The organism is Paraburkholderia susongensis (assembly GCF_900177725.1).
Classification (GTDB): Bacteria; Pseudomonadota; Gammaproteobacteria; order Burkholderiales; family Burkholderiaceae; genus Paraburkholderia; species Paraburkholderia susongensis.
Genome location: NZ_FXAT01000003.1, coordinates 112,371 through 167,939 on the forward strand (window position 1 = coordinate 112,371; position 55,569 = coordinate 167,939).

A 55,569-nucleotide genomic window follows, 5' to 3' on the forward strand; every position below is an offset into this window, starting at 1 on the left:
TATTAACGTGGCAGTGGCAGCGGCGAAAAAAAAACGCTGCGGACTAGCCGCAGCGTTTTCTTGTCTATCGATCTCAGAATGTGCCGGGTTATTGGCCCTCGCCGAATTTATCGGCAATCAGTTTCAGCAACGCGTCCATCGCGTCCTTTTCGTCAGCGCCTTCTGTTTCGATCAGCACCGTACTGCCGATGCCCGCAGCCAGCATCATCACGCCCATGATGCTTTTCGCGTTGATACGGCGGCCATTACGGCTCATCCAGATTTCCGCCTGATAGTTGCCCGCGAGTTGCGTCAACTTGGCCGACGCGCGCGCGTGCAGCCCCAGCTTGTTCACGATAGTCGTTTCCTGTTGCAGCATGTGATGATCCGAAGCGCGGGTAAATGAGAGGGTGAAAAGTGAAACGGCAAACCAGTTGCAATGCGTTCGAAGCCTTGGGCAACGCCCTCACCTATAAGCCTGCCGAACCCGCCTTGTGCGTCAGATCGGCGTCGGGCGGCAACGCTGAAACACAGTCGCCGGACGCCGCGGTGGGCGGCAAGGCCGGCAGGCAATCACCCGACGCGGCAGGCGGCGCGGCAGGCGCCGGCGTAGCGGGCCCGATCGCATGGATACCCTTGGTTGCGCCGGCGAGCGCCTTGTCGGCGAGCGTGTCGAGCGGCGTCGCGCGATAACAGACCGCGCGCACCAACATCGGCAGATTGACGCCGCACAACACGCGCACGTCCGGCACCGTGGCGAGCCGGCCCGCGATATTCGCCGGCGTCGCGCCGAACATGTCCGTGAGCACGAGCGCGCCGTTTTCTTCCTTGAGGCGCGCGATTTCCGAATTCGCAAACGCCACCACTTGCGCGGGATCGCAATCCGGCGACACGTCGATCACGCCGATGCGCGCCGGCAAACCGCCATAGATGTGAGAAATGCAATCGCGCAACGCGGTGGCGAATGGAGCGTGCGCAATGATCAGAATGCCTGCCATGTCAGCCTTACTGCAAAAGAACGGCCCCGAACCATGGACCGGGACAAAGCCCGGTTCGTCAGCGCCTCCGACCGGCCGTGGGTCGAGAGGGCGGGAACGCATCATCCAGCGAGCGGCTCGCGGCGCATGACATTCATGCCGGCGCCGGCGGGAGCACTGCCCGTTCGTAGTCCGCGAGCCGCGCCGGCGGCACCCATGGCAACCGGCCATACTGCCGGATACGACGGAATGCGGCCTCGCGCGGGAGAGCGGGCATTGTAACAGGCTCATTTTCACGCCAAACCGCGTAGCGTGCCTGATGCGGATTTACTACACAGGTTGGGGGCGCTGCCGGCCATTCAAGGCGGCTGCGTCAGTTCGCCGCGCGCTCCAGCGCGTCGATGAACATCCCGGCCACGTCGAAACCGGTTTGATCCATGATCTCGCGGAAGCACGTCGGGCTCGTCACGTTGACCTCGGTGAGCCAGTCGCCGATCGCATCGAGACCCACGAGCAGCAAGCCGCGCGAGGCGAGCACCGGCGCGAGCGTGTCGGCGATCCTGCTATCGTGCGCGGTAAGCGGCTGCGCGACGCCCAGGCCGCCCGCCGCGAGGTTGCCGCGCACCTCATTACCCTGAGGAATACGCGCGAGCGAATACGGCACCGCTTCCCCACCGATCAGCAGGATGCGCTTGTCGCCGTCCTTGATCTCGGGGATGAATTTCTGCGCCATCACCGAGCGCGCGCCGTCGTGGCTCAGCATTTCGATGATCGAGCCGAGGTTCATGCCATCCGCCTTCACGCGGAACACGCCCATGCCGCCCATGCCGTCGAGCGGCTTCAGGATCACGTCGCCATGCTGCTCGTGGAACGCGCGCAGGCGCGCGGCGTCGCTCGTGACGAGCGTGGGCGCGACGAACTGTGCGAATTCGCCGATGGCGAGCTTTTCCGAATGATCGCGAATCGCCTGTGGCTTGTTGAAGATGCGCGCGCCGTTACGCTCGGCGATTTCGAGCAGCCACGTGGACGTCACGTATTCCATGTCGAACGGCGGGTCCTTGCGCATCACGACCGCGTCGAAGCCCTTGAGCGCGCGCGGCGCGGCGGGGTCGGCGGCGAACCAGACGTCACGGTGCAGATCGGCGGTGTCGCCGGTGATCTCGATACGCTGCACGTTCGCTTCGACGTCGTCGCCCGTCCACGCCAGATGCTTGGGCTCGCAGGTGTACACCGTGTGACCGCGGCGCGCCGCTTCGGCCATCATCGCGTAGGTCGTGTCTTTGTAGATCTTGAAATGGCTGAGCGGATCGGCGATGAAAAGAATGTCCATGAAGGTCCCGGTGCGCCCTGACGGGCTTGGCATTGATCGTAAATATAGTCTTTGGAGACGGCGATGGCGGCACGCATGCCGCCATCGAGGGCCGGCTTAGACCTGGATCGCTTCCGGATCGGTCTTTTCGAGTTCGACCGATGCGGCGAGCAGCCCGAGCCGCGCGACCACGCCGTACATGTAGAAGCGGTTCGGCGGCGCCGCGCCGGGCTTCGCGTGCGCATCGGGCAGTGCCGTATGCTCGAAGCCGAGCGGCACGAAGTGCATGCCCGGCGCGTTCAGATTCTGATCGCGCTCGCGGCTGCCATGCACACGGTAGAAGCCGCCCACCACATAGCGGTCGATCATGTAGACGACCGGCTCGGCGACTTCCTCGCCGATGCGCTCGAACGTGTAGACGCCTTCCTGCACGATCACGTCGTGCACTTCGAGGCCGTCTTTGGTGGCCGCCATGCGGGCGCGTTCACGCTTCGTGAGCGCGGCCACTTCCGACGCGTCGTGCACGGTCATCACGCCCATGCCGTAAGTGCCCGCATCGGACTTGATGACGACATACGGCTTCTCGGAAATGCCGTACTCGCGGTACTTGCGGGCGATCTTCTTGAGCACGCCGTCGATCGCCTCGGCGAGCGCTTCCTCGCCCGTGCGCTCCTGGAAATCGACGCCTTCGACGTGTGCGAAGTACGGATTGATCATCCACGGATCGATCTCGACGATCTTCGCGAACTTCTTCGCGACGTCGTCATAGCAGGAGAAATGCATCGACTTGCGACGAACGGCCCAGCCCGCATGCAGCGGCGGCAGCAGATACTGCTCGTGCAGATTTTCGAGCACGGGCGGAATGCCGCCCGAGAGGTCGTTGTTGAGCAGGATCGAGCACGGGTCGAAGTTCTTCAGGCCGAGACGCCGCGGCGAACGCTCGAGCGGTTCGAGCACGAGCTTCTGCCCGTCGGACAACGCGATCGTGACGGGACCGTTGATGGTTTCGTCGAGCGTGCCGAAACGCACGTTCAAACCGGCCTGGCGCATGATCGACGCGAGCCGGGCCACGTTTTCGAGGTAGAACGCGTTGCGCGTGTGGCGCTCCGGAATCACGAGCAGATTCTTCGCGTCCGGGCAGATTTTTTCGATCGACGCCATCGCGGCCTGCACCGCGAGCGGCAGCACTTCCTGCGGCAGATTGTTGAATGCGCCGGGAAACAGATTGGTGTCGACCGGCGCGAGCTTGAAGCCCGCGTTACGCAGATCGACCGAACAGTAGAACGGCGGCGTGTGCTCCTGCCATTCGAGCCGGAACCAGCGTTCGATAGCGGGCGTGGCGTCGAGGATCTTCCGCTCGAGATCGAGCAGCGGGCCGTTTAACGCCGTAACTAGGTGGGGAACCATTGATCACTCGCAGACTGGAGAAAAAAGATTGTAGAGCAAATGCTTTGCCTATTTGGGGACGGTTTCTCCATTCGCAAGCAAACTCGAATTCATTCTCCCTATCACGATAATAGGCCCGGCAATGGGCCGTTTCCAAGCGAGTGTTTTCGGGGGATTTCCTGGCGATCCCGGATGATTCCCAAGCGCTTTTCAGGAAATTTCCGGCGGATGTCCCGATAAGCCAGCAGTCACTTCCAGCTCATCCGTCAGCCATTTTCCTGTCATTTCAGGCGGCGTCCCTGCCGCATCCATCGTCTTCAACACCGTCGTTCCGCGCATTCCTTCATACCGTTCCTCACGCCGTCACTCAACGAATCAGCAAGAAAAAGCCCGCCATGAAGGCGGGCAAAATCGCTGCGCTTGATCTGTACCTTGATCCGTAACCTTGATTCGTCCTTCGGCGAGCCTAGGAGCGCAGGCTCGCGCAAAGGCATGGCGACTTCGATCCGTTATTCGACGTGTTCGCCGTGCAGGCTCACGTCGAGGCCTTCGCGCTCCTGCTCTTCCGTCACGCGGATGCCCATCACCATGTCGATCACCTTCAGCAGGACGAAGCTCACCACGCCGCTGTAGATGAGCGTCGTCAGCACGCCCTTGGCCTGCAGGATCACGCTGCCGTCCGCGCCGCCGATGTCCTTGACCGCGAACACGCCGGTCAGCAGCGCACCGACGATGCCGCCGATGCAGTGCACGCCGAACGCGTCGAGCGAATCGTCGTAGCCGAGCTTGTGCTTGAGCCACGTCGCCGACCAGAAGCAGACCACGCCGGCGACAATGCCGATCACGAGCGCGCCGAGCGTGCCGACGAAGCCCGAAGCCGGCGTGATCGCCACCAGCCCCGCCACCGCGCCCGACACGATGCCGAGCACCGACGGCTTACCCTTGGCCGCCCATTCGGCGAACATCCACGCGAGCGCCGCCGCAGCGGTCGCCACTTGCGTCGCGAACATCGCGAAACCGGCGCGGCCGTCCGCCGCCACCGCCGAACCCGCGTTGAAGCCGAACCAGCCGACCCACAGCATCGCACCACCGATCAGCGTGAGCGTGAGGTTGTGCGGCGCCATCGCTTCGCGGCCGTAGCCGACCCGCTTGCCGAGCACGAGACAGCAGACGAGACCCGCGATACCCGCGTTGATGTGCACCACCGTGCCGCCCGCGAAGTCGAGGATGCCCGCGCTAGCGAGCCAGCCGGTCGGCTCCCACACCATGTGCGCGATCGGCGAGTAGACGATGATCGACCACAGCGTCATGAACACGAGCATCGCCGAGAACTTCATGCGGTCGGCGAACGCACCGGTAATCAGCGCGGGCGTGATGATCGCGAACGTCATCTGATAGACGAAGTAGACCGTTTCGGGAATCGTCGGCGCGAGGTGGCTCACGGTCAGCGTCGTGGCCTTGTCGCCCTTCACGTAGCTCATGCCCGTCATGAACACGCGCGAGAAGCCGCCGATGAACGAGCCGCCCGGCGTGAACGCAATGCTGTAGCCGACCACGGTCCAGACGATCGTCACGAGACACGTGATCGCGAAGCTTTGCATCAGCGTCGCGAGCACGTTCTTCTTGCGGACCATGCCGCCGTAGAAGAGCGCGAGACCCGGGATCGTCATGAACAGCACGAGCGCGGTGGAGGTCAGCATCCAGGCGGTGTCGCCGGAATTGATCTTCGAGGAATCGACCGAGAACGGCGCGGTCGGTGCAGCCGGTGCGGCGGCGGCCGCGGCGGCTGAAGCGTCGGCGGCAGCCGGTGCGCTTGCGGCCGGTGCAGCGGATGCGTCGGCGGCGGGCGCCGAAGCAGCAGGTGCAGCAGCCGCGGCCGAAGCGTCCGGCGCCGGCGCGCTCGCCGTCGCATCGGGAGCCGAGGCGGCAGCGGGCGCGGACGCATCGTCCGCGAGAGCGGCGCCGATACCACCCGCGAGCAGCGAGCCGGCCATCAGCAGGGACATCAATAGTTTGCGCATCTTGGTTTTCCTCTTGTCGCTTATCTGTGTCGCTTTCCCTTTACAGCGCATCGGCGCCGGTCTCGCCGGTGCGGATGCGGATCACCTGCTCGATCGGCGTGACGAAAATCTTGCCGTCGCCGATCTTGCCGGTGCGCGCGGCGCGCTCGAGCGCCTCGATCGCCTGATCGACGATGTCGTCCGACACCGCCGCTTCGATCTTCACCTTCGGCAGAAAATCGACGACATATTCAGCACCCCGATACAGCTCCGTGTGGCCCTTCTGCCGCCCGAAGCCTTTGACTTCCGTCACCGTGATGCCCGACACGCCGATCGCCGACAAGGCTTCGCGCGCTTCATCGAGCTTGAACGGCTTGATGATTGCGGTAATGAGCTTCATGAAATCCCTCGCTAGTTCGTTGCTGATCGCGTTGCTAACCGCTGCGTACCCGTAAACCGTGGTCTCTTGCACTACCGGTAAAAGGCGCCGGCAGTGCGCGCGGGGCAGTAACAGCAACTCGCATGCCATGTCGTGTCAAACTGCGCTCCGCACGCATGGCGCAAGGCGCCCGGACGGCCTTGTCCGAACGGCCAGCGGCGCGGTGCGCGGGTGGCGCGGCGTAGGGATCGTTGCTAGAGTGTTCGAAGGTTCTGAACGCGACGGCGCGCACCAAAGGCGCTCACGCGGCCGCGAGAGGCGAGGTGGCGCGCACCAAGACAGCCCATTCGCCGCAACGGGGCACAGACGTTACGAAACATGCACATTTTTTGTGCACCAAGGGGAACACCATGAAACAACCGAACGACGTTTTCAACGACTTCCAGGCACGCGTGAGCGATCTGTTCAAGAACTCGCCGGCCAAGGACGTCGAGCGCAACGTCAAGGCCATGCTGTCGCAAGGCTTCTCGAAGCTCGATCTCGTCACGCGCGAGGAATTCGATACGCAGACCCAGGTCCTCGTGCGCACCCGCGCGCGCCTCGAAGAACTGGAGCGCCGCGTCGCCGAGCTGGAGCAGAAGCTGCCCGTCACCCAAACGCCGTAACCCTCCGCGCGCGGCGTTCGCGCTGCGCCAAGCTGCACATCACCGGCAAGCGGGCCGTGACGTCATCAGCGTTTCAGGAAATCCGCGCCAATGGCGCGGTCCGACGGGAGAAAACATGTCGCTTGCCGTGGTGCGCAGTCGCGCGCCGGCCGCTGGCCGCGCGCCCGAAGTAACCGTCGAGGTTCATCTCGCAAACGGATTACCGTCGTTTTCGATCGTCGGCCTTCCCGATCTGGAAGTGCGTGAAAGCCGCGAGCGCGTGCGCGCGGCGCTGCAGAACTGCGACTTCGACTTCCCCGTGCGGCGCATCACTGTCAACCTCGCGCCCGCCGATCTGCCAAAAGAGTCCGGCCGCTTCGATCTGCCGATCGCGCTCGGCATTCTCGCCGCGAGCGGGCAGATTCCCGCGGAATCGCTGCTCTACCGCGAGTTTGCCGGCGAGCTGTCGTTGACCGGCGCGCTGCGGCCGATGCGCGGCGCGTTCGCGATGGCGTGCGGGACCGCGCGCGGCGGCATGGCTGCCGGTGGCGGTACCGATATGTCTTCTTCCGCGCCGCCATTCCCGGTTGCCGGCGAGACGCCAGCCCAGCCGCCCTTGCGTACTCCACAGCTTTACCTGCCGGCCGCGAGCGCGGCCGAAGCGGCGCTCGTGCCTGGCGTCGACGTTTATGGCGCCGCCGATCTGCCGTCGCTGTGCGCGCACCTCGCCGGCGTACCCGAAGCGCACCTGCGCCCGGTCGCGGCGCCCGAACCCGGCATGCAAACCGCCGTCAACGCTCCCGACATGGCCGATGTGATCGGCCAGCGCGCCGCGCGTCGGGCGCTGGAAGTAGCGGCGGCCGGCGGCCATCACGTGCTGCTGATCGGTCCGCCCGGCGCCGGCAAGTCGATGCTCGCCGCACGCCTGCCGGGGCTGCTGCCGCCGATGACCGACGACGAGGCGCTCACCTCCGCCGCGTTGCTGTCCGCGAGCCGGATCGGCTTCACGCCGTCGCAGTGGCGGCAGCGGCCCTTTCGCGCGCCGCATCATTCGTCGAGCGCGGCGGCGCTGGTCGGCGGCCGCAACCCGCCCCAGCCCGGCGAGATCACATTGGCTCACCTAGGGGTGCTCTTTCTCGATGAATTGCCCGAATTCGATCGCGTCGTGCTCGAAACGCTGCGCGAGCCGCTCGAAGCAGGTCGCATCACGATCTCGCGCGCCGCAGTGCAGGCCGATTTCCCGGCCGCGTGCCAATTGATCGCCGCGATGAACCCCTGCCCGTGCGGATGGCGCGGCGACCCGGGCGGGCACTGCCGCTGCACGCCGGAAATCGCGGCTCGCTATCTGCGCAAGCTCTCGGGGCCGCTGCTCGACCGCATCGACATCCAGCTCGAAATGCCGGCGCTGACGGCCGCCGAACTCGCAGCCCGCGCGGCCACCGCCGGCGAAGCGAGCGCTGCCATTGCGCGGCGGGTGAGCACCGCGCGCGAACGGCAGTTGCTGCGCCAGGGCAAGACCAACCGGGAACTGGACGGACGGGAAGTGGACGAGGTGTGCCGCCCCGACGCAGCGGGCGAAGCATTGCTGCGCGAAGCGGGCGAGCGCTTCGGCTGGTCAGCGCGTGCTTACTACCGCGTGCTGAAGGTCGCGCGAACCATTGCCGACCTCGCGGGCGCGGCGATGCCGAGCGCCGCGCAGATCGCCGAAGCGATCCAATACCGCAGGGCTTTGGGTTCGCTATGAGGAGAAAAATGCACTGTCAAGACTTGACTTATGCACATCTTCGCGGTTTTGACATACTTTGAAACAACTCAGAAGCGCGCTGAAACAGCAATCCCAAAGCCCTTGATTTCATTGAATTTTTTAAAGGACACTGTATTACAGCATTCTGACGGAATGCCCACCGGAAGGGCTTTTGCGGCAAATGAGGCCCAGTTCTCAACAGAGTTATCCACAGGCACGGTGAATAACGGAAAAACCTCAACGTAAACCGTGTATTAGCTCACAAACTTGCAGAGGAACTTTCACTGCCCGGAACACTCTTCCGGGCGCATGCCGCCCAAAATACCAGCGCTCAATAGAGCTGGAACGACGAAAAAAATTGATCGATCTGATCCTGGGGCAGAGGTTGATCGGCGATGATCGCCGCTTGGTAGACATGCCGCCCATGCGCGACCAGCCGCGCATAGACGATGCGCGTCTCGTGCTGGGCACCCGCCTCGCCGGTCACCTTCATTTCGAGACCCGGTGTGTGACCGCCTGCGGCAAGCGGAATTTGCACCGCGTGCGCATCGGGCGCGGCGCCCACGTTACGGGCCAGACCTGCGCGCAGGAAGTCGAGCGCGGCGCGCTGCGTGGCGTCACTGTCGTCCGGCAGCATCACGGTGCCGACCGCGAAAACCGCATTGCCGGCTTCGGCCGTCTGCATCGCCATTTGCATCGGCGTGCCGTTGATCTGCACCGCGCGCGCGTCATTGCCCGGCTTGGCCGGAAAGTCGACGGTGTAGCCGTTGTCGTTGTTCATGACAGTGCGCCAGTCGAAAGTCGGCGAGCAGGCGCTCAGCGCCGTGCCGAGCAGGAGCGCGGCAGCCGTCGTGCCGAGCATGGCTCGCACGCGCGGCAGGTGTGCGGAAGCGCTGCGGGAACCGGCTGGCTGGCTGCGGTGTTGGAGTCGGGCTGGTAAATGGGCTGACGAATGGGCTGGCAAGCAAGCTAACAAGCGGGCTGACAAATGAGCCGGCAAATGGGCCAACAAATGGGCCAACAAGCGGGCCGGCACTGGAGCCCGCGACAGGACTCGCACCAGGGCTGACAAGCGGCTCACCAAGGAAAGACGGGACGAAACGCGGGCAAGGAAACGCGGGACGCAAAAAGCAGTTCGGAGCATGAGGTCGGGAGATCAGGCTTACAGGAGCGTAAAGCCCTATTATCCGCTGATCCATTGCCGGCCCCATATCCCGCCGCGCTGCCGCGCCGGCACAATAGCACCAATGGGGCTACAATACTCGGGCTATTCAGCACCGGCCCTAACACCCAAACCGACCCATTGTTCCGCGCGTCCGCGCGACTCACGAGGTTCCGTTCATGAGTTCCAATTCTTCCGCCGCCGCCCGGCGCGCGAGCCCGCTTCGCTACATCATCGCGGCGGTCGTGGCTATCGCGCTCGCCGTCGCCGGTTACTTCGCTTTCGCCGGCCAGCAGCGCGTGCCCGATGCGACCTTCACGCTGCTCTCGGGCAAGAAGCTCTCGACCGCCGACCTCAAGGGCAAGGTCTATCTCGTCAACTTCTGGGCAACGAACTGCGACACCTGCATGAAGGAAATGCCGCAAATGGTCCAGACCTATAACCGCTTCAAGGGCCAGGGTCTCGAATTCGTCGCGGTGGCAATGAACTACGACGCACCGATGTACGTCACCAACTACACGGAAACGCGCCAGTTGCCGTTCAAGGTCGCGATGGACGACGGCTCGGCCGCGAAGCAGTTCGGCAACGTGCAGCTCACGCCGACCACCTTCGTGATCGACAAAGACGGCAAAATCCTGAAGCGCTACGTCGGTGAGCCGCAGTTCGCGGAACTCGACCAGTTGCTGGAAAAGGCGCTGAAGACCTGACGCCTGCCGAAACGGCCTCGGGCCATCAGGCCCGGCACGTCGAGAAACCGCGCTAAACCTAAACCCAATCCAACCGAAACGCCGGCCGCCTTACGCGGCCGGCGTTTCATTTTCAGCCCGCGTCATCGCTCCCCTTCCCCCTTGGCCGCGAGGCCATACCGCTTGATCTTCTCGTAGAGCGTGGCCTTGCCGAGCTGCAACCTGTCCGCCGCCACCGCGACCACGCCGCCCGCCTGCTCCAGCGCCTCGGCGATCATCGCCCGCTCGAACTGCTCGACGCGCTCCTTGAGCGGCTGTGCGGCCGCGTCCTCGTCGGCGAAGGACAGCACCGGTTCGTCGGCGATACCGAGCACGAAGCGGTCGGCGGCATTGCGCAACTCCCGCACGTTGCCCGGCCAGTCGCGCTGCATCAGGTTCGTGCGCTGGCGGTCGGTGAGGATCGGCGCGGGGCGTTGATAGCGCACCGCAGCGTCGAGCAGGAAATGCTCGAACAGCGGCACGATGTCCTCGCGACGCTCGCCGAGCGGCGGCAGCGCGATCGTCACCACGTTGAGCCGGTACAGCAGATCGCGCCGGAACGAACCGTCCGCGACATGCTCGGCCATATCGCCTTTGGCCGCCGCCACCACACGGCAATTGACGCGAATCGGCTGATTCGAGCCGAGCCGCCCGAGCACGCCGTCCTGCAGCACGCGCAGCAGCTTGACCTGCAACGCGAGCGGCATGCTCTCGATCTCGTCGAGAAACAGCGTGCCGCCCGACGCATGTTCGAGCTTGCCGATGCGGCGTTTCGCCGCGCCGGTGAATGCACCCGGTTCGTAGCCGAACATCTCCGACTCGAACATCGGCTCGGGCAGCGCGCCGCAGTTCACCGCGATGAACGGCTTGTCGCGCCGCGGCGACAATTCGTGCAGGCTGCGCGCGATCAGTTCCTTGCCCGCGCCGGTATCGCCGTTGATGAGCACGGACGCGTCGGTCGGCGCGACGTTGGCAATGAGCCGCCGCACCTGCTCGATCGCGGGGCTGCGGCCGATGATGCGCGGCGCCACCGTGTTCTGTCCGGCCAGTTCGCGGCGCAGCGCGAGATTTTCGAGCACGAGCTTGCGGCGCTCGAGCGCGCGCCGCACAGTTTCGATCAGGCGCTCGGACGCGAAGGGCTTTTCGATGAAGTCATACGCGCCGTCGCGCATCGCCTGCACGGCCATCGAGATATCGCCGTGACCGGTAACCAGGATCACCGGCACATCGGGCGCGCGCTCGTGGCACTGCGCGAGCAGATCGAGCCCGCTTGCGCCGGGCAGGCGGATATCGCTGACGATCACGCCCGAAAAGTCCGCGCCGATCAGCTTCGCCGCCGCCTCGACCGACGCATGACCGATCACGTCGAAGCCCGCCAGTTGCAGGCTCTGCACGCTTGCGCGCCGCACCAGCTCGTCGTCTTCGATGTACAGCACTTGCAGGCCGTCGTTCATTGCGTGTTCCGTGTGATTCTTCCGTGTGATGTCAGGAGCCCGCGGTCAGCGAATCCTGCGAGGGGTTTGTTTGCACGCGCGCGCGGCGCAGCGTCAACACGAATAGTGCACCACCGTGCGGTGCGTTGCGCCCGACGAGCGAGCCACCGCAATCGCGCGCGATCGACGATGAAATCGCGAGGCCGAGGCCGAGCCCCTGGCCCATCTCCTTGGTCGTGAAGAACGGCTCGAACAGACGCGGCAGCACGTCCTCGGGGATGCCGGGACCGTTGTCGCTCACCGCGAGCGACAGGTTCGCTTCGGCGGCCTCGACCTCGACCGTGATGCGCGGTGCGCTCATCCCGGCGGTGGCATCGAGCGCGTTGCCGAGCAGGTTGATGAGCACCTGTTCGAGCCGCAGATCGTCGCAATGCGCGACCAGTTCGGGATGATCGTCCGCGAGACTCAGTGGTGTGCGCACGCCGTTTGTCGCGCTGGCGCCAGAACCAGAGCCGGAACGGGCACCAGCACCAGCATCCGCATCGACGAGAACGAACTCGACCTCAACGCCCTGCAAACGCTTCTGAAGCAGCGCCACGACGTTGCGCAACGCCCGCACGATCGGCGCTCGCGCACTGCGCGGCCGCGCCCGGCCAACGAACAGCTTCAACTGATTCGTGATCTTGCCCATGCGCTCGGTGAGCGCCGCGATCGCTTCGAGATTCTCGCGCGCCGATGCCTGATCGCCGCGTTCGAGCAGCACGCGCGTGTTGTCCGAGAAGCTGCGCAGCGCCGCGAGCGGCTGATTCAGCTCATGCGTGATGCCCGCCGCCATCTGGCCGAGCGCGGCGAGCTTGCTCGCCTGGATCAGCTCGTCGTGCGCGGCGCGCAGCTCCTGTTCGGCGCGCGTGCGCTCGGCCACTTCCTTCTGCAACTGCTCGTTCGCTTCGGACAGGTCGACGGTGCGCTCGGCGACGCGCTGGTTCAGCTCCGCGTACGCCTTTTGCAGCAGCGCGCGGCTGCGCATCACTTCGCGCACGCGCGCGCGGCGCATGCGCCAGTAGAACGCGAGCAGCACGAGCGAGATGTAGCCGAAGCCGGTGACGATGGTCGCCTTGCGCGCGTCGGCGTCGACCGGATCGACCGGCGAGAGCGTGATCAGATGCCAGTCCGGTTCGCCCATGCCGCGCCGCGACGCGAGGTAGCGCGGCGCGAGGCGCCCGCCGCCGATGCGCACGATCTGCGCATTGCCTTCGAGCGTGCGCTCGATCGTGACCGGCAGCGGCGCGATCGGCTGCTGCGCGTATTGCCGCGCCTGGTAGATCGAATCGGCGATCTGCCCCGACAGCGGCCGGATCGTGTGGTACTTCCACGCCGGCACCGAGGAGAGAAAGATCACGCCGTGATCGTCGGTGACGAGAAGTGGCTCGGACGCATCGATGCCCTGGAACCATTCGAGATCGAGCTTGACGACCGCCACGCCGACGATCTTGCCGTCGCGCCGCACCGGCTGCGAGATGTAGTAGCCCGGCGCCTGCGAAATCGTGCCGATGCCGAAGAAGCGGCCCACGCCGCCCTTCACCGCATCGACGAAATACGGCCGGAACTGGTAGCCCGCGCCGACGAAGCTGCCCGGCCCGCGCCAGTTGCTCGCGGCGACGCAATAGCCGTCAAGCGAAATGATGTAGGTGACCGTGGCGCGCGCATGGCGGTTCAGGTCTTCGAGATAGAGATTGGCGCGCTTGACGTTGGCTGGGTTCGGATCGACCAGCACGTCCTGCACGATCGGATGCTCGGCGAGCAGATAAGGCAACGACTCGTAGCGCTCGAGCGTGCTTTTGAGCGTGCTCGCGGTGCGCTCGGCGCGCACGGCGGCATTGCGCCGCAGCGTCTCGACGCCGCTTTGCCACGCGATGCTGTAGGTAAGCCCGCACGCCGCCACGAGCCCGGCCAGCAGCGCGAAGAGGATCAGCAGACGGCGCGTCACGTTGGCAAGATCCGATCGATGGGGATCGGACATTGTGGCATAAGGCGGCACGCCATCCCGGCGAGGCCGGCCGCGAGTTTCGCCGGGGGTTTCGTTGCGAGTTTCGCCGGATGGATGCGCCGAAGGCGCCGAGGAAGACGCCAGAGGCACGGAGGAAGAAGAAGGCGCCCCGGATGGACGCGCGGACACCGGTTTCATACGCAGGCGTCCGCGCTCATGACGGCAGAAGTGGTCCGGGCTTTGAGCGCCGCTCAGACGCCGGCCGGCTCTTTGACCGTCGCTTCGCCGCGCAGCACCGAATTGAGCCTGTTGCGGTCGAGCTCCTTCTCCCATGCCGACACGACGACCGTTGCGACACCGTTGCCGACGATGTTGGTCAACGCGCGGCATTCGCTCATGAAGCGGTCGATGCCGAGAATCAGCACCATGCCCGCGAGCGGAATCGTCGGCACGACGGCGAGCGTCGCCGCGAGCGTGATGAAGCCCGCGCCGGTCACGCCGCTCGCGCCCTTCGAGGTCAGCATCGTCACCGCGAGCAGCGTGAGCTGCTGCCCCCAGGTGAGGTCGGTGTTGGTCGCCTGGGCGATGAAGAGCACCGCCATCGTCATGTAGATGTTGGTGCCGTCGAGGTTGAACGAGTAGCCGGTCGGCACCACGAGGCCCACCACCGAGCGCGAGCAGCCGAGATTTTCGAGCTTCTGCATCAGTTGCGGCAGCGCGGCTTCGGACGAGCTCGTGCCGAGCACGATCAGCATCTCTTCCTTGATGTACGCGACGAAGCGCAGGATGTTGAAGCCCACGAAGCGCGCGATGATGCCGAGCACGACCACCACGAACACGATCGAGGTCAGATAGAACGTGCCGATCAGCTTGAGCATCGGCAGGAGCGAACCGATGCCGTACTTGCCGATCGTGAACGCCATCGCGCCGAACGCGCCGATCGGCGCGAGCTTCGTGATGATACGCACCATGCCGAACAGCACGTGCGAAATCCCTTCGATGAAGTTCGTGACGACCTTGCCCTTCTCACCAGCCGTCGCGAGCACCGCGCCGAACAGCAGCGCGATCAGCAGGATCTGCAGGATTTCGCCTTGCGCGAACGCCGAGGAGATCGTGTCGGGAATGATGTGCATGAAGAAGTCGACAGTCGACTGGCCGTGCGCCTTCGCGGCGTACGACGCGACCGCGCGGCCGTCGAGCGAGGCCGGATCGACGTTGAAGCCGACGCCGGGACGCAGCAGGTGCGTCGCGGCGAGGCCGAGCAGGAGCGCGAAAGTCGAGACGATCTCGAAGTACAGCAGCGCCTTGCCGCCGACGCGCCCGACCTTCTTCATGTCCTCCATGCCGGCGATGCCCGTCACCACCGTGCAGAAAATGATCGGCCCGATCACCATCTTGATGAGCTTGATGAAGCCGTCGCCGAGCGGCTTCATATCGACGGCGAGGTTCGGGTAGAAATGCCCCAGTACGATGCCGATGATGATCGCCACGATCACCTGGACGTACAGCACTTTATGGATAGGTTTCTTCACGATGTTTCCTGCGAGGGGGATGAGCTCATGGCCGTCTGCGGTGCATCGGCGCGCGAACGGACGTCGTCGCGCGCAAGCACCGCATCGGGGCGACCAAGACGACGAATTCAGAAATACCGGGGAGGGAAATCGGACATCGTTGTCTCCTTGCTTTAGTTGTCGGACCGTTGCGGCCGCACGATCTGAATTGCAAGGTCGATGCCAGTTCGATATCAGGCTGTGGGCCTTGATTTTTATGGGTTTTCTGGCGAGGTCGGGCACGCGCCTTCCGGGATTCCGGAAATCCGGACGGCGGCTGTCGGGGAATCCGGAATCCGGTGAAGGCGGAGTTTGGGGGAAACCCTGATGGGTTAGGAAGCGGAAGCGGCAAGTGCAGGTTAACGGCTGCCGCCGCTCATTCGTCTATCCGCTTACTCACGCTGTTCGCATCCGCCCTGCGCGGTGCTCCATCCTCGCGCCGCTTTCTACTGCCCGGACAGCATGTCATGCGCGAGCAAATCGATACGATCCGTGCAGATCATGTCGACACCCCACTGCGCTAACAGTTGCGCGCGCGCCGGATCGTTCACCGTATAAACCAGCACACGCAACCCGGCCGCGTGGATCTGCGCGACCAGCCGCTCGTTCAGATAGCGATGGCTCGCATGCAACGACACGCACTCCAGCTCGCGCACGATGCGCAGCCAGTCCGCCGGCACCTCCTCGAACAACATGCCGCGCGGCAGCGACGGCGCCGCGTCACGCGCGGCGGCGAGCGCCTCGAACGAAAACGACGACAGCAACGGCGGCGTCTGCCCTTGCCACAAGCTCAGCGCGCCGTTGGCGACCAGCGTGCCGGTGATCGCGTCGCGGCCCGGACACGGCTTGATCTCGATGTTGGCGGCGATGCCGTCGCGCGCGCAGCGCTCCGCCGCTTCGGCGAGGGTCGGCAGACGTGTGCCGGCGAATTGCGCGCCGCGCCACGCGCCGGCATCGAGCGCGGCGAGTTGCTGCCACGTGTGCGCGGCAGCCGGGCCGCGACCGTTGGTCGTGCGATCGAGCGTGTCGTCGTGCAGCAGGAAGAGCTGATTGTCGGCGGAGAGCTTCGCGTCGAATTCGACCATGCGATAACCGTAGCGCACGCATGCGTCGAAGCCGGCCAGCGTGTTTTCAGGCGCCAGCGTGCCGCCGCAGCGATGCGCGACCAGCCGCGGATAAGGCCATTGTGCGGATACCCCGCGATCGATCCCGGTTGCCACGTCTCGTCACCTTCCAGATAGAGCGGTTCAGTGTGCTCGCGCTGCGCTCCTGCCGGCGAGATGCGCGAGTCCCGCGCGTAGTATCGCGTAAGGCGAAACGCCGCGATAGCTGGATAGCCGGATGAATGCCTGACTGAGCGGATAGGCCGATATCCGGATAGCCGGCTGCGACCTCGCGCAAAAAAGAAAAGCCCGCGCGCGGCGGGCTTTTGCTGTTACGGCTACCGGTGCTGCGATCCTCAGACCACGCCAGCTCCATGCGCCTGCACGTCGGCGTGATAGCTCGAACGAACCATCGCGCCCACCGCGGCGTGCGTAAAGCCCATCTTGTACGCCTCTTCCTCGTACATCTTGAACGTGTCCGGATGCACGTACGCGCGCACCGGCAGATGGTGCTCCGAAGGCTGCAGATACTGGCCGATCGTGAGCATGTCCACATCGTGCTCGCGCAGATCGCGCATCACCTGGAGAATTTCCTCCTCGGTTTCACCGAGGCCGACCATCAGGCCGGACTTGGTCGCGACGTGCGGATGCAGCGCCTTGAAGTCCTTGAGCAGCTTCAGCGAATGCGCGTAGTCCGAGCCCGGGCGCGCTTCCTTGTACAGACGCGGCACCGTTTCGAGGTTGTGGTTCATCACGTCGGGCGGCGCGGCGTTCAGGATGCCGATCGCACGGTCCAGACGGCCGCGGAAGTCCGGCGTCAGAATTTCGATGCGCGTTTCCGGCGACAGCTCGCGCGTCTGGCGGATGCATTCGACAAAGTGCGCGGCGCCGCCGTCGCGCAGATCGTCGCGGTCGACGCTCGTAATCACGACGTACTTGAGCTTGAGCGCGGCAATGGTGCGCGCGAGGTTGGCCGGTTCGTCGACGTCGAGCGGATCAGGACGGCCGTGGCCGACGTCGCAGAACGGGCAGCGCCGCGTGCACTTGTCGCCCATGATCATGAAGGTCGCGGTGCCCTTGCCGAAGCATTCGCCGATGTTCGGGCAGCTCGCCTCTTCGCACACCGTGTGCAGATTGTGTTCGCGCAGAATCTGCTTGATTTCGTAGAAACGCGAGTTGCCGGTGGCCGCCTTGACGCGAATCCAGTCCGGCTTCTTCAGCTTTTCAATCGGAACGATCTTGATCGGGATGCGAGCAGTTTTGGCTTGCGCTTTCTGTTTCGCGGTGGCGTCGTAGACGGCGGGGGCCGGCACGCCTTCGGGCGCGGAGGAAGCTGCTGCGGGATTCGCGGTAACGTCAGTCATTCGTTCGATCCAGTCAGGCGGTGAGCGCACCGGCCTGCGGTTGGGCGACGGCCGCGGGATTGCCGTCGAGGTTTGCGGTGAGGCGTGCTGCAAGGGTACGGGCTACGTCGTCCCAGCCGGCGGCAACGCCGAGCGTTGCCATGTCGACCGTTTCGAGCCCCGCGTAGCCGCATGGATTGATCGCGAGAAACGGCCGCAGGTCCATGTTCACGTTCAGACTCACGCCGTGATAGCTGCAGCCGTTGCGGATTTTCAGGCCCAGCGCCGCGATCTTGGCGCCGGCATGCGGCCCGGCGTCGGGCCCGGGCGCCACGTAAATGCCGGGGGCGCCCGCCTTGCGTTCTCCGGCGAGATTATACGCCGCCAGGGTGTCGATCACGGCCTGCTCGATCCGCGTGACCATTTCGCGCACCATGAGCTTGCGGCGGCGCAAGTCGAGCAGCAGATAAGCCACCACCTGTCCCGGCCCGTGATACGTGATCTGTCCGCCCCGATCGACCTTGACGAGCGGGATATCGCTGTCGGCGGCGAGCAGATGGGCCGGATCGCCGGCCTGGCCGAGCGTGAAGACGGGGGGATGTTCGACGAGCCAGATTTCGTCGGGGGTGTCGGCGGTGCGCGAGTCGGTGAACGCGCGCATCGCGTCGAAACTGGTCTCGTAGGATTCGCGGCCGAGCCAGCGCAGCGTGGGCGGTGTAGGCGCCGTGGCGGCAGGCAGAGGAGACGGGGAAACCGAGGTGGCGCACATGATCCCGGCAGTTTACCGAAATCTGGGAAAGCGCGCCCGGGGGGCCAGCAACAGAACCACCGGCCCGCTGACTTCGTGCGGCCTTCCGGCCGCGCCGACGTCAAACCGTGCGCCAGCCGCTCCGCAAACGCATGACCCAGCGCTCGCCGATGCGCGCGAGCCAGTTCAGCGCACGCTCGTCGCAGCGCGTCGGGACTGAAAAAGTCACCTTCGCGTGCATGGCCCCCTCGGCGCCGAGCCAGAGCCGCTCGCCGCGCCGCAGATGCAGCGTGTGGCCGGGTTGCAGCCAGTAGTCCTTCGTGTCGTCGCTGCGCGTGACCCAGACAGCGCCGCCGCGCACGGTCAGCTTCGTGCTGCGCGCCACCTTCAGCGGCAGGGTTTCGCCGGTACGGACTTCGTATGCAATGCTAGAGGAAATTTCTCGCATGATGCCCTCGCCAAAAATCGTTTCATGGCTAAAATCGTAGATGCAGCAAGGGCTTGCGCAAAACGATCAATTTTCACGGCTATGTGAGAAATATTGCAATGGACCTCCGGCAACTCCCCGCACTGAACGCGATCAAGGCGTTCGAAGCCGCCGCCCGCCACGAGAGCTTCTCGCGCGCCGCCGACGAACTCTTCGTCACGCACGGCGCCGTCAGCCATCAGATCCGCGCGCTCGAGGCCGAACTCGGCGTGTCGCTGTTCGCGCGCGACGGCAAACGCGTGCGCCTCACCGAAACCGGCCGGCGCTATGCCGCGCAGGTGCGCAGCGCGCTAATGGAACTCGCCGACGCCACCCGCTCGATCCGCGCCGGCGACCGCGAGCGGCGCCTCGTGGTGTCGATGCTGTCGTCGTTCGCGGCGCGCTGGGTGACGCCGCGCGTCGGCAGTTTTATCGAGGCGCATCCGCAGTGGGACCTCGAACTGCTGTCCACCAATGCGCTGACGGATTTCGCGCGCGACGACGTCGACCTCGCGATCCGTTTCGGCTTCGGCAAATATCCGGGCCTGCACGCAGAGCTGCTGCTGGAGGAAATTTTCTTCCCGGCCTGCTCGCCGAACTTCAACGGCGGCAAGCTGCCGCAAACCCCGGCCGATCTCGCCAAAGTCACGCTGCTGCGTTCCGACGACGAGTTATGGCGCCCGTGGTTCGATGCGGCCGGCCTCACCGACTGGCCGGAGCCGAAGCGCGGCGTGCTGTATCAGGATTCGTCGAATCTGCTGCAGGCGGCCATCGACGGCCAAGGGGTCGCGCTCGTGCGCCGCTCGCTCGCCATGCACGAAATCGCGGCGGGCCGGCTCGTGCGGCTCTTCGACGTGGATGGGCCAAGCCCGTGGCAATACTACTTCATCTGCCCGTCGCAGATGATCGAAACCGCGCGGGTCAAGGCATTTCGCGACTGGGTGTTCGACGAGGTGGGACGCTTCAGGCAGCTTTTCGACCTTGCCTGCGAGGCGGGTCCCGCCGCGAGCGCGCGCCTTGCGGCGCAAGAGACGACGGCGGACGCATTGCGCGCCACGCCGTGACAGGGGAGCGTTGCGCGCCGCTTTACAGCACGACCTTGACCATCGGATGGCCGGTGAGCGCGCGATAGATGTCGTCGAGATGCGCGCGGCTCGTTGCGCGCACCGTGACGGTCAGCCCCGTGTAGGTGCCGCTGCTCGACGGCCGCGTTTCGACGCGCGAACCGTCGACGTCGCTATCGAACTGGCGCACCACCGCGACGATCGTCTCGGCAAACTCGGGGTGCGATTTGCCCATGATCTTGATCGGGAAATCGCAGGGAAATTCAAACAGTGAGTCGTTCTCGGGATTCATTCTCTACTCCTTGCTGCACGTCTGCCTCGCCGTCCTTGGCTCGCTGATACGCCGCGTACAGCGCCGCAAACACCGCGCCCGGCTTGCCCGCGCCGACGGGCTGGCCGTCGAGCCGCGTGACCGGCAGCACTTCCTTGGTGGCCGAGCTGACGATGATCTCGTCGGCTGCGCGCACTTCGGCCTCCGTCATTTCGCGCGCTTCGAAACGGATGCCGCAGCCGGCCGCGAGTTCCTCGATCAGGCTGTAACGGATCCCTTCGAGAATCCTGTTGCTGCGCGGCGGCGCGGCCAGCACGCCGTCCTTCACCACCCACACGTTCGACGACGACCCTTCGGTCAACAAGCCGTCGCGGAACTGGAGCGTTTCGAACGCATCGTTTTCGGCCGCGTATTGCGCCATCAGCACGTTGCCGAGCAGCGACACCGACTTGATGTCGCAATTGAGCCAGCGGCGATCTTCGGCGCTCACGCACGCCACACCCTGCGCGCGCTGCACGGCGTCGGGCAGGTTCAGCGCGGTGACCATCACGAACACGGTCGGCGTCACGTTGGCCGGAAACGCGTGAGCGCGCTTCGCGACGCCGCGCGTCACCTGGATGTACGCAATCGCGTCCTGATCGGCTCGCAAGCCGCCATCCGCTTCGTTGGCCTTGACCACGCGCCCGATCAGTTCGCGCCAGCCGGCATCGTCGAGCGGATTGGCAATGCCGATCTTGCCGACCGAGCGCGCGAGGCGCGCCAGATGCTGCGGCAGGCGAAACGCGGTGCGGCGGCCGCTCGCGTGCGCATAGAGCGGTGCGACTTCGTAAATGCCGTCGCCGAAAATGAAGCCGCGGTCGAGAACCGGCACGCGCGCTTCGGACAACGGCACCAGCTCGCCGTTCAGATAAACGATCGGGTCCAGCGAAACATCGGAGACAGCGGTCATTGCAATGCAGCCCTTACTTTTTCTTGTTGAACATCAGCATCATCGAATCCCACACGCGGCCGACCACACCTGCCTGCGGCACCGGCTGCAACGCGACCACCGGGAACTGCGCAAGCACCTTGCCGTCGGCGACGAGCTTCGCCGTGCCGACCTGCTGACCGCTCGCGATCGGCGCGACGAGTGGATCGTTGAGCTCGATCTGCGGCTTCGCCTTGTCGCCCGCGCCCTTCGGCAGCGTGATGTACTGGTCGCTCTTCACGCCGACCTGCACGCTGTCCTGCACACCCTTGTAGATGCGCGGCGTGGCGACGACCTGGTTCGCCTTGTACAGACGCGTCGTGTCATACGCGGTGTAGCCGTAGTTCAGCATCTTCAGGCTGTCCTGCACGCGGTCGTGCTCCTTGGTCTCGCCCATCATCACCGTGACGAGACGGCGCGACGCGTCGGCCGCGCCCGGCAACGGACGCTTCGCGCTCGCGATCAGGCAGTAGCCTGCAGCCTTCGTGTGGCCGGTCTTCAGGCCGTCCACGGTCGGGTCGATCCACAGCAGGCGGTTGCGGTTCGGCTGCTTGATCTTGTTGTACGTGAATTCCTTGACCGAGAAGATGCTGTAGTAGTCCGGATAGTCGCGGATCAGCCGCGCCGACAGCACCGCGAGATCGCCCGCCGTGGTGTAGTGCTGCGGATCGGGCATGCCGTTCACGTCGGCGAAATGCGTGTGCTTCATGCCGAGGCGCTGCGCTTCGTCGTTCATCATGCTGACGAACTGCGCTTCGCTGCCGCCGACCAGCTCGGCAAGCGCGATCGCCGCGTCGTTACCCGACTGCACGATCATGCCGTACACGAGGTCGTGCACCGTGACGGGCTTGTTCGCCTCGATGAACATGCGCGATTCGTCGGTCTTCACGCGGCGCACCGCTTCGCCCGGCATCACCGTCTGGTCCATCGTGATCTTCTTCGCGTCGAGCGCCTGGAACACGAGATACGCGGTCATCAGCTTGGTGAGCGACGCGGGCTCGACGCGCTCGTCGGCATTGCCGGAAGCGAGCACCTGGTTGCTGGTGGCGTCGACGAGCACCCACGAGCGCGCGTTTACGGCCGGCGGCGGCACTTGCGCGAACGCGCTCGTCGCGGCCAACGTGGCCGGCAGGACGATGCCGAGGGTGAGGGCGCGGCTAAGCGAGGCGGGAACGAAGGAAGCGACTGACGGGAACGACGGGCGGCCAGAAGTGGAGAAACGCATAGGGTCGATTTGTGCAGAAAAATACATCGCGCGAGGGCGCGCATAGTTGGGGGAGCCGGTCGACGGGCATCTGGCCGTAAAACGGCACGGCGCCCATTGGACTTCCGGCAATGCAATCGGTTCGCGGGAGCGCGCCTCGCACCCGGCTGCGCTGCACGCGAAACGACTCCGCGGCGCGCGAATCTACCGGATGGGCGGCGCGGCGCCCAAAAAAAGAGCGCCCATTATACGCGTGCTACCCGGCCAGCTTCGCGGGCGGAGCGGCGATTTGCACACGTTTGCGCGTGCCTTTGCACGTACCTTGCCCCCGCAAAACGCGCCGTGCGTGCGCGTTAGCGCCACGCGTCGACGATGATCCGCTTCAGGATGTGCAGCTTGCGATGCAGAAAATGCTCGGCGCCCGGAATCACGACCACGGGCAATTCCTGCGGCCGCGCCCAGTCGTAGACGGACTGAATGGGAACGGTCTCGTCGACCTCGCCGTGAATCACGAGCGTGCCCTCCGGCACGGGCGCGACATCCCAGCGGCTCGCCGCGGTGCCGACGAACACGATGCGTTCGATCTCCTGCCCCTCCTCGCGCAACGCCGCGGCCACGTGCGACAGCACGACGGTGCCGAACGAAAAGCCCGCGAGCACGAGCGGCAGATCGCCCTGCCCCGCCTGCGCGCGCATATGGTCGAGCACGGCGCGCAGATCGTCGCGCTCGCCGACGCCCGCGTCATGCTCGCCCTGCGTCTCGCCGACGCCGCGGAAATTCGAGCGGTACGTCACGTAGTTCAGTTGCACGAGCGTGCGTGCGAGCGTCTGCGCGACCTTGTTGTCCATCGTGCCGCCAAAGAGCGGATGCGGATGCGCGACGAGCGCGATGCCGCGCGGCGCGGCGCCGTTCTCGCGGACTTCGTCGGGCAGGTCCAGCGCGACCTCGATCTTGCCGACCGGGCCGTCGATCAGATATTTCTTCGTGTTGACATTCATGGCGGTGCCTGTTGATCGGTCTGCGATTCGCGTTGACTCGCGTTTTATGGTTCGAGTTATTGATCGATCTTCAAACGCTCGACGACCTTGCCGTTGGCGAGATGCGACTCGACGATCTCGTCGATGTCGCTCTCGTCGACGTATGTGTACCAGACACCCTCGGGGTACACGACGATCGTCGGGCCGAGTTCGCAGCGATCGAGACAGCCCGCCTTGTTGATGCGCACCTGTCCGGGACCGGCGAGGCCGAGTTGCTTCACGCGCTTTTTCGCGTACTCCTGCATCGCCTGCGCATTGCAGTTCGCGCAGCTCGGACGCTCGGCGCCGGGCTCGCGTTGATTGAGACAGAAGAAGACATGGTGCTTGTAGAAGGAATCCATGATGTCCGGGGACGAGACTGAAAGGGAGTGCAATGACGTCGTCAGCACGCGGTATGCCGAAGCGTCTGGCGTGCCGAAGATTATAGCGAGCGGGCCGGGCGGCCGCCGGGGCCCCGGCCGTCACCCCCCGCCGCCGTCCCCCGCTGTCGCCCCCTCCACCCGCGCCTTACCTCGCCCTCTTCGACCTCACGCCCGTTTCGGCCGCCGCCCGAGCCACGCCTGTTCGACCGCGAACGCGAGCCACACCAGCGCCGCATAGGGCCAGACCCACGCAAGCCAGCGCGCGAGACCGTTGAAATGCAGATAACGCCCCTGCCGCCAGTCGGCCAGCACGACGTCGAAATACGGATTCACCGGCAGCAGATTGACGAACACGAGCGCGACGACGAGCGCGCTCCCCGCGAGCGCCGCGCGCACCCGGCGCCGCAACGGCAGCGCGGCGAGCGCCGCGACGGTGCCGCACGCGAGCCCGATCAGCGCGCCGGGCGTCGCCCAGTCGAACGCGAGGCCGGATTGCGATTGCAGGAACGTCGCGCCGGCTTTCACGCACAAGGTCGCGGCGATGAACACCAGCAGCAGACGCACGCGCGGCGCATGACGGCGCGCCGGCACCGACGCGAGCGCGAGCGCGGCGAACAGGTTCAGCGTCGTGATGAGCGCCTCCCACGTGTCGTCGGGCAGCCACGCGGCGACGGCCGCCGGCCATGCGCCGGCGTGCCAGGCGGCCGGCGTCCACGCGAGCAGCGCGTCCTGCGTCGCCGGATCGAAATGCAGCCAGAGCATGCGCGGCCAGTTGCCGAGCCCGAACAGACGCGGCGCCGGATACATCGTTGCGAAAGGCCACGCGGCGATGAGGCACGCGAGCGCCGCGCGATCGCGCTCGAACCACAGCAGCCGCAAACGCCTGAGCAAGCCGCGATCGAGCAGCGCGCCGGTCGCGGGGGACATCATCGCCGCGCCGAGCAGCGCGCCGAGCGTGTTGGCGGCGAGGTCGAGGTTGGAGGCGACGCGCGTCGGCAGCCACGTCTGCACGGCTTCCATCGTGCCCGACAGCAGCCCGCCCAACACGAACGCGAGCGCGACGGCGAGCGTGCCGCGCCAGCGCGGATACACCGCGAGCACCACCAGTGCGCCGAACGGCATGTAGCCGAGCACGTTGGTGACGACGTCGAACGCCGTCAGGTACTGCGGCATCGGATCGAACAGATAGGCAAACGGCGCGATGCCGAGCGAGCGCCAGCCTGAAAACGGGTACCACGAACCGTACACGATCAGCGTCGTGTACAGCAGCAGCGCCTGCCGGGCCAGCCCCGACGGACGGCGCAGCCAGGGCCGCTCGCTCATGCAGCGCTCCGTTGCGCGCGCTGCGCGTCCGTCATTGCGTGGCCGCGAGCGCCTGCGAGCCGAGCCACGCGACGATCTGCGCGACGAGGTCGTCGCTGGCCACGGCGAGCGCCTGCGCGCCGCCGGCTGCATCCGGGGAGCGCGCCGGCGCGCTCGCGACGAACGCATGCTGGCCGACCACCTTGCCGTTATGAATCAGCGTGGCGAGCGCGCTGATCGCGCCATGACTGTCCGCCTGGCTGTCGAACACCTGCTCGAACTCGGTCAGATCGACTCTGAGCACCGGCGCGGCCACGCCGTCGGCGCCCGTGAGCACGGTGCCGTGCGCGCTGAACGCGCCGCGCAGGCGTTGCGTGAGCAACTGCGACGGCATCATCGTCCAGTGGCTGTTTGCATACGCGGCCGTCTGCTGCGCATCGGCGTAGCTCAGGCGATAGGTGAGCCGGTCGGACTCGAGCACGGCCGGCGCGCGAACCTCGAGCACCTTGACGGCCGGCAACGTAGCCGCCGTGGCGGCCTGCGGCGGCGGCCCGAGATCGTAGCGGATGTCCGAGACCACCGCGGACGTGCCCGCGCAGCCCGCCGCCAGCACGCCGAACGCAAGCAGCGCCGCGAGCGCGGCGCGCGAGGACAACAGTCGGTGAATCGAGCGTGACATGAGCATCTTCCTCTCTTTAGCCTGCGAATTTAGTGAGCGGCCGGGGCGGCGGCGGGCCACGTGAAGCCGGTCTCGCCCGGACCCGGCGCCGGGCGCGGCGCGCCGAACAGCACGCTGCGCGGATTGGTGCTGAAGGTATCGGCGGCGCGGTCCACCGAGCGGGCCGCGGAGCGCACGTCGTCCGCGAGCGAATCGACGCGCGGCAGCGTCTCGTAGCCGACCCGCGCCGATAGGTCCTGCAGCGACACGTTCAGCTGGGCGAGCGCATCGCCCGCCTGCTGCGCCGCCGTGCCGACCTTGTTCATATTGGTCTCGAACGGGCCATCCGGGCGGTTCAGGCCCGTAATCATCTGGTTGGTCGACGCGAGCGTGCGATTCAACTGGTCGACCGTGGCGGGCAGCTTGCCCACCACCGGCGAGATCTGCCGGCTCAGCCCGGCGACGCCCGACGCGGCCTGCTCGATACTCGCCGCCATGTCGTGCAACTGCGCGACCATTTCCGGCGACAGCATGTCGTTCACGTTGTCGGTGACTTTTTCGAGCTTGCGCAGCAGCACGTCGCCGCGTTGCTGCAACTGGTCGAACAGGCCCGGGCGCATCGGCAGTTGCGCGACCTGTTGCGCCGACGAGCGCAGCGGCGTCAGGTCGCGCCCGGTGTCGTCGAGCTGGATGAACGCGATGCCGGTCACGCCCTGCAGCCCGAGGCTGCCGAACGTCGAATGGGTGATCGGCGCGTGCTCGTCGACCATGATGCGGATCAGGATCTGCCCCGGATGGCTCGGATCGAATTTGATCGACTGCACGCGGCCGACGTCGAGCCCGCGAAAGCGCACCGCCGCGTCGGCAAAGAGCCCTGTCACGTTGGTGCGGGCGATCAGGTCGTACGGCACCCGCACGGTGCGGTCGACGTTGAACAGAAAAGCCGCCAGCGAGATTGCCGCAAGCAGCACGACCGTGAAAAGCCCGGCCCAGAACGCATGTGCTTTGTTTTCCATTGTCAGGTTTCCTGGTTCATAGCAGCCCGGTTCAGAGAGGCCCGGTTCACAGCGGCAACTCGGACGACGCCGGTTCGAGCGCCGCCTGCGGCAGCTTCGCGCGGCGCTCCGGCGGCAGCGCCTGCAGCGCGCGGCGCCCGCGCAGGCCGAGGAAATATTCGCGGATGAACGGATGATCGACGCCCGCCGCCTCTTCCACGGGCGCGTTGACGAGCACCTTGCGATCGGCGAGCACGGCGACGCGCGTCGAGAGCGCGACCATCGTGTCGAGGTCGTGCGTAATCATCACGACCGTCAGGCCGAGCGCGCGATGCAGCGCGGAGATCAGTTCGACGAACTCGTCGGACGCCTGCGGATCGAGCCCGGCGGTCGGTTCATCGAGGAACAGCAGTTCGGGTTCGAGCGCGATGGCGCGCGCGATGCCGACCCGCTTGATCATGCCGCCCGAGAGCGCCGACGGCATCTTCGACGCATGCTTGCACGGCAGCCCGACCATTTCGAGCTTGAGCATCACGATATCGCGCAGCAGGTCCTCGGGCACCTTGCCGAGCTCGCGCACCGGCTGCGCGACGTTGTCGAACACCGACAGCGACGAGAACAGCGCGCCGCGCTGGAACAGCATGCCGGAGCGGCTGCGCATCAGGAGCGTGGTTTCCGGCGAGATGGTCGCGAGGTTTTCGCCGAACAGCTTGATGGTACCGGACGACGGCCGCTCGAGGCCGAGAATCTGCCGCACCAGCGTAGTCTTGCCCGAGCCCGAGCCGCCGACGATCGAGACGATTTCGCCGCGCCGCACGTCGAAGCTCAGATGCTGATGCACGACGTTGCGGCCATAGCGCTTGGTGATGTCGATCACCTCGATCACCGGCTCGGCGATCGAAGGCACGGGCTGGCCGCGCACGGCTTCGGTAAGTGGCGCGATCATCCTAGCCCCACGTTCTGGAAGAGAATCGCGAACACCGCGTCCGCGAGAATCACGATGGTGATCGAGGTCACCACCGAGGTCGTCGTGCCTTCGCCGAGACTCTGCGAATTGGCCTTGATACGGAAGCCGAAGTGACAGCCGGCGATCGCGATCAGCATACCGAACGCGACACCCTTGCCGAGGCCGATCCACAGATTCGCGATCGGCACGACGACCGGCAGCTGCCGCGCGAAGAAGCTCATGTCGATGCCGAGCACGAGCTTGGCGGCGAGCGCGCCACCTACCAGCGCAATGGTGTTGGTCCACATCACGAGCAGCGGCATCGCGACGCCGAGCGCGATCACGCGCGGCAGGATCAGGCGCAGGCCGTGCGAGATGCCCATCACGCGCATCGCGTCGAGTTCCTCGGTCACGCGCATCACGCCGATCTGCGCGGTGATCGCCGAGCCCGAGCGGCCCGCTACCAGAATAGCCGAGAGCACCGGGCCGAGTTCGCGGATGATCGCAAGCCCGAGAATGTTGACGATGAACTGGTTGGCGCCGAAGATGCGCAACTGCTGCGCCGACAGATAGCTGAGCACGATGCCGATCAGAAATGCGACGAGCGCCGTGATCGGCAGCGCTCGCGCGCCGGCGTTGTAGACGTTCGCGGAGATTTCGGTCCACGGCGTGATGCGCGGCCTGCGCACGATCGCGAGCAGATCGAGCACGACGCGCCCGAGCATCGCGACGCCGCCGTACAGATGCTCGAAGAACGAAAAGATGGAGAGGCCGAGACGCGTGAACGGATCGAAACGCGGCACCGGCTCGGCGGCGTCGCGCACCGTATCGAGCAGCGCGATGCGCTCGAAAATGTCGCGCTGCGTGTCGGTGAGTTCGGTGCCGGGGGGCATCTTGTGGCCCCACACGCGCCACAGCGCCTGACCGCCGACGTGATCCATCCTGTCGACGCGCGACAGGTCCCACTCGCCGATGCCCTGCGCGCCGGTCAGCGAACGCAGCAGGGGAATCACGTGCCCGGTGTCACGATCGCGCGCGAGCGCGAGCGCCGTCCACTGGCCCGAGAGACGGACGATCTTGCCTTGGTTGCCGGCCGCGACTTCAAGGCCCGGCGGGGTATCGTAGTTCAAGGATCGCGAGAATCTGGTTATCGGATTAGGGGCCATTGTAGCGAACGCTGGGCCGCTGGGCCGCACTCAAATCCCGATGCAGTTCGCTGTGGCTACAATATGTGCCATGAATGCCTCCAAGACTCCCGCCCCCCCGCCCGCAACGGCAAGTGCAACCTCGGCCGACTGGCGCATCGACCGCGAACGCGCGGTCAAGCTGTTCGGCGCGCATGCGCATGACTGGCCGATCGAAATCGTCGAGGAAACCGGCTCGACCAACGCCGACCTGATGGCCCACGTGAAGGCGCTGCCGAAGAAAACCGGCGCGCTGCCGCGGCCGATCGTGCGGGTCGCGTATCTGCAAACAGCCGGGCGCGGCCGCCGTGGCCGCCCGTGGTATGCGGAGCCGGGCAATGCGCTGCTGTTTTCGGTGGCGTGCGTGCTGCCGCGCCCGCTCGAAGGGCTCGCGGGGCTGAGCCTCGCGGTGGGCGTCGCGCTCGTCGACGGGCTGCGCTCGCTGCCAGTCGCCGGTCCCGGCCAGATCGCACTGAAGTGGCCGAACGACGTGCTGCTCGAAGGCGACAAGCTCGCCGGCATCCTGATCGAAACCGCATGGAGCACCGACGACGCGAGCGCCGTCGTGATCGGCATCGGCACCAACGTGAAGGGTGCGGACGAACTCGCGGCCAGGGTCGGCGCGCTCAACGCCGAGGTGCCGCCGCAGGTGCGCGGCACGGTCCCCACCGCGCTGCAGCGCGCGCTGCCCAACGCCAACCTGACCGATACGCTCGCCGCCGAACTGAACGCGCTCGAACCGGTGCTGCAGCGCTTCGGCGCCGAGGGCTTCGCGCCGTTCCAGCCGCGCTGGAACGCGGTGCATGCGTACGCGGGCCGGGACGTCGTGCTGCTGGAGCAAGGCAAGGAACTGGCGCGCGGCGTGGCGGCGGGTGTCGACGAACGCGGCCAGTTGCTGCTCGATACGGCCGCCGGCCGCCAGAGCATCGCGACCGGCGACGTGTCGCTGCGCCTCGCCGACGGTGCCGCATGACGAAGCCCGCGCCTTATCTGCTGATCGACGCGGGCAATAGCCGGATCAAATGGGCGCTGGTGCAGCCGGACGGCAGGCCGCTCGCGACCGGCGCGCTCACGCACGACGACGCCGCGCCGTCCGGCTTGCAGGCGGATTCGGTGCCGGGTTCGCAGTCAGGCTTGCAGGCTGCGTCGCGGCATGACTCGTTGCCCGGGTCACAGCCTGGGTCACAACCTGGGTCACAACCTGGGTCACAACCTGGGTTGCAGCCTGGTTCACTGCCCACCTGGCCGGACTTGCCCGCGCCGCGAGGCGCGTGGCTCTCCAACGTCGCCGGCGCGGATGTCGCGGCGCGGATCGCCGCGCTCGTCGACGCACACTGGCCGCAACTGCCGCTCACGACGATCCGCGCGAGCGCACGGCAATGTGGCGTCACCAATTGCTACACGGCGCCGCACACGCTCGGCAGCGACCGCTGGGCAGGCATGATCGGCGCGCATGCGGCATTTCCCGGCGAACATCTGATGCTCGCGACGTTCGGCACGGCGACGACGCTCGAAGCGTTGCGCGCGGACGGCTCGTTTGTCGGCGGATTGATTGCGCCTGGGTGGACGTTGATGATGCGCTCGCTCGGCGAGCACACCGCGCAATTGCCGACACTCGACGCCGCGCGGGCACGCGGTCTGCTCGAGCCCGGCAGCGAGGCCGAAGCGGGCCGCCGCGGCCCGTTCTTCGCGACGGATACGCCGCGTTCGCTGTCGGCAGGCTGCACGCTCGCGCAGGCGGGACTGGTCGAGCGGATGTGGAGGGATCTGCAGGACGAGTGGCAGGTGCCGGTGCGTCTCGTGGTCAGCGGCGGCGCCGCGGACGAAGTGACAAGCGCGCTCAAAGTGCCGCATACTCGCCACGATTCGCTCGTGCTGTCCGGTCTCGCGCTGATCGCCGCCGAGGATACGGCACGGCAGAGCGACGGATAAACGGCCCCGGTCGATGTGCGGTAAGCGCGTGACCTGCGCACCGGTGAACGGCAGCGGCAGTTCGCTTGCGGATCGATCCTGGCGGCCCAACTCCAACGGCCCGATCCCGGCGCCTCGATCGCAGCTCGACTTCTTTCTGGATGGAAACAATCAATAATGCTCCGCTGGCCGATCGTCATTCTGATTCTTGCCAACGTGCTCGCCTTCGTCGCGGTACGCGGCGCATTCGGGCCAGCGCCCACCGCCAGCGGACGCGAGCCCAATCACCTGAGCCGGCAGGTTCATCCGGAGTGGCTAACGGTGCGGCCAGTGAGCGCTGCCGACGCGGCCGATCAGCCGATCGTCGGTGGACCGGCGCCCGAGGCGCCGATTTCGGCGTCGGCGTTGCCGCAGTAGCGAAGTGTGTGACGGCGCGCGCGTGAGCTTAGGTTTGCGCAATCGGCTTTATCAGCCCTGCGCGCGCACCTTCTTCAATAGCGCGGTCGTCGAGCGCTCATGCTCGAACGGGATCGCCAACGCCTTGCCGCCCCAGCCGCGCACGATCGCCGATTCGGGCAGCGTGTCCATGTCGTAGTCGCCGCCCTTCACGAGCACGTCCGGCCGCAGCGCCGAAATCAGCTCGACGGGCGTTTTTTCGCCGAAGCCCACGACGTAATCGACGCTCTCGAGCGCCGCCAGCAACGCCATGCGGTCGGCTTCGTTGTTGATCGGCCGGTCGTCGCCCTTGCCGAGCATGCGCACCGACGCATCGCTATTCACGCCCACGATCAGGCAGGCGCCCAGCGCTTTCGCATCGGCCAGATAGGTCACGTGTCCGCGATGCAGGATATCGAATACGCCGTTCGTGAACACGACCGGCGCGTTCAACGAGGAACGCAGTTTCACCAGGGCATCGCGCGTAAGAATCTTGCGTTCGAAAATAGCGGCCATCGCGGAGTCGCAGAAAGAGGGAAAAAGAAAGTGCCGTCACGATATACGGTGGACGGCCTCAAGCAAAACGGTCCGGCAAGCTCGCGCCTGCCGGACCGTTTTGAGCATCGAGGTCACGCTGCCAACATCGCTGCCAACATCAAAACCCGACCGTCACGCCGGCTGCTGTTGCACCGGGTTCTGATCGGCCGCCTGCAGGCGCGCGACGACTTCCTTGCGGTAGCGGTTCAGTTCCTGCGCCGTGTTGAACGTGCGCTCGAACAGCAGCGACAGGTTGTGCAGAATGCGCTCGACCACCTTCTTTTCCCAGCCGTCGTCGAAACGGATCTGCTCGTCGAGCCAGCGCTCGAGCCATTCCGGATCGGGCAGGCGCGATTGAATCGTGTCGCGCGGAAAGAGCGCCTGGTTCACGTGCAGGTTGGTGGGATGCAGCGGCTTTTCGGTGCGGCGCGCGGACGCCATCAGCACGCCGATCTTCGCGAATGCGGCACGCGCGATGTCGCCGGTTTGCGCCATCGCCTTCTTCATGTAGCGCAGATACGCGCCGCCATGGCGCGCTTCGTCGCGCGAAATGGTTTCGTAGATGTGCTTGATGACCGGCTCGGTATGCCATTCGGCGGCACGGCGATACCAGTGATTGAGGCGGATTTCTCCGCAGAAGTGCAGCATCAGCGTTTCGAGCGGGGGCGCGGGATCGAATTCGAAGCGCACCGCGTGCAGCTCTTCCTCGGTCGGGCATAGTTCGGGCTTGAAGCGGCGCAGATATTCCATCAGCACCAGCGAGTGCTTCTGCTCCTCGAAGAACCACACGCTCATGAACGCGGAGAAATCGCTGTCGTGATGGTTGTCACGCAGAAACATTTCCGTGGCGGGTAGCGCCGACCATTCGGTGATCGCGTTCATCTTGATCGTCGCGGCCTGCTCGTCGGTCAAGAGCGATGCATCGAATTTGTCCCAGGGAATGTCCTTCTCCATGTCCCATCGAACGGATTCGAGCGATTTATAAAGTTCCGGATAAAGCATGGTGTTCATAGTCCCACCCCTGTTCTGCGCATACTGTGTGTGTCTGTTGCTGCTACGTGTAGCCGTTTTGCCTGCGACGAACGAGCGTGCTGTTGGTCGGCCAAGCCTTCAATTTTACGCGGTAATCGGCCGCCCATAAGCATCGGGAAGCAAAGAAGTCCGTGCGTTCGCACAGGAGCCTGAAGCATGAATCAGGCGCTGCGCGGCCAACCGTGGGTGAGGGATACCCTTTGCCTGAGGTCGAGCCAGCCTGCGTTGGAAACCGCACCGTCCAGCCCTGCGCCGGTGGTGCCGGCGGCAAATGACGCAAGGGCGGCGAGATTGGTTCTTTTCGGCGCGCGCCCCAAAGCCAGATAAGGCTTACACAATGATAGCACGCGGGCTTGACGGAACCTGTGACAGAGGCGGCCCGATCGCGCGATGGGCTTGACTTCTCTCAACAAAATGGGGAATGGGGGACGGGGAATCGGCGCGAGCCTGGGACCGGAAGACAAACTCGTTTTGCGGTGATGCGTGGAGCGGCGTGTTGAGGGGTTTGCGGATCCACAAACCATCGTGACAGGGTGCGCGGATTATCCGCTCACTCTTTGCCGCAGCCGTGTCGCCGCGCTCGTCGCCACGGCTGCGCTTGCTGCCATGGCGACCGCCCCGCCGCTCTGCTTAAAGCGATTTTTTCGGAGCCGATGCGCTCGCGCCCTCGTCGGCCGCACGCTTGGCCGACGTCGATGCACGCTTCGCGGCCGGCCGCCTGGCCGCGGGCTTCGCGCCTTGCGCACCGGCGTCTGGCGCGTCCGGCGCGTCGGCGGCGCCCGTCGATGCCGCCGTGCCTTGCGTACCTCCGCCGGCCGCCGCGGCCGCGACTCCTGGCTGCGTCATCGCGAACTGCGCGATCTGGTTGAACTGCGATTGCAGCAGATTCCACCACGCGGAGGCATCAAACGGTGGCGCCGCGGGCGTTTCCTCTCCGTTGTCGGCGGCGGGAGCCGCGCTCTGCGACGCCGGCTCGGCCGGCTCTGACCAACCGGGCGCGGGCGCAGGGCTCGGTGCGGGATTTGGCGCAAAGCCCGGCGCATGCCCCGGCGCGGCAGGCGACGCTGCCGGCTGCGCCATCGACGACTGCGCGAACGCGCCAAAAGCGCGCAAGGTCGCAAGCGTCGCGCGCTGCACTTCGAGCGCCTGGATCGCCGACTGCAGCATGCTCAGATTCAGCTTCAGCCATTGCTCGACCGCGCGCATGTCGGTGATGCGCTTGTCGAGTTCCTCGACGTTGGTGAGCGGCGCCATCATGTCGGACATCATCGACAGCGAAGGGCTGAGGCCACTGCCCTGCTGCGTACCGGACAACGCGGAGCCGAACGGCGACAGCCGCATCATGCCCCACATGCGATCGAGCATTTCAGCGGGCGGAAACCCCGGGAAGCCGGGAAAGGGCGGCGTGGAGCCAGTCGTGTCGGTCATGCTTGTCGCCTCAATGCTTGAAGATGTCGGGCGCGCGGAGCCGCGCGAGTTGTTTCGATCATACCGTGCGGGGCGGTGGATCAGGGGGCTCGTCCCCGGACGCTCCCCGCCACGGATCGCCCGCGCCGAAATCCGGCGCGCGCCGCTCGCGCAGCGAACTCAGCCCCTCTCGCACGTCTGGCCCCGCAAAGCCCATGAATTCGAGCGCAAGCGACGTATCGAACGCCGGCCCCGCCGTGCGCAGCCAGTTGTTCAGCGCGTACTTGGTCCAGCGGATCGCCGTCTGCGAGCCGTCGGCGAGTTTGCGCGCGACTTCGAACGCCTTGGGCAGCAGATCGTTTTCGTCGACGGCGAGCGACACGAGGCCGATGCGCTCCGCTTCCTCGCCGCTCACCGGCTCACAGAGCATCAGGTAATACTTGGCCTTCGCCATCCCGCACAACAGCGGCCAGACGATCGCCGCATGATCGCCCGCGGCGACGCCAAGACGCGTATGGCCGTCGATGATGCGCGCCGTCTTCGCCGCGATCGAAATATCGGCGAGCAGGCCGGCGACGAGGCCCGCGCCAACCGCGGGGCCGTGCATCGCCGAGACGATCGGCTTGCCGCAATTGATGACGTTGTAGACGAGGTCGCGCGCCTCGCGCCATACCCGCGCGCGTACCTCGAAGTCGTTCGCCATGTCTTCGACGAGTTGCAGGTCGCCGCCCGCCGAAAAGCCCTTGCCTTCGCCGCGAATGATCGCGACGCGCGTGTCGGGATCGCGGTCGATGTCGCGCCAGATCTCGGCGAGTTCGTAGTGCATGCGCGCATTCGCGGTGGCGAGAGCGCTGCGGTTCGCGCCCTCGCCGCTCATCACGATTTCGAGCACGCCATGCGGATGGCGATGCAACTGAAGCGAGCGGTAGTGGGCGTAATAGGCGTCGTTACGGTGAGGTGCGTCGGACATGGTGAGCGATCCATCGGTTGGTGTGGCCCGGTGCTGAGGCGTGCTGCTGTGCTGTACTGCGGTTTCAATGCGGCTGATAAACCCACTTCCCATTGCTGATCTCGACCATCACCCGCGCACGCTGATCGAGCCCAAGATGATCGGTCGCGCTCATGTTGACCACGCCGTTGGTATCCGCGAGACCATGCGTCGTTTCGAGCGCATCGCGCAACGCGCGGCGAAACTGTGGCGTACCCGGCGCGCCCGCCTTCAGCGCGACCGGTATCGCGTGATCGAGCAGCGCGCCCGCATCCCACGTGTACGAGCCGAACGCCGACACGCTGCCGGGCCCGTGTTGCGCCTCGAAGCGCGCGATGTAGTCGAGGGCGAGACGCCTCGCCGGATGATCCGCCGGCAACTGCGCGGCGACGAGCACCGGGCTCGCGGGCAGGAACGTCCCGTTGCAATCGGCGCCGCACACGCGTAGGAAGTCGTTGTTGCCGACGCCGTGATTGTGATAGATCAGCCCTTTGTAGCCGCGCTCGCGCAGCGTCTTCGGCGGCAGCGCCGCGGGCGTGCCGGCCGCGCCGACCACCACCGCATCCGGATGGGTCGCGAGAATCTTGAGCACCTGGCCCGTCACGCTCGGGTCCGTGCGATTGAAGCGCTCGCTCGCCACCATGTCGATGTGATGCAGTTGCGCGAACTTCGCGACTTCCGCATAGAAAGTCTCGCCGAGCGCGTCGGCCTGGCCGATGAACGCGATGGTTTTGACGCCGTGCGCGCTCGCATGCTCGGCAATCGCCGAGGCCATCATCGCGTCGGTCTGCGGGGTCTTGAACACCCAACGGCGTTTCGCGTCGACCGGCTCGATGATTTTCGCGGACGACGCGAGCGAGATCATCGGCGTTTCGCCTTCGGACACCACATCGATCATCGCGAGCGAATTCGGCGTGATCGACGAGCCGATGATCGCGTCGACGTGATTCTCCGAAATCAGCTTCTTGGTGTCCTGCACGGCCTGGGTCGTGTCGGATGCGTCGTCGAGCACGATGTACTCGACGCTCTGCCCGCCGATCTGCCTGGGCAGCAGCGCGACCGTGTCGCGCGCGGGAATGCCGAGCGACGCGGCCGGCCCGGTCAGCGACAGCACGAGACCGATCTTGACCTGCGCGAACGCCGTCAAAGGCAGCGCGCAGACGAGCGCGGCGCACAGCGTCGCGGCACGACGCGCGAAGCGCGCGGGCAACCCGCTTGCGCCGATGTTCGAGCTTGCGCTCACGTTCGCGCGCGCGGACCGCGCACGAACGCGCCGTTTTCCAGCTTCGAGGAAGTCAAATCGCGGCATGCTGTCTCCTCACGTCGGGTTTTCGTTCTGATGTGTTGCCGATGCGTTGCTGCATTCGATCTGCCGGCCGCGCCGGCCGTGCCGGTGCGCCAGTCAGTGTAGCCGCGCGTGAGAGCAGCGGCATCGGGCGAAACCCTTTCGCGGGCAGTGCCGCACAAAAGCGGGCGCGACCGGGTCAGCGCGCTGCCTCATCGAGCGGCGCGATGCTCTGCTCGATCGAACCGAAAATCGACTTGCCCGCTTCGTCGAACATTTCGATCTTCACGACGTCGCCGTACTGCATGAACCCGGTTTGCGGCGCGCCGTGCTCGATCGTTTCGAGGCAGCGTTTCTCGGCGATGCAGCAGTAGCCGCGCTTCGCATCCTTGTTCGACACCGTGCCCGAGCCGACGATCGAGCCGGCACGCAGATTGCGCGTCTTCGCCGCATGAGCGATCAGTTGACCGAAGTGAAACACCATGTCGGTGCCCGCGTCGGGCTGGCCGACCTTTTTGCCGTTCCAGTGGACGATCATCGGCCGATGCACGCGGCCTTCGCGCCAGTGCTCGCCGAGTTCGTCGGGCGTGACCGCGACCGGCGAGAACGAGGTGGCCGGCTTGCTCTGGAAGAAGCCGAAGCCCTTCGCGAGTTCGGCGGGAATCAGATTGCGCAGCGACACGTCGTTGACGAGCGTAATCAGCCGCACGCTGCGCAGGGCCTGCTCGGGCGCCGCGCCCATCGGCACATCGCCGGTGATGACGGCGACTTCCGCCTCGAAGTCGATGCCGAACGCTTCCGACGCGCACAGCACGTCGTCTTTCGGGCCGATGAAGTCGTCGCTGCCGCCCTGGTACATGAGCGGATCGGTCCAGAATTCCGGTGGCATCTCGGCGCCGCGCGCGCGCCGCACGAGTTCGACATGGTTCACGTACGACGAACCGTCGGCCCACTGGAACGCGCGCGGCAGCGGCGCCATGCAGTCTTTCGCGTCGAATGGAAAGCTGTTGCGCGCGCGGCCGAGGTTGAGCGCGTCGTAGAGGTCGTGCAGTTGCGGCGCGTAGAAGGCCCAGTCGTCGAGCACGCGCTGCAGCGTGGGCGCAATCGCGTCGGCGATGGCCGCGGTGTGCAGGTCGCGGGACACGACGATCAGTTGACCGTCGCGCGTGCCGTCCTTCAGCGAGGCAAGTTTCATAGAGCTGTGAACCGTGTGTTAGTGTCGATGGAAGGAATCTATTCTACGATGGTGAATCGGCGCGGCCCAGTTTGCGCGCCGCGCTGCTGTCGGGCGCGCCGTTACACGCGCATTTACCCGATCACCGAACACGCTTCCCGCGCCCCTTGCTCATGTCCGCCAACGCCCGCTCCGGTACGCTTCACAGCCACGCCAGCCACACCTCGCCCGATCCGCTCGACGCCGATCCGGCCGACACCGCCAGCACCGACGACGAAGCCGGCGAGCCCGGCGAGGAAAAACTGCGCTCGGGCATCCAGTCGATCGAAGTCGGCTTCAAACTGCTCGACGTGCTGACCCGCGAACCGCGCGCGATGATGCTGCGCGATCTCGCGCAGCGCGCGGGCATGAGCCCTGCGAAGGCACATCGCTATCTCGTGAGCTTTCTGCGTCTTGGCGTCGTCGCGCAGGACCCGCTGTCGGGCCGCTACGAACTGGGCGGCTTCGCGTTGCAACTGGGGCTCGCGCGGCTTGCGCGCGTCGACGGCGTGAAGCTCGCGCGCATCGCGCTCGCCGAATTGCGCGACCGGCTCGATCTGACCGTGGGCATCGCGGTATGGGGCAACCAGGGGCCGACCATGGTGCACTGGATGGAATCGAGCTATCCGGCCAAGGCCTCGCTGAAACTCGGCGACGTGATGCCGCTGCTCAGTTCAGCGACCGGTCTGCTGTTCGCCGCCTACATGCCGCCGGGCAAAATCGCCGCGATGCTCGAACGCGAGCTGGCCGACTCGCGCCGCTCGTCGTACAGCGGCGCTCCGCGTACGCGCGAAGAGGTCGACAAGGTGCTCGACGACGTGCGGGCACACGAGGCGGCGCGCGTCGAAGGCATGCTGCTGCCGACCATCCACGCGTTCTCCATGCCGGTATTCGATTCGACCGGCGAACTCGCGCTGGGCCTCGTCGCGCTCGGCCATGAAGGCGCGTTCGATATCCGCTGGGGCGGCGAGATCGATACCACCCTGCGCGAATGCGCGCAAAAGCTCTCATACGAACTCGGGTATAGCGCCACGCCGCGCAGCGACAACGGCTGACGCTTCGCCTCACCCATTCGCCCCACACATTCAATCGCCGATGGTTCCAGCTTCCGCCACCCGCCGCTCCGTTCGCATGCCGCCTGAAGGCAATGGGCGGTCACGCGGCGTGCGCGCCTTGCGCTGGATCGCGGTGCTCGCGGCGGTGGCGATTCTGCACTGGATCGGCGCGCAGTGGTTCGAGCGCAATCGCATGGATCTGACTCCGGCCGATCACGAGCATGTGCCGGTGCAGGTTGCGTTGCTGACGCCTGAGCGGGTCGAGCGCCAACCCGAACACCAGCCCGCCGCGCCGCCGCACGCGCCTGCGCCGGCTCCTGCGCACAGGCCTGTGGCGAGTCCGCCGCGCGAACACGTGCTGACCGCGTTGCAGCCTGCCAGGCCAAACACGCCCGCGCAAGCTCCGGCATCGGAAGTGGCTGCGAGCGCACCGGCCGCTGCCGCTGGACCTAATGCCAACGCCAACGTCAATGCCAACGCGAACGCCGCAGCCAGCGCGCCCGCCGCGGCGAGCGCACCGCAAGCCTCGAAGGGCGTGAAGTTTTCGGTGCCGCCGTCCGCCGAACTCGAATACGACACGTTCTACAACGGCGTGCGCAATCAGCCCGGCACGATCCACTGGGCCAGCAATCCACAGAGCTACGAAATGATCGTTTCGGTGCCGCTGCCATTCGTCGGTCCATTCGTGTTTTCGAGCCATGGCAGCATCGATGCGTTCGGTCTCGCGCCCGCGCAGTACAGCGAAAAGCGCGGCCGTCGCGCGGAAGACATTGCGATCTTCAATCGCACCGACAGAAAAATCGCCTTCACGCGCACACCCACGACGTTGCCGCTGCCCGACGGCGCGCAGGATCGCTTCAGCGTGGTGATGCAACTCGCGAGTCTCGTGCGTGGCGACCCTGACGCCTACAAGCCCGGTGTGACGCGGCAGTTTTTTGTCGTCGATAACGATAGTGGTGAGGACTGGCCGATCGAGACGATCGGCGACGAGACGATTCGCGCGGCGCAAGGCTACCTCGCAACACGCCATTTCAAACGCTTGCCCCGTCACGATGGCGACATGCGCCGCATCGACGTGTGGCTCGCGCCGTCGCTCGGCTGGCTGCCTGCGCGCATCCTGCAAACGGAGCCGAATGGCACGCAATTCGAACTCGTGTGGCGCGGCAAGCTTGGGCTCGATGGCGCGTCGCCGAATGGCGACGGCAATGGCGGTGCCGCTCCCGCGACGCCAGGCAACGCGCCCGCTTCGCCTGATAATCCGCCCGGCGGGTCCGGCAACACACCGGCGGCTACGCCAGGCAATGCGCCGACTGCTGCGCCAGCGCCAGGTAACGGTCCGGCGGGTCCGGCGGGTCCGGCGGCCGCCCCGGCAGTTATGCCCGACACCGCGCCCGCCGCCCCTGTCGACCCAACCGCGTCCGAAATCATCAAACCTTGAGCGTTCGAGGGCCAGGGCAAATTCGCCTGTGCAGCCTTGGGCATCCCCAGCTGGCTATTTCTGCAACGATTACACGGTATTACGCTATGACGTGCGCGGTCGCGCACGAAGCGTTCAGCGTGCGCGAACTGTCAGACGTTTTGCGAAGCAGCCCGACGCGCTCAGCCGCGCGCCGCCCGAACGCTTCGCGGCGACCTGCGAGGCTCTGCGCGATTTCGATCTGCGCGGCAGGCACGACACGGTCAGTTGCCCTACACTGACGGTAGCGGGCCGCCACGATACGGGCACGCCGTCTGCTGCCACGCAGGCGAGAGCGGACGCGCTCGAAGGCGCCCGCTCCTAGCCGTTCGATGCCGCGCATCTCGCGCCCATTGAGCAATCCCTCTGATTTGCTGCATTGCTTGAATCGTTTCTGGAGAGGCCGGTCTAACCGTTAGGTTCGGAATTTTTACAAGTGTCAAACCGAACCCACCCCTTGAATTCCATCACACACGCTCCACCTAGGCTGCAGAAAGGGCAGGAGCCCAACGGAAAGAAGGAGTGTCGCCATGCAAATGATTTACAACAGCCCCAACTATTGCGTTGTCGAGTTTCCGCCGCAGGAAGGCCTGATGGCCATGAAGTCGGGTGGCTATGAGATCGTCGACAAGAACATGCAGCGCGAAATCTATATCGACGGTGCGATGGCGGCGCGTTTTCGCGAGCATGTGCAGAAGCTGATCGAAGGCGAGCCCACGCTCGACGAGGTAGACGAATTCCTCGGCCAATTCGACAGCCTCATGCATCAACCCGTGGTTCTTCACTAACCTTATTCACTCATCGCAGGGTGGTTTTGGCTTAACGTTCTGGCGACATACATCGACCGCGCCGTCCGGTTCATCGGCGGCTTTCATCAGGCGGTCGGCAACAATGAAGCGGCCCGGCAGGCTTTTGTCTGCTGGGCCGTTTTTTATGGACTGCTTTGCGTGGGGCTTCGCGGCGGCCGCCCCACGCCGGGCGCATCCGCCCATCAGCGGCTACAATGACAGGTTTCCCGCAAACGCCGGCGCAAGCCCTCGTCCGCCATGAACCAGCCTGCTCAAACCGCCACGCCAGTCCGCTCCGAGCCCACCTACACGCGCGGCGCGGCGCTGCCCGCGCTCCTGAACTCGCGCATCCTGATTCTCGACGGCGCCATGGGCACGATGATCCAGCGCTACAAGCTCGACGAAGCCCGCTATCGCGGCGAGCGCTTCAAGGACTACGAGCGCGACATCAAGGGCAACAACGAACTGCTGTCGATCACGCAGCCGCAGATCATCGCCGAGATTCACGAGCAGTATCTGGCGGCGGGAGCGGACATCATCGAAACGAACACGTTCGGTGCGACCACGGTTGCGCAGGCCGACTACGGCATGGAAGCGCTTGCCATCGAGATGAATCTCGAATCGGCGAAGCTCGCGCGCGCCGCGTGCGACAAATACTCGACACCGGACAAGCCGCGCTTCGTCGCCGGCGCGATCGGACCGACGCCGAAAACCGCGAGCATTTCCCCGGACGTGAACGATCCGGGCGCGCGCAACGTGACCTTCGACGAACTGCACGCGGCCTATTACGAGCAGGCAAAAGCGCTGCTCGACGGTGGCGCGGATCTGTTCCTCGTCGAAACGATCTTCGACACGCTCAACGCCAAGGCCGCGCTCTTCGCGCTCGACGAACTGTTCGAAAACACCGGCGAGCGCCTGCCGATCATGATCTCGGGCACAGTCACGGACGCATCGGGCCGCATCCTGTCGGGCCAGACCGTCGAAGCGTTCTGGAACTCGCTGCGTCACGCGAAGCCGCTCACGTTCGGCCTGAACTGCGCGCTCGGCGCGGCGCTGATGCGCCCGTACATCGCCGAACTCGCGAAGCTCTGCGACACCTATGTGTCGTGCTATCCGAACGCAGGCCTGCCGAATCCGATGAGCGACACCGGCTTCGACGAACTGCCCGCCGATACCTCGGGCCTGCTCAAGGAATTCGCCGAAGCGGGTCTCGTGAATATCGCGGGCGGCTGCTGCGGCACGACGCCCGAGCACATCGCGGCCATCGCGAAGGCGCTCGCCGAACTGAAGCCGCGCAAATGGCCGGCTCACTATCGCGAGGCGGCCTGAACAACGGCCGCCGCGAACCGCTCCAGCCGCACGGCACGATACGAACGGCACGCGACACCCGCACGCCCCACGACGCCCCTTAACGCACGCACCGACTCGCACCCACGCCATGACCGAACACACCATGCGCCTTGCCGGCCTCGAGCCGTTCAACGTCACGTCCGGGACGCTCTTCATCAACGTCGGCGAACGCACCAACGTGACCGGCTCGAAGGCGTTCGCGCGAATGATCCTGAACAATCAGTTCGACGAAGCACTTGCCGTCGCGCGCCAGCAGGTCGAAAACGGCGCACAGGTGATCGACGTGAACATGGACGAGGCGATGCTCGACTCCCAGGCGGCGATGGTGCGCTTCATGAATCTGATCGCCTCGGAGCCGGACATCGCGCGTGTGCCGATCATGATCGACTCGTCGAAATGGGACGTGATCGAAGCGGGTCTGAAATGCGTGCAAGGCAAGGCGATCGTCAACTCGATCTCGCTGAAGGAAGGCAAGGAGCAGTTCGTTCATCACGCGAAGCTGATTCGCCGCTACGGCGCGGCCAGCGTCGTGATGGCCTTCGACGAACAGGGCCAGGCCGACACGTTCGCGCGCAAGACCGAGATCTGCAAACGTTCGTACGACATCCTCGTGAACGAAGTGGGCTTTCCGCCTGAAGACATCGTCTTCGATCCGAACATCTTCGCGGTCGCGACCGGCATCGAGGAGCACAACAACTACGCGGTCGACTTCATCAACGCGACCCGCTGGATCAAGCAGAACCTGCCGTACGCGAAGGTGAGCGGCGGCGTGTCGAACGTGTCGTTCTCGTTCCGCGGCAACGACCCGGTGCGCGAGGCGATCCACACCGTGTTCCTGTATCACGCGATCCAGGCGGGCATGGACATGGGCATCGTCAACGCGGGCCAGCTCGGCGTGTATGCGGACCTCGATCCTGAATTGCGCGAGCGCGTCGAAGACGTGGTGCTGAATCGCCGTGAAGACGGCACCGACCGTCTGCTCGAAATCGCCGACAAGTTCAAGACCGGCGCCGCGAAGAAGGAAGAGAACCTCGAGTGGCGCAACCAGCCGGTCGAAAAGCGTCTCGCGCATGCGCTCGTGCTCGGCATCACGAACTTCATCGTCGAAGACACCGAGGAAGTGCGCGCGAAGATCGCCGCCGCGGGCGGGCGCCCGATCAGCGTGATCGAAGGCCCGCTGATGGACGGCATGAACATCGTCGGCGACCTGTTCGGCCAAGGCAAGATGTTCCTGCCGCAGGTCGTGAAGTCGGCGCGCGTGATGAAACAAGCGGTCGCGCATCTGATCCCGTTCATCGAGGAAGAAAAGCGCCAGCTCGCAGCCGCCGGCGGCGACGTGCGCGCGAAGGGCAAGATCGTCATCGCGACCGTGAAGGGCGACGTGCACGACATCGGCAAGAACATCGTGTCGGTCGTGCTCCAGTGCAATAACTTCGAAGTGGTCAACATGGGCGTGATGGTCCCGTGCAGCGAGATTCTCGCGAAGGCGAAGGTCGAGGGCGCGGACATCATCGGGCTGTCGGGGCTCATCACGCCGAGCCTCGAGGAAATGGCCTACGTCGCTTCGGAAATGCAGCGCGACGACTACTTCCGCGTGAAGAAGATTCCGCTGCTGATCGGCGGCGCGACGACCTCGCGCGTGCACACCGCGGTGAAGATCGCGCCGCATTACGAAGGCCCGGTCGTCTACGTGCCGGACGCGTCGCGCTCGGTGTCCGTCGCGTCGAGCCTCCTGTCCGACGAGGGCGCGGCGAAGTACATCGACGATCTGAACACCGACTACAACCGCATCCGCGACCAGCACGCGAACAGGAAAGCGCAGCCGATGGTCACGCTCGCCGAAGCGCGCGCGAACAAAACGAAAATCGATTGGGCGGGCTACCAGCCGGTCAAGCCGAAGTTCATCGGCCGGCGCGTGTTCAAGAACTTCGATCTGAACGAACTCGCGAACTACATCGACTGGGGGCCGTTCTTCCAGACGTGGGATCTCGCCGGCCCGTATCCAGCGATCCTCAACGACGAGATCGTCGGCGAATCGGCGCGGCGCGTGTTCTCGGACGGCAAGTCGATGCTCGCGCGCCTCATTCAGGGCCGCTGGCTGCAGGCCAATGGCGTGATTGCGCTGCTGCCGGCCAACACCGTGAACGACGACGACATCGAAATCTACAAGGACGAATCGCGTACCGAAGTCGCGCTGACATGGCGCAACCTGCGCCAGCAGAGCGTGCGGCCGGTCGTGGACGGCGTGATGCGGCCGAACCGCTCGCTCGCCGACTTCATCGCGCCGAAGGACTCGGGCGTGGCCGACTACATCGGCATGTTCGCGGTGACAGCAGGGCTCGGCGTCGACGTGAAGGAGCGCCAGTTCGAGAAGGATCACGACGACTACAGCGCGATCATGCTCAAGGCGCTCGCGGACCGCTTCGCCGAAGCGTTTGCCGAGGCGATGCATGCGCGCGTGCGGCGCGACCTGTGGGGCTACGCGAACAGCGAAAACCTCTCCAACGACGAGCTGATCCACGAAAAGTATCGCGGCATTCGTCCGGCGCCAGGCTACCCGGCCTGCCCGGACCACCTTGTCAAGCGCGACATGTTCGACGTGCTGCAAGCGGGCGAAATCGGCATGAGCGTGACCGAATCTCTCGCGATGCTGCCGGCGGCGAGCGTCTCGGGCTTCTATCTCGCGCATCCGGACAGCACCTATTTCTCGGTCGGCAAGATCGGCCCGGATCAGCTCGATGACTACGCGCAACGCATGGCGCTGTCGAAGGCGGACGCCGAACGCGCGTTGGCGCCGTTGCTGTAAGCGGCGGTGCAGGGCGTGGCCGGACGCTCCGCCGCGTGACCCGGCGCGGCGCGCCACCCACTATATCGGCCCCGAAAGGCTGAATATTTGCGCCAGCGGAATTTTCGGCTTTGTAGACTGAGTCGGCTTTCACCCTGTCAGGCGCGACCAGAACGCGCCGGCTCATCGAGGTTGCAACCGTCAACGGAGAAAATCGTATGAAGAAGCTGACGCTGTTATTGACCGCTGTTTCGCTGGCCGCGGGCGCTTCCGTAGCGCTCGCGCAGCCCGCCGCGCCGGGTGGATCGAGCGCGGTCAGCTCGTACTCGGCGCCGACCGAGGCGCACGTGAAGAAGCCGAAGAAGAAGAAAATGAAGAAGGGCGAGTCCGCATCGGCGACCGCGCCGGCGGCAGCCGCGAGCCAATAAGCGGCGCAACGAGCAGCGCGGCCCGCTCGGACCTTTGAATGACGAAGAGCCCGCATCGAGCGGGCTCTTTTTCTTTGCTGCGCTGAACTGCCGAACATCCGCACCGAAGAGCCGCACCGGGGACCATCGCGCCGCGGCGCCCGGCATTCAGCCCCGCCGCGCGGGAATCACAGCCCCCAGACGATATCCGCGTTTTCCTTCTGCGCCGCACGCAGCATGTCGAGGAACGGATATGCGCGCTGCGCGAGTCCCGGCGGAATCTCGTGATGCTCGTGGTCGTCCTCGCCTTCGTGGAAATGGCCGTCGTGCTCGGCGCGCTCCCGCTTGTCGAAGGTGATCGCCGCTTCGAGCTTCTCGATGGCTGAGCCCAGTTCCTCGTGAGTGATAACGCCCCGCTCCCCAAGGCGCTTGCCAACAATGCCGACGAGATACTGAGCGAGATTCTCCAGCATCATCACGTCCGGACTAGCGTGGCACTTGAAAGTAATCAGCATGACTGTTCCCTGTTTCATTATGTCGGGTTGACGCACGAGCGGCCCGAGGGCCGCGCCAGCGCGCACATGACGCGGCTCACCGTGCAGGCGCGGCGGCCACGGCCCCTGTCGGGCATCTCATTGAACATATTAGCACCTGCTAAAATCCGTCTGAACGGAAAAGCGCGCCGCCATGCGCCGCGTGCAGCGAAGCTGCGACGAGCCTACGCAAGTGCACGGCCGGGGGTGGCGAAGTCATGGGCCGCAACGCGCATGCCACGCGAGCGAACTCAACGGCCAGTCGCCGTGCGTTGCCCGCTGCGCCGCATCGCGGGTAACGCTGCGGGTGAAGCACCTGCGGCACCTGCCGGCGCCCGGCATGAGCGCCGCGACGCTCGCCGCAACGCTTTCCATGCTCCCGACACCGGCCACGGCCGGCGCCTCTTTCGCCTTACCGGATTGCCTCACTGGACTTGCAACAAGCATGCTGCCCGCACATAAACAAACTCTCGAAACACTGCTCGCCGAGACGGTGAAGCAGGTCGCGCTCGCCACGCAAGGCGCGAGCGAAGCCGCTTTCGTATCGCCCGGCATCGCGCTCGAGCGCCCGAAAGTCGCCGCGCACGGCGACGTCGCCTGCAACGTCGCGATGCAGCTCGCCAAGCCGCTGCGCGCCAATCCGCGCCAGCTCGCGCAACAGATCGTCGACGCGCTGCTCGCGCATCCACAGGCCAAGGGCCTCGTCGAAACCGCCGAAGTGGCGGGCCCCGGCTTCATCAACCTGCGCCTCACGGCCGCGGCCAAGCAGGGCGTGATCGCCACTGTGCTCGCCGAAAAGAACGCCTACGGCCGCTCGCAGCGCGACGCCGGCAAGCACGTGCTGATCGAGTTCGTGTCGGCCAACCCGACCGGACCGCTGCACGTCGGCCACGGCCGCCAGGCCGCGCTCGGCGACGCGCTCGCCAACGTGCTGGCCTCGCAGGGCTGGGACGTGCACCGCGAGTTCTACTACAACGACGCCGGCGTGCAGATCCACACGCTCGCGCTGTCGACCCAGGCGCGCGCGCGCGGCCTCGCCCCCGGCGACGCAGGCTGGCCCGCGTCGGCCTACAACGGCGAGTACATCGCCGACATCGCGCGGGACTACCTGAACGGCGTCACGGTCGAGGCGAGCGACGGCGCGCCCGTCACCGGCGCGCGCGACGTCGAGGACCTCGAGGCGATTCGCCGCTTCGCGGTCGCGTACCTGCGCCGCGAGCAGGACATGGACCTGCAGGCGTTCGGCGTGAAGTTCGACCAGTACTACCTGGAATCGTCGCTATACACGGAAGGCCGCGTCGAGAAAACCGTGCAGGCGCTGATCGCCGCCGGCAAGACCTACGAGCAGGAAGGCGCGCTGTGGCTGCGCACCACCGACGACGGCGACGACAAAGACCGCGTCATGCGCAAGACCGACGGCACCTACACGTACTTCGTGCCGGACGTCGCCTATCACGTCGCGAAGTGGGAACGCGGCTTCACCAAGGTCATCAACGTGCAGGGCTCGGACCACCACGGCACGATCGCGCGCGTGCGCGCGGGCCTGCAAGGTCTCGGCATCGGCATTCCGAAGGGTTACCCCGACTACATCCTGCACAAGATGGTCACGGTCATGCGCAACGGTGAGGAAGTGAAAATCTCCAAGCGCGCCGGCAGCTACGTGACGGTGCGCGACCTGATCGAATGGTCGGGCGGCGCGACGCCGGGCTCGGAAGCGGCGGTCGATCTGATCGACGAGGAAACGATTCGCCGCGGCCGCGACGCGGTGCGCTTCTTCCTGATCTCGCGCAAGGCGGACACGGAATTCGTGTTCGACATCGACCTCGCGTTGAAACAGAACGACGAGAATCCGGTCCACTACGTGCAGTACGCGCATGCGCGCATCTGCTCGGTGATCGCCGAGTGCAACACGCGCTACGGTCTCGACGAAAGCACGCTCGCGAGCGTCGATCTGGCACCGCTCACGAGCGAGCGCGCCATGGCGCTGCTCAACAAGCTCGCCGAGTTCCCGGACATGCTCCAGCACGCCGCCGACGAACTCGCGCCGCACGCGGTCGCGTTCTATCTGCGCGACCTCGCAGGGGAATTCCACTCGTTCTACAATGACAGAGCCGAGCGTGTGCTGGTCGACGATGCGGCCGAGCGCAATGCACGCGTCGCGCTGCTCGCGGCCACGCGCCAGGTGCTGGCCAACGGTCTCGCGACGATTGGCGTCTCCGCTCCCGTCAAGATGTAACTCCTCCGGCGCAACATGCACGCGGCCGTCGTTATAATCGGCGGCCGTTCCTGGATTCTTTTTGCAGGTGATTCGTACGATGGCAAAACCACGCCGCACAACAAAGCAATCGAAGCAAACCGGGGGCACGTTTCTCGGTATCGTGCTAGGCCTGATCGTCGGCCTGGCGATCGCGGTAGTGGTGGCGCTGTATATCACCCGTGCGCCCACGCCGTTCGTCTCGAAGGTCGCGCCGCCCGCTACGCCTGACAACGGCGCGAGCCAGGCGCAATACGACCCGAACCGTCCGCTGCAAGGCAAGACGCCGGGCCAGCCGGTGCCGCAGGCCGCGCAACCCGCGCCGCCGAACACCGCGCCGGGCCAGACCAATGCGCAAACCCAGTCGGGCATGCTCGAAGAGCCGCAGATCGTCGAAGTGCCGCCGTCGGCCGGCAATGCGAACAACAACGGCACGGCGGTCGCGCCGAAGCCCGCGCAAGACAATGGCACCGGCGGAATCGTCGAGCCGGCCCCGGTGAAGAAGCCGCAGGCATCGAGCGCGCCGGCCACCACCACCGCGGCCAACACGCCCAACGCGAAGCCGGGTTTGCCCGCCGTGCCGTCGCCAGGCGACGCGAACACCGGCTACTTCCTGCAGGTGGGCGCCTACAAGACCGCCGCCGACGCCGAACAGCAGCGCGCGCGCCTCGCGTTCCAGGGCTTCGAATCGAAGGTAACGCAGCGCGACGCGGGCGGCGTGACGTACTACCGCGTGCGCATCGGGCCGTTCTCGAAGTTCGAGGACATGAATTCGAGCCGTCAGCGTCTGTCGGACGCGGGCGTCGACACCGCTGTGATCCGCTTCACCAAACAATAAGCAAACGGTAACGCAGGCGCGCGCGGCCGCCGAACTATCGGCGCGCGGCGCGTGTCACAAGCACGATGGCCGCCCCGCATGACAGCAGCGGTCACGCCGAATCCGAAAAACGGTGACGGGCATTTGCGTGGCGTCACCGTTCTACCGCCTACCTGGGTCAACACAACATGAAAAAACTGCTGAGCATTCTGTTTCTCTCGTTGGGCCTCGTCGCCGCCACGGCGCACGCGTCCCCGACCGCGCCGGTCGCCGGCAAGGACTACACCGTGCTGGCCTCGCCGCAGCCCACCGACGTGCCGGCGGGCAAGATCGAAGTCACCGAGTTCTTCTGGTACGGCTGCCCGCACTGCAACGAATTCAACCCGTTCCTCGAAGCATGGGTGAAGAAGCAGGCTCCGGACGTCGTGTTCCGCCGCGTGCCGGTCGCCTTCCGCGACGACTTCATCCCGCACTCGAAGATGTACCACGCGCTCGACGCGCTCGGCCTCGCCAACGAACTCACGCCGAAGGTCTTCAACGAAATCCACGTCAACAAGGACTATCTGCTGACGCCGGAAGACCAGGTCAAATTCCTCTCGAAGCTCGGCGTCGATCCGAAGAAGTACATGGAAGCGTACAACTCGTTCTCCACGCAAAGCGCGCTGCAGAAGGACAAGAAGCTGCTCGACGACTACAGGATCGACGGCGTGCCGACGCTCGCGGTGCAGGGCAAGTATGAAACCGGTCCGGCCGCGACCAACAGCTTGCCGGGCACGATCCAGGTGCTCGACTACCTGGTCGCACAGGTCCGCGCCAAGAAGATGTAAAAACGAGGCGCCGGAATGACTTCATCGCTGAAGGTTTTCATTACCGGCGCTTCGAGCGGCATCGGCCTCGCGCTCGCCGGCGAATACGCCCGGCGCGGCGCGATTCTCGGCCTCGTTGCCCGCCGCGGCGATGCGCTCGCCGCCTTCCAGCAGTCCCATCCCCAGAACACCGTCTCGATCTACCCCGTCGACGTGCGCGACGCGGAGGCACTCGCCGATGCGGCCGCGCAGTTCATCGCGCAGCACGGCCAGCCCGACATCGTGATCGCCAATGCCGGCATCAGCCGCGGCGCGCTCACCGGTCACGGCGACCTGCGCACGTTCCGCGAAGTGATGGACATCAACTACTTCGGCATGGTCGCGACGTTCGAGCCGTTCGCCGCCGCGATGGCGGCCGCGAGGCACGGCACGCTGGTCGGCATTGCGAGCGTCGCGGGCGTGCGCGGCTTACCGGGCTCGGGCGCGTATAGCGCGTCGAAGTCGGCGGCGCTCAAGTATCTCGAGGCGTTGCGCGTCGAGATGCGGCCGCAGGGCGTCGGCGTCGTGACGATCGCGCCCGGCTATATCCGCACGCCGATGACCGAGCACAACCCGTACTCGATGCCGTTCATCATGGACGCGGACCGGTTCGCGGTGAAAGTCGCGCAGGCGGTCGAACGGCAGACCGCGTTCGCGGTGTTCCCGTGGCAGATGCGCATTGCCGCGATGCTGCTGCACGTGCTGCCGCGCTGGCTCTACGACCGCGTGTTCGAACGCGCGCCGCGCAAGCCGCGCGCCGCCACCGAGTAGACCATGCAGCCCCGCGCGGTCGATGCAGCCGGCGTCGCGCACGACCTCGCAGGCGCCGATGCGCGCATCGTCTCGCTCGTGCCGAGCATCACCGAAACGCTGTTCGCGCTCGGCCTCGAGCGGCAGATCGTCGGGCGCACGGGCTTTTGCGTGCATCCGCATGACAAGGTGCGCGCAGTGAGCAAGGTCGGCGGCACCAAGGCCGTGAAGCTCGATGCGATCCGCGCGCTGCACCCCACTCACCTGATCGTCAACGTCGACGAAAACGAGCGCGACACCGTCGAGCAATTGCGCGCGTTCGTGCCGCACATCGTCGTCACGCATCCGCAAACGCCGCGCGATAACCTCGCGCTCTACGCGCTGCTCGGCGCGATCTTCGGCCGCGAAGAGGACGCGCGGCGTCTCGCCGCCGCGCTCGAAGCGCGCCTGCAGGAAGCCGCTGCTCACAGCTTCGCCGCGCAGAACGTGCTGTACCTGATCTGGCGCGAGCCGTGGATGACGGTCGCGCGCGACACCTACATCGCCGCGATGCTGCGGCTCGTGAGCTGGCGCACGCTGCCCGACGTGCAAGGCGGCATCAAGGGCGCGGCGCGTTATCCCGCGATCGGCTTCGACGACGCGCCGTGGCTCGGCGAGATCGATCGCGTTTTGCTCGCGAGCGAACCGTATCGCTTCACGCCCGCGCATCGCGATGCGCTCGCGCGCGATCCGCGCATGGCCGGCAAGCGCATCGAACTGATCGATGGCGAGATGACCTCGTGGTACGGCGTGCGCGCGATCGACGGCATCGGCTATCTGTTGCGGCAAGCCGCAGCGGCCTGAGCGATAGCGCGCCACATATGAATATGTGGATTAAATTGTTGTCGCTACCCGGTCCCTTCGATAAGCTTTCGCGAAGGCGCGCCGCCAGCAAAGCTTAGGGCCCATACCTGGGATCGCCCCGGTCTGTACGCTGGCGCCGGGAACGTATCACAATCGTGGCGACGCCCGCGCCCATCCCGCGTCGCCGCCATAAGTACAACTCGACACAACCAGACGCACTGCCTGACTGCGCTCGTCACCGGAGATCCTATGCGCTTCAAACTGCTCGCAGCCGCCGTACTGTTCACAGCGCCCGCGCTCGTGCTCGCCAAACCGCTGACCGTCTGCACCGAGTCGAGCCCCGACGGCTTCGACGTGGTGCAATTCAATTCGCTCGTCACGACCAATGCCTCGGCGGACGTGATCTTCAATTCGCTGGTCTCGTTCGACGAAACCGCGAAGAAGGTCGTGCCGGCACTTGCGGACAAGTGGGAAGTGAGCCCCGACGGCCTCACCTACACGTTCCACCTGCGCCCGAACGTGCAGTTCCAGACCACCGACTACTTCAAGCCCACGCGCGCGCTGAACGCCGACGACGTCGTCTTCACGTTCGACCGCATGCTCGACGACAGTAATCCGTGGCACAAAGTGGCGGGCGCGAGCGGCTTCCCGCATGCGCAGTCGATGGGCCTGCCGAAGCTCATCAAGTCGGTCAGCAAGGTCGACGACAACACCGTCAAGTTCGAACTCAACGCGCCCGATGCGACCTTCGTGTCGATCCTGACGATGGGCTTCGCGTCGATCTATTCGGCCGAATACGCGGACCAGTTGCACAAGGCGGGGCACGAGGTCGACCTGAACGCGAAGCCGATCGGCACCGGCCCGTTCGTGCTGAAGAGCTACACGAAAGACGCGGTGATCCGCTATGACGTGAACCCGACCTACTGGGGGCCGAAGCCGAAGATCGATCGCCTGATCTACGCGATCACGCCGGATGCGACCGTGCGCGCGCAGAAAGTGAAGGCGGGCGAATGCCAGATCGCACTGTCGCCGAAACCGCAGGATCTCGCCGACGCGAAGAAGGACAAGTCCCTCGCGATCGTCGAAACGCCCGCGTTCATGACGGCCTTCGTCGCGCTGAACACGCAGAGGAAGCCGCTCGACAACCAGAAGGTGCGCGCCGCGCTGAACATGGCGTTCGACCGCACCACGTATCTGAAGACCGTGTTCGACAACACCGCGACGCCGGCCGTGAATCCGTATCCGCCGAACACGTGGAGCTACAACCACTCGATCAAGGGCTGGCCGTACGATCCGGCGAAGGCGAAGAAGCTGCTCGCCGAAGCGGGCTATCCGAACGGTTTCGAAACGACGATCTGGGTGCGTCCGAATGGCAGCGTGCTGAATCCGAATCCGAAGGCCGGCGCTGAGTTGCTGCAGGCCGACTTCGCGAAGATCGGCGTGAAGGCGGACGTGAAGGTGATCGAATGGGGCGAACTCATCAAGCAGGCGAAGCAGGGCCAGCATGATTCGCTGTTCATGGGCTGGGCAGGTGATAACGGTGATCCGGACAACTATCTGTCGCCGCTCTTCAGTTGCAACGCGGTGAAGTCGGGCATCAACTTCGCACGCTTCTGCGATCAGGATCTCGACAAGCTGATCGCCGACGGAAAGGCCACCTCCGATATCGCCAAACGCACGAAAGCGTATGAAGCGGCACAGCAGATCATCCACGACGAGGCGCTGTGGATTCCGCTCGGTTATCCGACCGCCGCTGCGATCACACGTACGAACGTGAGCGGGTATCACGTGAGTCCGTTTGGACGGCAGAATTTTGGAGCGGTGTCGGTGCAGTAATGCTGCTGCGCTGAGCCTGAAAGCAGGACGAGGAAAGCCGGCCTTGAGGGGTCGGCTTTTTTATGTTCCGCGTCTCAGGTTGATAGCACTCGTTCTACTTCGGGGCACCGCTATAACACTGCGCAACTTTTGTCCGACGAAATCTCGCGCCTTTGCCCGTCAGACCCTCTCCTCATGTCATTGTTCTTCAAATAGAAGGCTGATAATCGCATGCAAAGTAGCGGTCACGATTTGACAGAGAGAACCTGTTATGGAAATTCAGACACCACCGAGAACGGGTTTCGAACAGTGAGCAGGACGGCATCAACAAGCTGGCGAAACATCTCCCCCACATTGATAGCACAGCGCTACAACGGAGGTGGCGACCCCAACTACGCCAGGAAACTTGATTACGCTTTGTCGTTGGTACGCAAAGGAAAAGCAGCCCTATGCGCGCAATAAAGCGGATCTGTTTTGGCTTGGCAGCCTGCTTGCCAGCAATGGCCCTTGCGGCCTCAACCGCTCCCGCCGCGGGCGAGCGTGCTCTGCGGGAGGAATGCAGCGCATTCTCGCAAGCGGGAATGCGGGACTGTCTGGCAGAAAAGGCCGAGAACAGTCAGAAGGCCCTCAGGCAAGCCGAAGAGAAGATGGCTGACACCCTCTCCAAATGGGATGAAGACAACAGGTACGTCGGCGAGGCCAAGAAAAAACTCGTCGCATCGAACAAGAAATTTGCCGAGTACCGCGAGACTCAATGCGAACTCTCGGCTTCGCTAAGTGGTGGCGGAGCCGGCAATGCGCACGAAGTGCGCCGTTTGGCTTGCGTTTCTGAACTCAACAACAGGCGAGCCAAGCAGCTACGCGACGCTGCATCTGACTTGCCGTTGAAGTAGTTCGTATGAGCCCACCCAGCATCGTTGCGCCGCTCAGTGCCTTCGCATAGCGCAGATCGATTCGGCCACGCCTTTGCGCCAACAGCCAACCATGCCGAGCTATTCAAAAAGCCCGCCATACGCAACCGGGCTGTTCTATCGGCGCATCGAACCAGAACCTGGTCAAACGGCCGAAATCAGGCCACCGTAAAACGGATCACACCATCCGCATCCTGCGTGCGCTTCAAGTCCCCCGCACGCCACAACAGATGCAAATGCGCGAGCGCCTCACCCAGCGCGAACGTCATCTGATGAATGTCGAGCTGGCGCTTGAACATCAGCGGCACGATGTCGGCGGCGCTGCGCGGTTTCTCCGCGCACGCTTCGAGCACTTCGGCAAGACGCGCGTCGTGATGCTCGCGCAACTGCCGAATGCGCGTGCGCACGCCGCGAAACGGCTTGCCGTGCGACGGCAGCACGAGCGTGTCCTCGGGCATCGTCTCATAGCGGCCGAGCGATTCCAGATACAACGCGAGCGGCGAGCCTTCCGGCTCGATATCGAACACCGACACGTTGGTCGAAATGCGCGGCAGCACCATGTCGCCGGAAATCAGCGTGCCGGTCTGTGCGCAATACAGCGCGCAGTGCTCGGGCGAATGACCGAAGCCCGTCACGACACGCCAGGTCCGACCGCCGATCGTCACCTCCTCGGCTTCACTCAGACGCCGGTACTGCCCTGGAATCGCCGGCACGAGGCTGCTGTAATAGCTCTTGCGATTGCGCAGCTTCTCGAGCGATTCGTCGTCGTTCAGGCCATGCCGCGCGAAGTGCCGCGCGGCGGCCTCGCCACCCGCGTTCGAACCGTCGCCGGTCGCCATCACGCGCGCCTGCATGTATTCGCCGAGCGTCATCCATAGCCGCGCGTCCCAGCGCTTCTTCTCGCCACCGCCGCACACCCAGTGCGCGAGGCCGATGTGATCCGGATGGCAATGCGTGACGATCACGCGCAGCACCGGCAAGCCGTCGAGCACCGAGTCGAACACGCTCTCCCAGTTCTGCTTGATCGTGTCCGACGTGATGCCGCAATCGACCACGGTCCAGCCCTGCTCCCCGTCGATTTCATCGCGCAGCAGCCACAGGTTGATATGGTCGAGCGCGAACGGCAGCGGCATGCGCAGCCACAGCACGCCGGGCGCGACTTCCATCGTGCGGCCCGCTTCGGGCATGGTGTCGTTGAATGGGTATTGGAGTTGATGTTCGAGTGCA

The 55,569-nt window shown here is 65.4% G+C and carries 52 protein-coding genes and 1 pseudogene (1 of these 53 cut by a window edge); 21 read left to right on the forward strand and 32 right to left on the reverse strand.

Annotated elements, in window-relative coordinates; genetic code table 11:
• Positions 1–88: 88 nt before the first annotated feature.
• The 6 genes from B9Z01_RS09640 to B9Z01_RS09665 all read right to left on the reverse strand — a co-directional run bounded on the left by B9Z01_RS09640 (position 89) and on the right by B9Z01_RS09665 (position 6,051).
• Positions 89–358 (reverse strand): HPr family phosphocarrier protein, encoded by a 270-nt coding sequence (locus B9Z01_RS09640; protein ID WP_085482323.1) that lies wholly within the window; start codon positions 356–358, stop codon positions 89–91.
• A gap of 91 nt (positions 359–449) precedes the next feature.
• Entirely contained in the window at positions 450–977 is a 528-nt protein-coding gene (locus B9Z01_RS09645; RefSeq protein WP_085482325.1) for a PTS sugar transporter subunit IIA, read from the reverse strand.
• Positions 978–1,329: 352 nt separating this feature from the next.
• Positions 1,330–2,286: a glutathione synthase gene (gene gshB / locus B9Z01_RS09650; RefSeq protein ID WP_085482327.1), complete on the reverse strand. Its 957-nt coding sequence runs from the start codon at positions 2,284–2,286 to the stop codon at positions 1,330–1,332.
• Between the two features lie 96 nt (positions 2,287–2,382).
• Positions 2,383–3,672, reverse strand: coding sequence for a glutamate--cysteine ligase (gene gshA, locus B9Z01_RS09655; RefSeq protein WP_085482329.1), 1,290 nt, complete (start codon positions 3,670–3,672; stop codon positions 2,383–2,385).
• Positions 3,673–4,160: 488 nt separating this feature from the next.
• Positions 4,161–5,672: an ammonium transporter gene (locus B9Z01_RS09660; RefSeq protein WP_085482331.1), complete on the reverse strand. Its 1,512-nt coding sequence runs from the start codon at positions 5,670–5,672 to the stop codon at positions 4,161–4,163.
• Positions 5,673–5,712: 40 nt separating this feature from the next.
• Positions 5,713–6,051 (reverse strand): P-II family nitrogen regulator, encoded by a 339-nt coding sequence (locus B9Z01_RS09665; RefSeq protein ID WP_006048089.1) that lies wholly within the window; start codon positions 6,049–6,051, stop codon positions 5,713–5,715.
• 389 nt (positions 6,052–6,440) lie between these two features.
• Between B9Z01_RS09665 and B9Z01_RS09670 the strand changes: the two genes are divergently transcribed.
• Positions 6,441–6,695 (forward strand): accessory factor UbiK family protein, encoded by a 255-nt coding sequence (locus B9Z01_RS09670; protein WP_085482333.1) that lies wholly within the window; start codon positions 6,441–6,443, stop codon positions 6,693–6,695.
• Between the two features lie 115 nt (positions 6,696–6,810).
• Positions 6,811–8,418 (forward strand): YifB family Mg chelatase-like AAA ATPase, encoded by a 1,608-nt coding sequence (locus B9Z01_RS09675; protein WP_085482335.1) that lies wholly within the window; start codon positions 6,811–6,813, stop codon positions 8,416–8,418.
• Positions 8,419–8,749: 331 nt separating this feature from the next.
• On the opposite strand, the gene B9Z01_RS09680 is transcribed toward B9Z01_RS09675, so the two are convergent.
• Positions 8,750–9,280: a hypothetical protein gene (locus tag B9Z01_RS09680; protein ID WP_085482337.1), complete on the reverse strand. Its 531-nt coding sequence runs from the start codon at positions 9,278–9,280 to the stop codon at positions 8,750–8,752.
• A gap of 479 nt (positions 9,281–9,759) precedes the next feature.
• Here B9Z01_RS09680 and B9Z01_RS09685 point away from each other — a divergent pair, with 479 nt between their 5' ends.
• Entirely contained in the window at positions 9,760–10,287 is a 528-nt protein-coding gene (locus tag B9Z01_RS09685; RefSeq protein ID WP_085482339.1) for a peroxiredoxin family protein, read from the forward strand.
• A 122-nt stretch (positions 10,288–10,409) separates the two neighbouring features.
• Here B9Z01_RS09685 and B9Z01_RS09690 read toward each other — a convergent pair whose 3' ends face one another.
• The 7 genes from B9Z01_RS09690 to B9Z01_RS09720 form a co-directional block, all read right to left on the reverse strand.
• On the reverse strand, positions 10,410–11,759 hold the full coding sequence (locus B9Z01_RS09690; protein ID WP_085482341.1) for a sigma-54-dependent transcriptional regulator: 1,350 nt from the start codon (positions 11,757–11,759) through the stop codon (positions 10,410–10,412).
• 31 nt (positions 11,760–11,790) lie between these two features.
• The gene (locus B9Z01_RS09695; protein ID WP_085482343.1) at positions 11,791–13,923 is read right to left on the reverse strand and encodes a sensor histidine kinase; all 2,133 of its coding nucleotides are present in this window, start codon (positions 13,921–13,923) and stop codon (positions 11,791–11,793) included.
• Positions 13,924–13,976: 53 nt separating this feature from the next.
• Positions 13,977–15,257: a dicarboxylate/amino acid:cation symporter gene (locus B9Z01_RS09700; RefSeq protein ID WP_085482345.1), complete on the reverse strand. Its 1,281-nt coding sequence runs from the start codon at positions 15,255–15,257 to the stop codon at positions 13,977–13,979.
• A gap of 464 nt (positions 15,258–15,721) precedes the next feature.
• On the reverse strand, positions 15,722–16,495 hold the full coding sequence (ugpQ, locus tag B9Z01_RS09705; RefSeq protein ID WP_085482347.1) for a glycerophosphodiester phosphodiesterase: 774 nt from the start codon (positions 16,493–16,495) through the stop codon (positions 15,722–15,724).
• 239 nt (positions 16,496–16,734) lie between these two features.
• The gene (lipA, locus tag B9Z01_RS09710) at positions 16,735–17,742 is read right to left on the reverse strand and encodes a lipoyl synthase (RefSeq protein ID WP_085482349.1); all 1,008 of its coding nucleotides are present in this window, start codon (positions 17,740–17,742) and stop codon (positions 16,735–16,737) included.
• A 13-nt stretch (positions 17,743–17,755) separates the two neighbouring features.
• Entirely contained in the window at positions 17,756–18,490 is a 735-nt protein-coding gene (gene lipB / locus B9Z01_RS09715) for a lipoyl(octanoyl) transferase LipB (RefSeq protein WP_085482351.1), read from the reverse strand.
• A gap of 100 nt (positions 18,491–18,590) precedes the next feature.
• The gene (locus B9Z01_RS09720; protein WP_085482353.1) at positions 18,591–18,917 is read right to left on the reverse strand and encodes a DUF2917 domain-containing protein; all 327 of its coding nucleotides are present in this window, start codon (positions 18,915–18,917) and stop codon (positions 18,591–18,593) included.
• A gap of 98 nt (positions 18,918–19,015) precedes the next feature.
• Between B9Z01_RS09720 and B9Z01_RS09725 the strand changes: the two genes are divergently transcribed.
• Positions 19,016–19,999 carry a transcriptional regulator GcvA gene (locus B9Z01_RS09725; protein ID WP_085482355.1) on the forward strand — a complete coding sequence of 328 codons (984 nt, stop codon included), beginning with the start codon at positions 19,016–19,018 and terminating at the stop codon, positions 19,997–19,999.
• A 22-nt stretch (positions 20,000–20,021) separates the two neighbouring features.
• On the opposite strand, the gene B9Z01_RS09730 is transcribed toward B9Z01_RS09725, so the two are convergent.
• The 10 genes from B9Z01_RS09730 to B9Z01_RS09775 form a co-directional block, all read right to left on the reverse strand.
• On the reverse strand, positions 20,022–20,291 hold the full coding sequence (locus B9Z01_RS09730; RefSeq protein ID WP_085482357.1) for a DUF493 family protein: 270 nt from the start codon (positions 20,289–20,291) through the stop codon (positions 20,022–20,024).
• Positions 20,263–21,219 (reverse strand): D-amino acid aminotransferase, encoded by a 957-nt coding sequence (locus B9Z01_RS09735; protein ID WP_085482359.1) that lies wholly within the window; start codon positions 21,217–21,219, stop codon positions 20,263–20,265. The genes B9Z01_RS09730 and B9Z01_RS09735 overlap by 29 nt, the downstream gene beginning before the upstream one ends.
• Positions 21,220–21,232: 13 nt before the next feature.
• The gene (locus B9Z01_RS09740; protein ID WP_085482361.1) at positions 21,233–22,462 is read right to left on the reverse strand and encodes a D-alanyl-D-alanine carboxypeptidase family protein; all 1,230 of its coding nucleotides are present in this window, start codon (positions 22,460–22,462) and stop codon (positions 21,233–21,235) included.
• A gap of 332 nt (positions 22,463–22,794) precedes the next feature.
• A complete protein-coding gene (locus B9Z01_RS09745; RefSeq protein ID WP_085482363.1) occupies positions 22,795–23,439 on the reverse strand; it encodes an alpha/beta hydrolase in 645 nt (214 codons plus the stop codon).
• Between the two features lie 56 nt (positions 23,440–23,495).
• Positions 23,496–23,819, reverse strand: coding sequence for a (2Fe-2S) ferredoxin domain-containing protein (locus tag B9Z01_RS09750; RefSeq protein WP_085482365.1), 324 nt, complete (start codon positions 23,817–23,819; stop codon positions 23,496–23,498).
• 186 nt (positions 23,820–24,005) lie between these two features.
• Complete coding sequence (locus B9Z01_RS09755; protein ID WP_085482367.1) at positions 24,006–25,163, reverse strand: VanZ family protein; 1,158 nt, start codon at positions 25,161–25,163, stop codon at positions 24,006–24,008.
• A 31-nt stretch (positions 25,164–25,194) separates the two neighbouring features.
• Positions 25,195–25,821, reverse strand: a complete 627-nt coding sequence (locus tag B9Z01_RS09760; protein WP_085482369.1) for an ABC-type transport auxiliary lipoprotein family protein — start codon at positions 25,819–25,821, stop codon at positions 25,195–25,197.
• Between the two features lie 29 nt (positions 25,822–25,850).
• Complete coding sequence (locus tag B9Z01_RS09765) at positions 25,851–26,816, reverse strand: MlaD family protein (RefSeq protein ID WP_085482371.1); 966 nt, start codon at positions 26,814–26,816, stop codon at positions 25,851–25,853.
• Between the two features lie 46 nt (positions 26,817–26,862).
• Positions 26,863–27,741: an ABC transporter ATP-binding protein gene (locus tag B9Z01_RS09770; RefSeq protein ID WP_085482373.1), complete on the reverse strand. Its 879-nt coding sequence runs from the start codon at positions 27,739–27,741 to the stop codon at positions 26,863–26,865.
• Positions 27,738–28,871, reverse strand: coding sequence for an MlaE family ABC transporter permease (locus tag B9Z01_RS09775; RefSeq protein ID WP_085482375.1), 1,134 nt, complete (start codon positions 28,869–28,871; stop codon positions 27,738–27,740). The genes B9Z01_RS09770 and B9Z01_RS09775 overlap by 4 nt, the downstream gene beginning before the upstream one ends.
• 106 nt (positions 28,872–28,977) lie before the next feature.
• On the opposite strand from B9Z01_RS09775, the gene B9Z01_RS09780 reads away from it, so the two are divergent.
• The 3 genes from B9Z01_RS09780 (at position 28,978) to B9Z01_RS09790 (ending at position 31,253) form a co-directional block, all read left to right on the forward strand.
• The gene (locus tag B9Z01_RS09780) at positions 28,978–29,898 is read left to right on the forward strand and encodes a biotin--[acetyl-CoA-carboxylase] ligase (protein WP_085482377.1); all 921 of its coding nucleotides are present in this window, start codon (positions 28,978–28,980) and stop codon (positions 29,896–29,898) included.
• Complete coding sequence (locus tag B9Z01_RS09785) at positions 29,895–30,857, forward strand: type III pantothenate kinase (RefSeq protein ID WP_085482378.1); 963 nt, start codon at positions 29,895–29,897, stop codon at positions 30,855–30,857. Before B9Z01_RS09780 ends, B9Z01_RS09785 begins: the two co-directional genes overlap by 4 nt.
• Positions 30,858–31,013: 156 nt before the next feature.
• Positions 31,014–31,253, forward strand: a complete 240-nt coding sequence (locus B9Z01_RS09790; RefSeq protein ID WP_085482380.1) for a hypothetical protein — start codon at positions 31,014–31,016, stop codon at positions 31,251–31,253.
• A gap of 51 nt (positions 31,254–31,304) precedes the next feature.
• On the opposite strand, the gene rfaE2 is transcribed toward B9Z01_RS09790, so the two are convergent.
• The 6 genes from rfaE2 to B9Z01_RS09820 all read right to left on the reverse strand — a co-directional run bounded on the left by rfaE2 (position 31,305) and on the right by B9Z01_RS09820 (position 37,715).
• Entirely contained in the window at positions 31,305–31,787 is a 483-nt protein-coding gene (rfaE2, locus tag B9Z01_RS09795; protein ID WP_085482382.1) for a D-glycero-beta-D-manno-heptose 1-phosphate adenylyltransferase, read from the reverse strand.
• 153 nt (positions 31,788–31,940) lie between these two features.
• Entirely contained in the window at positions 31,941–32,819 is an 879-nt protein-coding gene (locus tag B9Z01_RS09800; protein ID WP_085482384.1) for a ferritin family protein, read from the reverse strand.
• Positions 32,820–33,470: 651 nt separating this feature from the next.
• Positions 33,471–34,268, reverse strand: coding sequence for a PhaM family polyhydroxyalkanoate granule multifunctional regulatory protein (locus B9Z01_RS09805; protein WP_085482386.1), 798 nt, complete (start codon positions 34,266–34,268; stop codon positions 33,471–33,473).
• Between the two features lie 58 nt (positions 34,269–34,326).
• The gene (locus B9Z01_RS09810) at positions 34,327–35,217 is read right to left on the reverse strand and encodes an enoyl-CoA hydratase/isomerase family protein (protein ID WP_085482387.1); all 891 of its coding nucleotides are present in this window, start codon (positions 35,215–35,217) and stop codon (positions 34,327–34,329) included.
• Between the two features lie 64 nt (positions 35,218–35,281).
• The gene (locus tag B9Z01_RS09815) at positions 35,282–36,544 is read right to left on the reverse strand and encodes an ABC transporter substrate-binding protein (RefSeq protein WP_085482389.1); all 1,263 of its coding nucleotides are present in this window, start codon (positions 36,542–36,544) and stop codon (positions 35,282–35,284) included.
• A gap of 175 nt (positions 36,545–36,719) precedes the next feature.
• Positions 36,720–37,715 carry a fumarylacetoacetate hydrolase family protein gene (locus B9Z01_RS09820; RefSeq protein WP_085482391.1) on the reverse strand — a complete coding sequence of 332 codons (996 nt, stop codon included), beginning with the start codon at positions 37,713–37,715 and terminating at the stop codon, positions 36,720–36,722.
• Positions 37,716–37,867: 152 nt separating this feature from the next.
• Between B9Z01_RS09820 and B9Z01_RS09825 the strand changes: the two genes are divergently transcribed.
• The 7 genes and pseudogenes from B9Z01_RS09825 to B9Z01_RS09855 all read left to right on the forward strand — a co-directional run bounded on the left by B9Z01_RS09825 (position 37,868) and on the right by B9Z01_RS09855 (position 45,595).
• On the forward strand, positions 37,868–38,788 hold the full coding sequence (locus B9Z01_RS09825; RefSeq protein WP_085482393.1) for an IclR family transcriptional regulator: 921 nt from the start codon (positions 37,868–37,870) through the stop codon (positions 38,786–38,788).
• A gap of 40 nt (positions 38,789–38,828) precedes the next feature.
• Positions 38,829–40,226, forward strand: a complete 1,398-nt coding sequence (locus B9Z01_RS09830) for a DUF3108 domain-containing protein (protein ID WP_085482395.1) — start codon at positions 38,829–38,831, stop codon at positions 40,224–40,226.
• A gap of 166 nt (positions 40,227–40,392) precedes the next feature.
• A pseudogene (locus B9Z01_RS36870) lies at positions 40,393–40,614 on the forward strand (alpha/beta fold hydrolase); the annotation flags it as partial.
• A 160-nt stretch (positions 40,615–40,774) separates the two neighbouring features.
• Positions 40,775–41,032 (forward strand): BTH_I0359 family protein, encoded by a 258-nt coding sequence (locus tag B9Z01_RS09840; RefSeq protein WP_085482397.1) that lies wholly within the window; start codon positions 40,775–40,777, stop codon positions 41,030–41,032.
• 258 nt (positions 41,033–41,290) lie between these two features.
• On the forward strand, positions 41,291–42,361 hold the full coding sequence (locus B9Z01_RS09845; RefSeq protein WP_085482399.1) for a homocysteine S-methyltransferase family protein: 1,071 nt from the start codon (positions 41,291–41,293) through the stop codon (positions 42,359–42,361).
• Entirely contained in the window at positions 42,345–45,188 is a 2,844-nt protein-coding gene (metH, locus tag B9Z01_RS09850; RefSeq protein ID WP_275937501.1) for a methionine synthase, read from the forward strand. The genes B9Z01_RS09845 and metH overlap by 17 nt, the downstream gene beginning before the upstream one ends.
• Before the next feature lie 197 nt (positions 45,189–45,385).
• On the forward strand, positions 45,386–45,595 hold the full coding sequence (locus B9Z01_RS09855) for an acid-shock protein (protein ID WP_085482403.1): 210 nt from the start codon (positions 45,386–45,388) through the stop codon (positions 45,593–45,595).
• A 167-nt stretch (positions 45,596–45,762) separates the two neighbouring features.
• Here B9Z01_RS09855 and B9Z01_RS09860 read toward each other — a convergent pair whose 3' ends face one another.
• Positions 45,763–46,089, reverse strand: coding sequence for a DUF1840 domain-containing protein (locus B9Z01_RS09860; protein WP_085482405.1), 327 nt, complete (start codon positions 46,087–46,089; stop codon positions 45,763–45,765).
• A 463-nt stretch (positions 46,090–46,552) separates the two neighbouring features.
• Here B9Z01_RS09860 and argS point away from each other — a divergent pair, with 463 nt between their 5' ends.
• The 7 genes from argS (at position 46,553) to B9Z01_RS09895 (ending at position 54,324) form a co-directional block, all read left to right on the forward strand.
• The gene (gene argS, locus B9Z01_RS09865; protein ID WP_085482407.1) at positions 46,553–48,343 is read left to right on the forward strand and encodes an arginine--tRNA ligase; all 1,791 of its coding nucleotides are present in this window, start codon (positions 46,553–46,555) and stop codon (positions 48,341–48,343) included.
• Positions 48,344–48,422: 79 nt separating this feature from the next.
• Entirely contained in the window at positions 48,423–49,199 is a 777-nt protein-coding gene (locus B9Z01_RS09870; RefSeq protein ID WP_244195973.1) for an SPOR domain-containing protein, read from the forward strand.
• Positions 49,200–49,366: 167 nt separating this feature from the next.
• Positions 49,367–50,005, forward strand: a complete 639-nt coding sequence (locus B9Z01_RS09875) for a thiol:disulfide interchange protein DsbA/DsbL (protein ID WP_085482411.1) — start codon at positions 49,367–49,369, stop codon at positions 50,003–50,005.
• Positions 50,006–50,020: 15 nt separating this feature from the next.
• Positions 50,021–50,794, forward strand: coding sequence for an SDR family oxidoreductase (locus B9Z01_RS09880; RefSeq protein WP_085482413.1), 774 nt, complete (start codon positions 50,021–50,023; stop codon positions 50,792–50,794).
• A gap of 3 nt (positions 50,795–50,797) precedes the next feature.
• Positions 50,798–51,616 (forward strand): helical backbone metal receptor, encoded by an 819-nt coding sequence (locus B9Z01_RS09885; protein WP_085482415.1) that lies wholly within the window; start codon positions 50,798–50,800, stop codon positions 51,614–51,616.
• A gap of 249 nt (positions 51,617–51,865) precedes the next feature.
• Positions 51,866–53,452, forward strand: a complete 1,587-nt coding sequence (locus B9Z01_RS09890) for an ABC transporter substrate-binding protein (RefSeq protein WP_085482417.1) — start codon at positions 51,866–51,868, stop codon at positions 53,450–53,452.
• Between the two features lie 428 nt (positions 53,453–53,880).
• Entirely contained in the window at positions 53,881–54,324 is a 444-nt protein-coding gene (locus B9Z01_RS09895) for a lysozyme inhibitor LprI family protein (RefSeq protein ID WP_085482419.1), read from the forward strand.
• 176 nt (positions 54,325–54,500) lie between these two features.
• Here B9Z01_RS09895 and B9Z01_RS09900 read toward each other — a convergent pair whose 3' ends face one another.
• Positions 54,501–55,569: the 3' portion of an MBL fold metallo-hydrolase gene (locus B9Z01_RS09900; protein ID WP_085482421.1), read on the reverse strand. It continues 5 nt past the right edge of the window; only the last 1,069 of its 1,074 coding nucleotides appear in the window; its start codon lies beyond the right edge, outside the window — the gene reads right to left on this strand; its stop codon occupies positions 54,501–54,503.

What these genes read in the sequence shown, in the direction of transcription:
- B9Z01_RS09640 (WP_085482323.1), bottom strand. Translation starts at nt 358, where the DNA reads ATGCTGCAACAGGAAACGACTATCGTGAACAAGCTGGGGCTGCACGCG.
- B9Z01_RS09645 (WP_085482325.1), bottom strand. Translation starts at nt 977, where the DNA reads ATGGCAGGCATTCTGATCATTGCGCACGCTCCATTCGCCACCGCGTTG.
- gshB (WP_085482327.1), bottom strand. Translation starts at nt 2,286, where the DNA reads ATGGACATTCTTTTCATCGCCGATCCGCTCAGCCATTTCAAGATCTAC.
- gshA (WP_085482329.1), bottom strand. Translation starts at nt 3,672, where the DNA reads ATGGTTCCCCACCTAGTTACGGCGTTAAACGGCCCGCTGCTCGATCTC.
- B9Z01_RS09660 (WP_085482331.1), bottom strand. Translation starts at nt 5,672, where the DNA reads ATGCGCAAACTATTGATGTCCCTGCTGATGGCCGGCTCGCTGCTCGCG.
- B9Z01_RS09665 (WP_006048089.1), bottom strand. Translation starts at nt 6,051, where the DNA reads ATGAAGCTCATTACCGCAATCATCAAGCCGTTCAAGCTCGATGAAGCG.
- B9Z01_RS09670 (WP_085482333.1), top strand. Translation starts at nt 6,441, where the DNA reads ATGAAACAACCGAACGACGTTTTCAACGACTTCCAGGCACGCGTGAGC.
- B9Z01_RS09675 (WP_085482335.1), top strand. Translation starts at nt 6,811, where the DNA reads ATGTCGCTTGCCGTGGTGCGCAGTCGCGCGCCGGCCGCTGGCCGCGCG.
- B9Z01_RS09680 (WP_085482337.1), bottom strand. Translation starts at nt 9,280, where the DNA reads ATGCTCGGCACGACGGCTGCCGCGCTCCTGCTCGGCACGGCGCTGAGC.
- B9Z01_RS09685 (WP_085482339.1), top strand. Translation starts at nt 9,760, where the DNA reads ATGAGTTCCAATTCTTCCGCCGCCGCCCGGCGCGCGAGCCCGCTTCGC.
- B9Z01_RS09690 (WP_085482341.1), bottom strand. Translation starts at nt 11,759, where the DNA reads ATGAACGACGGCCTGCAAGTGCTGTACATCGAAGACGACGAGCTGGTG.
- B9Z01_RS09695 (WP_085482343.1), bottom strand. Translation starts at nt 13,923, where the DNA reads ATGAAACCGGTGTCCGCGCGTCCATCCGGGGCGCCTTCTTCTTCCTCC.
- lipA (WP_085482349.1), bottom strand. Translation starts at nt 17,742, where the DNA reads ATGACTGACGTTACCGCGAATCCCGCAGCAGCTTCCTCCGCGCCCGAA.
- lipB (WP_085482351.1), bottom strand. Translation starts at nt 18,490, where the DNA reads ATGTGCGCCACCTCGGTTTCCCCGTCTCCTCTGCCTGCCGCCACGGCG.
- B9Z01_RS09720 (WP_085482353.1), bottom strand. Translation starts at nt 18,917, where the DNA reads ATGCGAGAAATTTCCTCTAGCATTGCATACGAAGTCCGTACCGGCGAA.
- B9Z01_RS09725 (WP_085482355.1), top strand. Translation starts at nt 19,016, where the DNA reads ATGGACCTCCGGCAACTCCCCGCACTGAACGCGATCAAGGCGTTCGAA.
- B9Z01_RS09730 (WP_085482357.1), bottom strand. Translation starts at nt 20,291, where the DNA reads ATGAATCCCGAGAACGACTCACTGTTTGAATTTCCCTGCGATTTCCCG.
- B9Z01_RS09735 (WP_085482359.1), bottom strand. Translation starts at nt 21,219, where the DNA reads ATGACCGCTGTCTCCGATGTTTCGCTGGACCCGATCGTTTATCTGAAC.
- B9Z01_RS09740 (WP_085482361.1), bottom strand. Translation starts at nt 22,462, where the DNA reads ATGCGTTTCTCCACTTCTGGCCGCCCGTCGTTCCCGTCAGTCGCTTCC.
- B9Z01_RS09745 (WP_085482363.1), bottom strand. Translation starts at nt 23,439, where the DNA reads ATGAATGTCAACACGAAGAAATATCTGATCGACGGCCCGGTCGGCAAG.
- B9Z01_RS09750 (WP_085482365.1), bottom strand. Translation starts at nt 23,819, where the DNA reads ATGGATTCCTTCTACAAGCACCATGTCTTCTTCTGTCTCAATCAACGC.
- B9Z01_RS09755 (WP_085482367.1), bottom strand. Translation starts at nt 25,163, where the DNA reads ATGAGCGAGCGGCCCTGGCTGCGCCGTCCGTCGGGGCTGGCCCGGCAG.
- B9Z01_RS09760 (WP_085482369.1), bottom strand. Translation starts at nt 25,821, where the DNA reads ATGTCACGCTCGATTCACCGACTGTTGTCCTCGCGCGCCGCGCTCGCG.
- B9Z01_RS09765 (WP_085482371.1), bottom strand. Translation starts at nt 26,816, where the DNA reads ATGGAAAACAAAGCACATGCGTTCTGGGCCGGGCTTTTCACGGTCGTG.
- B9Z01_RS09770 (WP_085482373.1), bottom strand. Translation starts at nt 27,741, where the DNA reads ATGATCGCGCCACTTACCGAAGCCGTGCGCGGCCAGCCCGTGCCTTCG.
- B9Z01_RS09780 (WP_085482377.1), top strand. Translation starts at nt 28,978, where the DNA reads ATGAATGCCTCCAAGACTCCCGCCCCCCCGCCCGCAACGGCAAGTGCA.
- B9Z01_RS09785 (WP_085482378.1), top strand. Translation starts at nt 29,895, where the DNA reads ATGACGAAGCCCGCGCCTTATCTGCTGATCGACGCGGGCAATAGCCGG.
- B9Z01_RS09790 (WP_085482380.1), top strand. Translation starts at nt 31,014, where the DNA reads ATGCTCCGCTGGCCGATCGTCATTCTGATTCTTGCCAACGTGCTCGCC.
- rfaE2 (WP_085482382.1), bottom strand. Translation starts at nt 31,787, where the DNA reads ATGGCCGCTATTTTCGAACGCAAGATTCTTACGCGCGATGCCCTGGTG.
- B9Z01_RS09800 (WP_085482384.1), bottom strand. Translation starts at nt 32,819, where the DNA reads ATGAACACCATGCTTTATCCGGAACTTTATAAATCGCTCGAATCCGTT.
- B9Z01_RS09805 (WP_085482386.1), bottom strand. Translation starts at nt 34,268, where the DNA reads ATGACCGACACGACTGGCTCCACGCCGCCCTTTCCCGGCTTCCCGGGG.
- B9Z01_RS09810 (WP_085482387.1), bottom strand. Translation starts at nt 35,217, where the DNA reads ATGTCCGACGCACCTCACCGTAACGACGCCTATTACGCCCACTACCGC.
- B9Z01_RS09815 (WP_085482389.1), bottom strand. Translation starts at nt 36,544, where the DNA reads ATGCCGCGATTTGACTTCCTCGAAGCTGGAAAACGGCGCGTTCGTGCG.
- B9Z01_RS09820 (WP_085482391.1), bottom strand. Translation starts at nt 37,715, where the DNA reads ATGAAACTTGCCTCGCTGAAGGACGGCACGCGCGACGGTCAACTGATC.
- B9Z01_RS09825 (WP_085482393.1), top strand. Translation starts at nt 37,868, where the DNA reads ATGTCCGCCAACGCCCGCTCCGGTACGCTTCACAGCCACGCCAGCCAC.
- B9Z01_RS09830 (WP_085482395.1), top strand. Translation starts at nt 38,829, where the DNA reads ATGGTTCCAGCTTCCGCCACCCGCCGCTCCGTTCGCATGCCGCCTGAA.
- B9Z01_RS09840 (WP_085482397.1), top strand. Translation starts at nt 40,775, where the DNA reads ATGCAAATGATTTACAACAGCCCCAACTATTGCGTTGTCGAGTTTCCG.
- B9Z01_RS09845 (WP_085482399.1), top strand. Translation starts at nt 41,291, where the DNA reads ATGAACCAGCCTGCTCAAACCGCCACGCCAGTCCGCTCCGAGCCCACC.
- B9Z01_RS09855 (WP_085482403.1), top strand. Translation starts at nt 45,386, where the DNA reads ATGAAGAAGCTGACGCTGTTATTGACCGCTGTTTCGCTGGCCGCGGGC.
- B9Z01_RS09860 (WP_085482405.1), bottom strand. Translation starts at nt 46,089, where the DNA reads ATGCTGATTACTTTCAAGTGCCACGCTAGTCCGGACGTGATGATGCTG.
- argS (WP_085482407.1), top strand. Translation starts at nt 46,553, where the DNA reads ATGCTGCCCGCACATAAACAAACTCTCGAAACACTGCTCGCCGAGACG.
- B9Z01_RS09870 (WP_244195973.1), top strand. Translation starts at nt 48,423, where the DNA reads ATGGCAAAACCACGCCGCACAACAAAGCAATCGAAGCAAACCGGGGGC.
- B9Z01_RS09875 (WP_085482411.1), top strand. Translation starts at nt 49,367, where the DNA reads ATGAAAAAACTGCTGAGCATTCTGTTTCTCTCGTTGGGCCTCGTCGCC.
- B9Z01_RS09880 (WP_085482413.1), top strand. Translation starts at nt 50,021, where the DNA reads ATGACTTCATCGCTGAAGGTTTTCATTACCGGCGCTTCGAGCGGCATC.
- B9Z01_RS09885 (WP_085482415.1), top strand. Translation starts at nt 50,798, where the DNA reads ATGCAGCCCCGCGCGGTCGATGCAGCCGGCGTCGCGCACGACCTCGCA.
- B9Z01_RS09890 (WP_085482417.1), top strand. Translation starts at nt 51,866, where the DNA reads ATGCGCTTCAAACTGCTCGCAGCCGCCGTACTGTTCACAGCGCCCGCG.
- B9Z01_RS09895 (WP_085482419.1), top strand. Translation starts at nt 53,881, where the DNA reads ATGCGCGCAATAAAGCGGATCTGTTTTGGCTTGGCAGCCTGCTTGCCA.